Genomic DNA, 56,591 nt, shown 5'->3' with positions numbered 1-56,591 from the left:
GCCGGGGTCCGCATCGAAGCGGCGGTGCCAGTACGCATTGACGGCCCATTCGCCGGCTCCGGCGATCTCATAGAGCACGCACGGCTGCCGTGCGGAAAACGTGATCGCGATCGTCTCCGGCAGGATCAGCGCGTAATCGCCGTGCTCGAGCAGCGCGGGCACGACCATGAAGTCGGGTAGCGCCGCGCGCACGCGCGGCATCAGCCCGTGCCGCTCGAGCAGTTGCATCGATTGCGGATGCGACGTCACGGCAACGAAGCGCAGTGCGTCGGGCGCGTCGCCGTCGAGCACGAAAGCGTCGGCGAGCGCGAGGTGCTGCGCGGTGCGGCGCGGCATCAGGAGTACGCAGCGCTCGTGCAGCAGCGCGGTGCGCTGGAAGTGGCTCGATGCGTCCGCGAAATGCCCGAGCGCGAAGTCGATGCGCCCCGATTCGAGCGCGACGTTCAACTGGCATTCGTCGACGTGCAACGTCTCGATCACCGCGCCCGGCGCGCGGCGGTCGAATGCCGCGAGCAGCGTCGGAAGGAATGCGCTCGCGGCGAAGTCGCTCATGTGCAGCCGGAACACACGCTGCGTGCTGTCCGGCGCGAAGCGCGAGCCTTCGTCGAGCACGTGCTGCAGGATCGCGAGCGCCTTGTCGACCGATATCGCGAGCCGCTGCGCACGCGGCGTCGGTTCGACGCCGCTGCCGGTGCGCACGAACAGCGCGTCGCGAAACATCAGCCGCAGCCGGCCGAGCGCATAGCTCACCGACGGCTGCGTGACGCCGAGCCGCAACGCCGCGCGGCCGACGTGCCGTTCTTCGTAGACGGCGCGAAACGTCTTCAACAGGTTCAGGTCGAGGTCCTGCACGCGCAGGCCGTCTTGCGTATCCGTGTCGTGCGATGCGGATTCGGAGCGGGCCGGCTGCCGGCCGCGGGCGGAGTGCATCATCGTGTTTGCCTCGCGGTGACGGAAGGTGCGTGGCCGTAACGCCGCGCATATGCCTTCGCGAAATGGCCGAAGCCGTGGATGCCGTGCGCGATCAGCACGTCGGTCACGCTGCGCGCGTCGCCGCGTTGCAGAGCCGCATGCACCGCGGCCAGCCGGCGATCGCGCACGTGGGCGGCCGGCGTGGTATCGAGGAATGCGCGGAACGCATGCTGCAGCGTGCGCGGCGCGACGCCCGCGACGGCCGCCAGCGTCGCGAGCGGGAGCGGCTCGCCCAGATGCGCATCGACGTGTTCGCACGCGCGACGCACGTGCGCGGGCAGCGGCGGCGTGCCGCGCGCGAGCGCGTCGCTGTACGAATGCGGCAGGTGTGCGAGCAGCAGCGACATCAGCGCGGCGGTGAGATCGGCGACGAACGTCGTGGCCGCCGTGCCGCTACCCGGCTGCGGGCCGATGCGGCACAGGTATTCGAAAGTCGGCAGCACGGCCGCCGCGCCGACGCCATTGCTTTTGCCGTTGCCCTTTCCACCGGCCGCGAGATCGAATTGCAGCGGTCGCGTCAGCGTCATCTGCAACATGTCCTGCAGCTTGCGTTCGAGCGCGCCGCGTTCGAGTCGCAGCACCAGGTTGCGGCAATCGGGGCTCGTGATCAGGCGGCTCGCGAGCGCAGGCGACGATACCGTGAGCTCGCCCGGCGCGGCGCGCGCCACCGTCCGCCCTGACTGCAACTCGCACGCACCGGCCAGCGTCAGCCGGAACAGGAAGTGATCGGTGTCGTCGCCGAAGTCGATGCGCGTTTCGCGGCCGTAACAGAGCTCGAGCAGCGTGCCATGGTGCAGCGGCACCTCGTACAACTCTGCATGGAACGGAGCGCAGCCGTGCGCGGCCATCCGGTGCGCCCCGAGCCGGTGCGCGACCGCGCGTTCGACTTCGTCAGGCGCATGCAGCGTGTCGAGCCGGTTCGGCGCATGTCGTGAGAGGGCGATATCCATATGGGAGCCTCGTGTCGGGTGCGTTGGCGCGGCTCGCTGCGTGTTGCCGCGATTGCGTTGCGCAAACCGTCGTGCCGTTGCGCGTTTTGAAGCGACGCGGTGCCGGCTGCCGCGTACGCTCGAAGCCATTCACTCACCGGGAGACAACGATGAAGGTATGTGTACTGGGTGGCGGCCACGGCTGCCATGCGGCGGCGATCGATCTGTTCGAAAAGGGCCACGACGTGACGTGGTGGCGGCGCGACCGCGAACCGCATGCGCGGTTGCGCGAACTCGGCGCGTTGCACGTGACCGACTACCGGGGCAAGCGAACCGTGCCGCTCGGCGATGCACCCGGCGCAATCCGCCTGACCGATGATCTCGCGGCCGCGCTGCGCGGCGCGCGGCTCGTCGTGGTGCCGCTGCCGGCCGTGTCGCACGACACGCTCGCCGCGCAGGTCGCGCCGCTGCTTGCCGACGGCCAGGTCGTGTTCCTGCCTCCCGGCACGTTCGGCAGCTTCGTGTTCGCGCGCGCGGCGGCCGAGGCCGGCAATCGCGCGCGCGTCGCGTACGCGGAGACGGGCACGCTGCCGTACCTGGTGCGTAAGCACGGCATCGACGACGTCGTGATCAGCGCGTATGCGACGCGCCTGCCGACCGGCGTGTTTCCGGCCAACGCGGCAGGGTGGGCATTCGACGTGCTGCGTGCCGGTTATCCGTCGGTCGAGCCGGTCGAGGATGCGCTGTCCGGCGCGCTGATGAATGCGGGCCCGGTGATCCATCCGCCGTTGATCCTGATGAACGCCGGGCCGCTCGAATACTTCGAAGCGTGGGACATCCACAACGAAGGTACGCAACCATCGATCCGTCGCGTGACGAACGCGCTCGACGCCGAGCGCATCGCGATACGCGAAGCGCTCGGGTACCGCGCGCCGCATTTCCCGCTCGCGGACCACTATGCGAGCGACGGCGACGAATGGATGTACGGGCGCGGTGCGCATGGCAAGCTGACCGACAGCGGCGACTGGCGCGAGAAGATCGATTTGCGCACGCATCGCTACATGCTCGAGGACACCCGGCTCGGGCTGTCGTTCATCGTGTCGTGCGGGCGTTGGGCGAGCGTGCCGACACCTGTCGCGCAGGGGCTACTGAGCATCGCGTCGGCGGTGACCGCGCGCGACCTGTACGCGGAAGGGCGAACGCTCGACGGGCTCGGCCTCGCCGCGCTGTCGCGCGACGCGATGCGCGCGCTGCTCGATGCGGGGTACGCGGCATGACGGCCGCCTCCGATGTGACACGCGTGCACGTGCTCGGTGCGGGACGCATGGGGCAGGGAATCGCGCTCGTATTCGCATTCGCCGGCCTGCACGTGACGCTGATCGACTTCAAGCCGCGCGACGCGCACGGATGGCGCGCGTTTGAAGCGCGCACACGCGGCGAGATCGTGCGGCCGCTGCACGCACAGGTCGAGCTCCGCCGCATCGATGCGGCACAGGCGGACGCCGTCATCGGCCGGATCGAGCTGGTCGCGCGCGACGGTGCCGCGGATGCGGTACGCGACGCCGGCATCGTGTTCGAAGCACTGCCGGAAGTGCTCGACGCGAAGGCCGAAGCGTTGCGCTGGCTTTCCGCGCATGTCGATGCGCACGCAACGATTGCGTCGACGACGTCGACGTTCGTCGTCACCGAGTTGCAACGCCATGTCGTGCATCCCGAGCGCATGCTGAACGCGCATTGGCTGAACCCCGCGCTGCTGATGCCGCTCGTCGAGATCAGCCGCAGCGATGCGACCGACCAGCGTGTCGTCGACGCGCTGGCCGCCGTGCTCGAGCGCGTCGGCAAGCGGCCGGTGATCTGCGGGCCGGCCCCCGGCTACATCGTGCCGCGCATCCAGGCGCTCGCGATGAACGAGGCCGCCCGGATGGTCGAGGAGGGCGTCGCGAGCGCGGCGGACATCGACACCGCGATCCGCACGGGCTTCGGCCCGCGTTTCGCGGTGCTCGGGCTGCTCGAGTTCATCGACTGGGGCGGGTGCGACATCCTGTATTACGCATCGACGTATCTGGCCGGCGTGATCGGGCCGCGTTTCGCGCCGGCGGACAGCGTCGTCCGCAACATGGAGGCAGGCCGTGACGGCGTGCGCACCGGTGCCGGGTTCCACGACTATGCGCGGGTCGACGTGCCGGCATACATGCGGCATCGGCTCGGCGAGTTCGCGCGGCTGCTCGACCACCTCGGGCTCGCGCCCGTATTCGACGCGGCGACACGCGATCCCGCTGCGTGAGCGGCGCCGCACGGCGCGCGGCGGCCGCGCGGAGCTCGCACTCATGCCGCGTCGCCGCGCGTGCCGGAGACGGACGCGGTGCGCGTCTCGCGCATCACGCACAGCGTCGCGACCGTGACGAGGCCGAGCGCGATGAGCAAGAGCGACACCGGCCACGACGCTTGATAACGCGCGAGCAATGCGGTCGCGATCAACGGTGACATCCCGCCCGCGAAGATCGATGCGACTTCGTGACCGAGCGCGACACCCGAATAGCGCACCTCGGTGCTGAACAGCTCGCCGACGAGCGCGGGCAGCGTGCCGATCATCGCGCCGTGGCTCACCGCCGTGCCGACCGTCAGCGCAAGCCAGACGAGCGGCGTCACGCGCGTGTCGAGCAGCCAGAAGAACGGGAACGCACATGCGACGAGGCTCAGCGCGCCGATCAGGTACACGGGTTTGCGGCCGATCCGGTCGGACAGCCGGCCCCACGCGAGCATTGCCGCCATTTCGACGACCATCGCGATCATCACGCCCGTCAGCATCACGCCGTTGGGAATCCCGACGTATTTTCCGTAGACGAGCGAGAACGCGAGGAAGATGTATGCGCCGCCGTTTTCGGCGACGCGCAGGCCCATCGCGAGCAGGATTTCCTTCGGATGGCGGCGGATGCATTCGACGATCGGCAGATGCGTATGCGCGCCGCGCTTGGCGGCCTGCTCGTAGTCGCGGCTTTCGGGCAGGTGACGGCGGATATAGATGCCGATCGCGAAGATCGCGACGCTGGCGAGGAACGGCAGCCGCCAGCCCCAGGTGCGGAAAGCGTCGTCCGGCAGCACCTGCGCGGCGAGAAACGCGGCCGACGACAGCACGAAGCCGCCGCCCACACCGAGCTGGCTCCAGGCCGCGTAATAACCGCGCTGCTCGGGCGGTGCGTTCTCGCTGATCATCAGCACGCCGCCGCCCCACTCGCCGCCGGACGCGATGCCCTGCAGCAGCCGCAGCACGACGAGCGCGGCCGGCGCCCACAGCCCGATCTGGGCGTAAGTCGGCAGCAGGCCGATGGCGAACGTCGACGCGCCCATGATCAGCAGCGTCCAGACGAGCGACGCCTTGCGCCCGTAGCGGTCGCCTACGTGGCCGAATACGATCCCGCCGAGCGGCCGCGCGATGAAGCCGAGCGCGAACGCGGCGAATGCCGCGAGGCTACCGGCGAGTGGCGACGCGCCGGGCGGAAAGAACACGTGGCCGAACACGAGCGCGGCGGCCGTGCCGTAGACGAAGAAGTCATACCATTCCATCGCGTTGCCGGCGACGGACGCGATGACGATGCGGCGAAGCTGCCGGTCGGCGAGCGGCCGGGCGGCGCTCGGGGACTGCACGGTGTCGGTTGGATACATGGCGGACTCTGAAGGGGGCGGGCGCGTGTCGTCTTTGCGATGCATGCGGCACTGCGGGCTAGTGTTGTCGGCACCGCCGCCCCGGTCAAATCCGCAGAAAAAGGGGAGTGTCATCACTCCCGCAAATGATGGTCGGACGGACCCGGCGCGCGGCCATGCCCGCGCGCCGGTAACCCGTTACCGCTCGATCTGCCGGTTCCAGCGCGTGTCCCATTGCGCGCGGCGCGCCGCCGGAGGATCGTCGCGTGTTGTCGGTCGACGGGAACGAGGTTCTCGAGCCCGGGACGACAGTCGCGCAGACGATGATCGCGCGCAGCGGATTGCGGCACCGGGTCGACGTACCGAAGACGCCGCGGCGGTCACGGTTTGCACGGTGCAACGACCGCGCCGCCGCACCGATCCGGCCCGGGTTTTTTCCTGGTTTCGCCACCGACGGACATGCTAGGATTTCCGACAAACAACTCCGGAGACTGCCATGCCGTTCATCTGCGAAAACGTTGAATGCCGTGCCGTGCTGGCTCGTGGTCAGGTCAAGGCCAGTCATGAAGAAGCAGGCTGGTGTTTCTACTGCCCCGACTGCAAGGCCAGGAACGAGTTGACGAGCATCGGCGTGCCGGGCGGTCCTGTCGAGTTGCATCAGCCGGAGCGAGCCAGTCCTCCGCACAAGGTCGTCGCGACGGCGCGCCCGCTGGAGGACGGCGGATTCGCGGCGCAGTTGCGCGTGCAGCGGGCGCTCGCCGTGAGGGGAACCTACGCGGCCGAAGAGCGCTGGGAGCAGCTCGGCGTATTCCCCGACGCGCAGGAGGCTGTCGCGCACGCGAAGTCCTTCGCGATGGACCTGCTGGCACGGGCGGCCTAGGCGCGAACGGCACACCGGACGATCCACATCTGCCGGCAACGCCACCGGCCGCGGCTCGGGTGTCGTACCGTGCCGGCGCGCCTGGCATCGGGCCCGGCCGGTCGCATCACATCGCCGCCGCGGCCTCTCGCAGACGGAATTGCGCGACGGCATCGCTCAGCCGCGTGCTCTGATCTTCGAGCGACAGCGCGGCGGCGGCCGCTTCTTCCACCAGCGCGGCATTGCGCTGCATCGTCTGCTCCATCTGGATGACGGCGGCGTTCACCTGCTCGATGCCGGCGGTCTGCTCGTCGAACGCGATGCTCGTTTCGCCCATGATCGCGTTCACGCGCTCGACCGCGGCGACGAGTTCGTTCATCGCCGATCCCGCAAGCGCGACGAGGCTGCTGCCGTCTTCGACGCGCTGCGCCGAGTGGCCGATCAGCTCGCGAATCTCCTTTGCCGCCGACGCGCAGCGCTTCGCGAGCCCGCGCACCTCGGTTGCCACCACGGCGAAGCCACGCCCCTGTTCGCCCGCACGCGCCGCTTCGACGGCGGCATTGAGCGCAAGAATGTTGGTCTGGAATGCGATGCTTTCGATCACGCCGACGATGCCCGAGATCCGCGTCGAGCTGTGCGAGATCGCCGACATCGTTTCGACGACGCGCTGCATCGCGTCCCCGCCTTTCGACGCAATGCCGGCCGCGCCTTGCGCGTAGGTGCGCGCATCGCGCGCGTTGTCCGCGTTCTGCCGCACGGTTGCGGTCAGTTGCTCCACGCTCGCCGCCGCCTGCTGCAGCGACACGGCCTGCTGCTCCGTGCGCGCCGACAGGTCGACGTTGCCGCTCGCGATCGTGCGGGCGTCGCCGACGATCGTCTCCGTGCTCGAGCGCACCTGGTTCACGGTTTCGACGAGGCCATCCTGCATCCGCTTCAATGCGTTCAGCAGATACGCCATTTCGTTTTCGCCCGGAATGACGACCGTGCCGGTCAGGTCGCCTTTCGAAATCCTGTCGAAATGCGCGACGGCGAGATGGATCGGCGCGATGATCGCCTTCGCAAGCACGCGCTGCGCGACGAAGCCGACGACGAGCGCGAACAGCGCGACGGCCGCCATGGCCCACACGATCCGGTGGAAGCGCTCGCCGGCCGCATCGTAACGCGCCTTCTGGCGTGCGACCTGGAACGATTCGAGCGCGTCGATCGCTTCCTGGTAGGCAGTGAAGAGTGCCGGCGGCGCGGTGCGGTGCGTGTCGAGGAAGTCGAATGCGTTGTCGTGATCGAGTTGCGACATCGCCTTCAGGAACACCTGGTCGAGCAATGTGCGGCGGCGATTGCGCAGCGTGTCGAACAGCGCTTGCTCGTCGGCGTCGCGCGCGTGCAGGCGCGTGTACGCGTCCAGTTCGTCATCGCTCTGCTTCAGGAGCGTGTGGAGTTGCGCGATTTCCGCCTTCGCGGGCTGGCCGGCGCTGATGATCTGCGCGACGTCGCTCACGCGTTCGCGCAGCACCAGCATCCGTTCTGAGCTGGTCTTCAGGTGCAGCAGCGACGCGGTGTCGTCGCGGTACATCGCTTCGAGCGAGCCGTTGCCCGCATAGAGTGCGGCGATGCAAGCGCCGACGACGAGCACGAGCAGCGCCGTATAGCCGGCGATGGTCGCGACGAGTCCGCCGCGGATGGTGAGTTTTCGCATGACGTTCCCTTGCCGGCGGCCCGACGGGCGGCCGACGGCGGATATGGATTCCGGATCACGAACGACGACGGGGCGCCGCGTCGGAATGCGGGGCGCCGGGGTTGCGAACGGATTAACGGCAGGCGCGGCGCGCAGGTTTTATCCGCACGCGACGCGAATCTGAACGAATGCGACAGGCACGGCGATGGAAGACGGATGCGCCGTCCTGGTGAATGGCGTGCCGACGGCCGGCGCCCGCATCGCATGCACGGGTTGCGACGCGCGCGAAGTGCGGATGTGTGCCGGGCGTCCGCGCTGTCGCTTACTCGTCGCCGGCCAGCCGGGACCGGATCTCGTCAATCGACAGATCGTGTCGATGCGTGGCGATCTGCCACGTGTTGCCCCACGGATCCCGGACCATCGCGCGCCGGTCGCCGTACGGCATGTCGGCCGGCGCTTCGAGCGAAGTCGCATTTGCGGCGATCGCGCGGCGGTAGGTCGAGTCGGTGTTCTCGACATAGACGTAGAGAAACGCCGGCATCGGATCGCGCAGCCCGTCCCCGCCGCTCACCATCACGACGGAATCGCCGATCCTGATTTCGGCTGGCAGTCCTGAACGGAATTCGCCGTGCGCGTGGAAGACCGCCTTGATGAACGCGATCAGGTGCTCGGGATCGGGAACGACGATGCGGGGCGTGACGGTATGCCACCCGTCGGGCTGGAATCGGGCCATGTCGAGCGACCTCGAAGGGAATAACGGCGTATTGTCCTCCGGCGCCGTGTGCGCGCAAAGGGACGGCTGCATCGATTTCGATCGGCGCAGCCGCGTGCGCGCCGTCGTCAGGCACCCGTGCCGAACCCGAGCGCGGCTGCCTTTGCGCGCAATTCGGCGAAACGATCGGCTGTCTGACCGGATGACGCGCCGGCCGCCATTTGCGACGGATCGATGCCGGAGACCGAGCTGGACGGCGCAGGCGCCGTTGCGCCGGCGCACGTTCCGCCGAACGGCCCTTGCGCGACCGTGAACGCCGGCGCGTCCGTACGCGGCGGGTCGGTGAAATCGAGCGCGTAAGCGAGGTTGAACGTCGCCGGGTCGCTGCCGCGTACGCCGAGCGGCTTCAATCCGAAACGCCATTGCAGCAGCGCATGAATCGAGCTCGGGTCGAACGGATAGCGCGTCACCGTGCCGGCGCGAACGCGCGGGCCGAGCAGCGCCAGCGGCACGCGAAAGCCGAGCTTGCCGTCGTTGCCGAGCGCGTGCTCGCTGTTGCTGATCGGGCGGATCGGCGGCACCACGTGCTCGAGAAAGCCGCCCCATTCGTCGTACACCACGATCATCAGCGTGCGACTCCACGCAGGGCTCGTGCGCAACGCGTCGTAAACCTGGTTGAGAAACGCCTGCCCGTCGCGAATGTCCGCATGCGGATGATCGTCCGCCGAAACCCCTTGCTGCTCGCCCGTGAAAGCCGGGTCGACCATGCAGAACGGCGGCAACGTTCCCGCCGCCGCGTTCGACAGGAAATCCGCAAACATGTGCGAGATGCCGAGATAGCGCGTGCCGTACAGCGCGGTGAACGGCACGTCGTGGTAGTAGTAGCTGCAACCGACGTTGGCATCGCTCAGGTTGTCCCAGATCGTGCGCAGCGACGAGTTGTCGGCGGTGTCCGTGAGGCGGTCGGTGGCGCCGCTGTGCAGGTAGAGGCGATTCGGAAACGTGTTGGCCAGCACGCCGCTGAAGTAGAAATCGCCGATCGTGTAGCTGCTCGCCACCGCGCTGAAGAACGGCAGGTCGGCCGATGTGTAGAAGCCGATCGGCAGCAGGTCGCCGCGCGTGAGGCTCGTTCCGGGTGTCAGTAGCCAGCCGTTCATCGCCCCCGACGCCAGTTGCGTGCGCGCGCCCTCGTAGCTGTGGTTCGGGTCGTGGTACGCGCATGCCTGGTAGCCGTAAGCGGGATTGGCCGACAGCTGGAACGGTGCATTGGTCCCGCCGAACGCGTCCTTGAATTGCTGATTGGCGGGCATGCCTTCGGCACCGGGCACCCAGCTCAGGTAGTGGTCGAACGAACGATTTTCCATCGTGACCAGCACGATGTGATCGATGCCGGAACTCGCGGGGTCGGGCAACGCGGGCCGTGGCAGGTTGTAGCGATCGCGGCCGTTCGGTGACGGCGTGTCGCCGATCGACGGTGCGGGCGCGTTGCCGTCCGCGCCCGGCCCATCGCCATCTCCGCCGCAGCCGGGCAGCGCAACGCTGCCGGCCATCGCTGCAACGCCCGCGAGAAAGCGTCGGCGATTGTAGCGGCGATATGCATTCGTCTCGTCCATGACAACGTTCTCCTTCGTTATGGGACGCGGCTGACCGTCCGGTCACGCATCGCCGCCGCGAATCGACGCGCACTCGCAGCTGGAGATCGCGAGCGCGCGGAAGGCGCAAGCTTCATGCCCGTTGCGCAAGGCGCCGCATCGGGCAGGCCGCCGAGTTCGATCGTTGCATGCGCACACGCGCGGCGCGCGCCGCGCATGCTGCCGCGCGTTCGCCGTCGTCCGATGCGTTCATCGCGGCGCAGCGTTTCGCGCATGTCGATCCGGTGGCTGTCGTCAGACGAATGAGCCGCGCATTTTTCACTGGCCGTTGGTCAAAAGGAACGCGGCGAAACGGAAGCTGAAGCAGGAAAAGGGACAGCGCACGCGCGAGACGCGCGTTCGCACCGGCAGGCGCCGATGCCGGTGCGCCGGGCGGCGCGGCACCGGCCGCGCGCGCGATGCGTCCATTTCGGGCGCGGTACCGCGTGCGATTGCGGCAGCGGCGTCGTACGTGAATCGACGCGCTACGCGGCCGGCGCGTGCGATTGATCGGCCCGTTCGCGAGCCTTGTCGCGCGCGGCGACGAGTGCCCGGATGCGCGCGCGATCGGCCGGCGTCGCCGGCGTGAAGATGACCAGACTCAGATCGGGGCGGCCCGTCACCGAGAATGCCGAGTACTCGAGCGCGATCCGCCCGGCCGTCGGATGACGAATCTCCTTCGTTCCTTCGTCATGCGAATGAATGTCGTGATCGCGCCACATCGCGTCGAACTCCGCGCTCGTCGCACGCATCTCGTCGATGAACGTCTGCACGGCCTGCGTCGCTCCGCCGCGTGCGATGTCCGCGCGAAACGCGCCCACCGCGAACCGCGCGACGCGTTCCCAGTTCTGCTGTGCGTCCCGCACGCGGGCATCGACGAAGATCAGCCGCAGGATGTTGCGCGCGGGCGGCGGCAGCGTCGCATAGTCGGTCAGCGTCGCGGCGGCCGCGTCGTTCCACGCGACGACGTCCCACGTCGCCGTGCGCACGATCGCGGGGCTGGCTTCGAGCGAATCGAGCACGTGCTGCAGGCGCGGCGTGACGTCACGGCTCGCGTGATAGCGCACCTCGGGCGGATGGCCGAGGCCGATCAGGAACAGATGTTCGCGCTCGGCATCGTTGAGCAGCAGCGCGCGGGCGAGCCGGTCGAGCACGTCGGCCGACGGCGCGCCGCCGCGCCCCTGTTCGAGCCACGTGTACCAGGCGGCGCTCACGTGCGCGCGCTGCGCGACTTCCTCGCGCCGCAGGCCCGGCGTGCGGCGCCGCGCGACGGGCAGCCCGAGCGCGGCCGGGTCGAGTTTCTCGCGGCGGTCCCGAAGGTACGCGCCGAGCAGGTTGTCGGATGCGTCAGCCATAGCCTGTTAGTTCGTTTACCGGTAAACCGTCACGTCTTCACCGTGCGCGACGGTGGACAGATAGTAAGCCTCACATTCATTCCGAGGGGTCGAACATGCGTGTCTTTGTTACGGGAGCGTCGGGTTTCGTCGGTTCCGCGGTCGTTGCGGAGCTCGTGGCCGCCGGGCATGCGGTGCTCGGTCTCGCGCGTTCCGACGCAGCCGCCGCGGCGGTCGCGGCCGCGGGCGCCGACGTCCATCGCGGATCGCTGGAGGATCTCGACAGCCTGAAGCGCGGTGCCGAGGCCGCCGACGCCGTGATCCACACGGGATTCAATCACGATTTCTCGCGCTTCGCGGAAAACTGCGAGCTCGATCGCCGCGCGATCGAGGCGCTCGGTGCGGTGCTCGCGGGGTCGGCGCGGCCGCTGGTCGTCACGTCGGGCCTTGCGCTCGTCGCGCCCGGCCGGGCGGCGACGGAGGAGGATCCGCACGTGCCGGTGTCGGCCGCCTATCCGCGTGCGTCGGAAGCGACGGCGGCCGCGCTGCACGCGCAACGCGTGTGCGCGTCGGTCGTGCGCCTGCCGCCGTCCGTGCACGGCGACGGCGATCACGCGTTCGTGCCGCGCCTGATCGCGTTCGCGCGGGAGAAGGGCGCGTCGGCGTATGTGGGCGATGGCGGCAACCGCTGGCCGGCCGTGCACCGGCTCGATGCGGCGCGCGTGTACCGGCTTGCGGTCGAACGCGGCGTGCCCGGGGCGCGCTATCACGCGGTCGCCGACACGGGCGTGCCGTTCCGCGAGATCGCGGAAGTGATCGGCCGCCGGCTGAACGTGCCGGTCGTGTCGAAATCGGCCGAGCAGGCCGCCGAGCATTTCGGGTGGTTCGCGATGTTCGCGGGAATGGATGCGCCCGCAACGAGCGAGCGCACGCGGGCATGGCTCGACTGGACGCCGGTGCAGCCGGGATTGCTGGCCGATATCGACCGGCCGCGGTACTTCGAGACCTGATGCGCGAGTATGCGAATGCGCGACGCGTGCCGCCGTTTCCGGTCGGCACGCCTGCTGTCGCGACCTTCAGACGGTCACGACGATCTTGCCGACTTGCGCGCCGGCTTCCATGTATCGATGCGCTTGAGCGATGTCGTCGAACGCGAACGTGCGGTCGATCGACGGCTTCAGCGCGCCGGCCGCGAGCCCGTCGACGATGAAGCGCTTCGCGCGTTCGAGCCGTTGCGCGTTGCCGGTGATCTCGAACAGCTCGTAGCCGCGCAGTGTCAGGTGGCGTGCGAGCAGGTCCATCACCGGCACCGCGATGTCGCGCGTGTCGAGCGCGCCGTACTGGAAGAACGTGCCGTTGTTGCGCAACGCGCGCAGCAGATTCGCCGCGCCGGGGCCGCCGACCGGATCGAACGCGATGCGCGCGCCGAGGCCGCCCGTCAGTTCCGCGACTTGCCGAGGCAGGTCCGCCGGGCTGCCGACGATCACGTGCGCGGCGCCCGCGTCGAGCAGCGCCTGGCGCTTCGCTTCGGTGCGCGTGAGCGCGATCGGCATCGCGCCGACGCGGTTCGCGACCTGGATCGCCGCGAGCCCGACACTGCTCGACGCGGCGCCGATCAGCACCGCGTCGCCCTGCTCGAGCCCGCCGAGTTCGATCAGCGCGCCCCAGGCCGTGACAAACATCATCCATGTCGCGGCGGCTTCCTCGAATGACAGGTTCTCCGGATGCCGGACGAGCGCATGCGCGGGCACGTTGACCACCTCGCCGTACATCCCGTAGTCGGCCAACGAGAACGACGGCACGACGCTCACCGCATCGCCGGCCGAGAACGACGTGACGTCCGGCCCGACCGATGCGACGACGCCCGAGGCTTCGTAGCCGAGCGCTGCGGGAAAGCGCGGCGGGAACGTGTATTCGCCGCTGCGGTACATGACTTCCGCACGGTTGATGCCGATTGCCTTGACGTGCAGCTGCACTTCGCCGGGGCCCGGCGCGGGGACGTCGACGGTGTCGATCTGCAGCACGTCGGGGCCGCCGGTACGATGGAAACGAACGATACGGGACATGGAGGACTCCTTCGATGAACGGGTGTCGATGAAGGAGCACTGTAGGCGGCGGCCCGTGCCGGATAAACGCGCGACGCGATTACTGATTGTTATTCGACGAATAACAATCGCCGCTCGAACGCGTGCGCGCGACTGGGCGCATCAGGCCGGATAACGACGTGCGAACAATTCCGTGATCCAGTCGATGAACACGCGCACCTTGTCGGGCAAGTGTGCGCGGTTCGGGTACATCACCGACACGGGCTTCGACTCGGCCGGAATGCCGGGCAACAGTTCGATCAGGTGGCCGGCATCGATGCTCGGCTGCAGCGCGGGCCGCAATGCGTACACGATGCCGAGGCCGGCGAGCCCGCACGACAGCAGCGCCTCCGAGTTGTTCGTGAGCAGGCTGCTCGGCACTTTCACGTCGACGCGTTCGCCGTTCTGGCGAAACGTCCATTCGAGTATCTTGCGATTGCTGCCCGTGAAGAAGTTGACCGCGCGGTGCTTGCGCAGATCGTCCAGCGTGCGCGGCAGCCCGTGGCGGACGATATATCCCGGCGATGCGCACGTGACCATCGGCACCGCGCCGACCGTGCGCGCGACCATGCTCGAATCCTTCAGCGTGCCGACCCGCACGACGCAGTCGATGCCTTCGCCGATGAGGTCGGCCGGCTGGTCGCTGGCGCCGAGCACGAGCTCGATCTGCGGGTAGCGCTGCTGGAAGTCGGGCAGGGCGGGGATGATGACCGTCTTCGCGAGCGCGACGGCGATATCGAGCCGCAGCCTGCCCTTCGGCACCGTTCGCTGCTTCGGGAACGAGGCGAATGCGTCGTCGATGCTGCCGAGCAACTGCACGCAGCGCGCATAGAACGCCTCGCCCTCGGCCGTCACGCTGACGCGGCGCGTGCTGCGGTTCAGCAGCCGAATGCCGAGTTCCTGTTCGAGCTGCTGCACGGCCTTGGTGACGGCCGGCCGATGCAGCTGCAACGCATCGGCGGCCTGCGTGAAGTTGCCGCGTTCGACGATCTGTACGTAGATCTGCATCGTTTGCAGACGGTCCATGGCGCTTCCGGGTGTCGTGGCGAACGGCCATCTTCGCACACGGTTCGGCGCCGGGGCGCGGCACGCAACGCACGCGCGAACCCGGCGCGCATGGCGCTCGCGCGCCCGCCGCGTTTCAGTCGACCGGATGCAGATCCTGCAGCAGCGTCGGCAGCAGCTCCGACACGGTCGGGTGGATGTGCATCGCGCGGCTGATCGTCGTGTATGGCGCGCCGGCCGCCATCACGTCGAGCAAGCCGTGCACGACCTCGTCGCCCGTCACGCCGAGGATCGACGCGCCGAGGATTGCATGGGTGTCGGCGTCGACGATCACCTTCATGAAGCCCAGGCTCTCGCCTTTTTCGACCGCGCGGCCGACCCGCGTCATCGGCCGCGTGCCGACCAGCAGCCGGCGGCCGGTCTGCCGCGCTTCCGCCAGCGTCATGCCGACACGGCCGAGCGGTGGATCGATGTACATCGCATACGCGGTGATGCGGTCGGACACCTTGCGCGGATCGTCGTCGAGCAGATTGGCCGCGACGATCTCGTAGTCGTTGTACGCGGTGTGCGTGAATGCACCGCGCCCGTTGCAGTCGCCGAGCGCCCAGATGCCGGGCACGTTGGTGCGCAACTGGTCGTCGACCGTGATGTAGCCGCGCGCGTCGACCGCGACGCCGGCCTGTTCGAGCCCGAGATCGTCGGTGTTCGGCACGCGACCGACCGCGAGCAGCAGGTGCGAGCCGGCGACCTCGCGGCGGCCGCCGGTGCAGTCGAGGCCGACCACGACGCCGTCGCCGTCGCGCCGTGCGCTCAGGCAGTTCGCATCGAGCTGCACGTCGATGCCTTCGTTCGCGAGAATCTCGTGCACGGCCTGCGACACGTCCTCGTCCTCGCGACGGATCAGGCGCGACCCTTTCTCGACGATCGTGACCCGCGACCCGAAGCGGCGGTACATCTGACCGAATTCGAGCCCGACGTAGCTGCCGCCGACGATCACGAGATGCTCGGGCAGGAAGTCGACATCCATCATCGTCGAGTTGGTCAGGTACGGCACCGTGTCGAGCCCAGGCATCGGCGGGATTTGCGCGCGCCCGCCGACGTTGATGAAGATGCGGTCGGCTTCGAGCAGGTCGTCGCCGACGCGTACCGCGTTGGCCCGCTCGAATCGGGCGTGACCCTGAAACACGGTCGTGTGGTCGAGGCCGCGCACCCATTGCTCGACGCCGTGGTTCGAGCGGCCGGAGATGCGATCCTTGCGCGCCTTCACGGCCTTCATGTCGACGCTGACCGGGCCGACCGACACGCCATATTCGGCCGCACGGCGCGCAAGCTGCGCGGCGTACGCGCTCGCGATCAGCGTTTTGGTCGGAATGCAGCCGGTGTTCACGCAGGTGCCGCCGAAGCGGCCGCGCTCGACCACCGCCACTTTCATGCCGGCGCCCGCGAGCCGCGCGGCGAGCGGCGGACCGGCCTGGCCCGTACCGATGACGATCGCGTCGAAGTGTTGCGTCATGACGTTCTCCTGCGCTGGTTCAACGTGGGAAACGGGCACGCGCAAGCCGCATGCCGCGCCGGCGCGCGCCCGAACGGCGACGAGCGCCCATGGTAGACCGGTTGGCGGGGCGACGCGAGTCGCGTCGATGCAAGCGGCCGAGCGCGGTTTGCCGACGGCTTTTCAGTCCTTGCGCCGCCATTGGCCGAACGTCACCGGGCGGTGCGCATCGGCGCGCGTGACGGTGACTTCGTCGGGCTTGTCGTCGAGCGGGAACGATTCGGTGTAGATCTCGCTGGAGAACAGCCAGCCGTGCGTGCGCGGGTCGTGGCGGAACGTCACGTAGTCGCTCCAGTGCTGGCCGCACGCGACGAAATTCTGCACGGTGAAATAGCGGCCTTTCACCGACAGGCCGCTGTCGGCGGCGCCTTCGGGATCGAACGGATCGCACTGGCCGCCTTCGTTCGCGCGCAGGACCACGTGGTCGTTGCGCGCGGCGAGGCGATACGCGTGGCCGGGCTGCTCCTCGAAAATCAGCAGCGGGCGGGGCGACGGCTCCGCGCGCGTATCGACCGCGCGATGCACGACGACGAGAAAGCTGCGCCGCCCGTCGCCGAGGTCCGGCCCTTCCCGCGGGACCATGGGCCGGTAGCCGGCCGGCAACTGCGCCGCGATGGACGGCGGCAGCCCGTCGGCCCGTGCGCCGCACGCCAGCACGGCGAGCAGCGCGACGAGCGCCCCGCGCGCGGTGGTGGCCATCACAGATCCCGGCCGAGGAACTCGGTGCCGGGCACCGGATTGAACGCAACGGGCGGCGCCGGCGTGAAGCCGAGCGAACCATACAGTTGCCTTGCGGCGACGAATTCGGGCAGCACGTCGAGACACATCCGCGCATAACCGGCCGACTTCGCGTCGCGCAACAGCCGTTCGACGAGCTGGCGGCCGACGTTCAGCCCGCGCGCTTCGGGACGCACGTACACGCGCTTCATCTCGCATGTCGTCGCGTCGATTTCGCGAAACGCCGCGCAGCCGACCGCGCGCTCGCCGCGCCATGCGAGCAGCAATTGCCCGCGCGGCGCCGCATATTTGCCCGGCAACGCGGCGAGTTCGGGCTCGTAATCCTGGAACGCGAGGCTGACCGTGGGGCTTGCGATGTATTCGCGGAAAATCGCTTCGACGACGGCGGCATCGTCGGGATAGCGGGCGGCGCGGATCTCGATCATGGGAAGCGTGGCGCGATGGCGGGAACGGCACCCAGCATAGCAGCGCGCGGGTGCTTTCGGCGGGCGGCGAAGCGTGCCAGAATCATTCGCTTCAACGTCGGGAATCGGCGCGCAGGTGCCGCCGGCGCTTCGCCGTCGCTGATCAAGGAGACTTCGATGACTGCATCGGCTGCCGTACTCGCCATTCTGGCCGCGCTGTGGCTTGGCGCGATGATTCCGGGCCCGAGTTTCGTGCTGGTCGCCCGCAACTCGATCGGGCTGTCGCGCCGCGACGGGCTGGCGACCGCACTCGGCATGGGCGTCGGCGGGATCGCGTTCGGCGGCGTCGCGCTGGCCGGCCTGTACACGCTGCTGCAGGCGGTCGAATGGCTGTACGTCGGCCTGAAGCTCGCGGGCGGCGCATACCTGATCTACATGGCGTCGAAGATCTGGCGCGGCGCCGACCGGCCGGTCGCGATGGACGATTCGCACGCCGTCGCGGCCGGCAGCGCGCGCAAGTCGTTCTGGACCGGCCTCACGACCCAGCTGAGCAACCCGAAGACGGCAATCTGGTACGGCAGCATCTTCGCGGCGCTGTTGCCGCAGCATCCGCCGCTCTGGTGCTACCTGGCGCTGCCGCCGCTCGTGTTCGGCGTCGAATTCGGCTGGTACACGATCGTCGCGCTGTGTTTCTCGACGCGCCGGCCGCGCGAGCTCTACCTGCGCGCGAAGAAGTGGGTCGATCGCGTCGCGGCCGGCGCGATCACGCTGCTCGGCCTGCGGCTGATCCTGAACGCGCCGAAGGCGGGGATCTGACGGCAGGCGGTGCGCCGCGGCGCGCCGCCATTGCCTGCCCGGAACGCATGCGGCCACGGCCGCTCATTGCGCATGGCGGCGAGGCGGCGTGGCGTGCCCCGACTCCGAATGGTCGCCCGTCGCCGCGCGAGCGCGCGTCACACCGCCGGAAATCGCTCGAGCAGCGCCGCGAAGCGCGCGTCATCCGGAAACGCCGTCACTTCATACCGCACCGGCTGGTGCGCGGTGGCCGTCATCAGGTCGCCGCATGCGTCGCGCAGCGCGGCCATCGGCACGTGGGCCGACTGCCGCGTCGCTTCCCGATAGAGCACGACGATGTCCGTGTCGGGCAGCAGCGTCGGCACGCCGTCGCTCCACACGCCGACGCTGAACAGCTCGCCGTTGTGCCGCCGGTACACGGTGTACGACGCCACGAAGACGTCGATGCCCTCCCGCTTGTGCAGATCGTCCAGCAGCGTGCGCTGATCCTGGTAGTCGCCCGCGAGCTCGTCCACGCGCAACGCGTGCAGCTTCGCTTCCAGCCCTGCCGGGACGAAATTCCGCCACGCGGCGCCGTCCCAGCGCAGCATCAGCGGCGGCAGCGGACGCGGCTGCGCGCGCGCCTGTTCCGCGAGTTCGACCATCGTCGCGAGCCCGGCCGCATTACGGTCGCCGGTGAGCAGCAGCACGGCCCGGTTCGGCGCCATCACCACCGGCGCGCCGGAGATCGGCTGGCGGTGCAGCAGGTCGGTCAGCAGCAGCCGCGCGGCGTCGTAGTAGTCGCCGAACTGCGACAGGAACACGCCGTCGCGCAATGCGGCCCACGGCGCCGACGACACACCGCGCAGGTTGTCGATCGCGATGTCGCATGCGTCGTCGAAACTGACGCCCCATTCGGCGAGCCGCGCGCTCGTCAGCCGCGCGACGCTGAATTCGCCGTCGTACGCGATGCCGATCTCGAGGTTTTCGCACAGCGGCCGGAACGCGACTTCCGAGGCGGCCGGCTGTCCGGCCAGCTGCAACGCGACCGTGCCGCGCTCGGTCGCGCTGCGGATCACGGGGCGCAGCCGCGCGCGGACATCCGCGAAGTTCGCCGGAATCTCGTGCTGCATCATCGCGCTCGCCTGGCGCTGCAACGTCGCCTCGCGCTCGGCCGGCTTCGCGTTTGCGTAGTCGCGGAACAGGTTGTGCAGGTTGATGATGTTCGACGGGACATCCGCTTGCACGAGACGGCCCTTGTCGTCCTCGTGAAGCCACTCGCGCGTGTCGCCGGTCGCGCGCAGCGCGGCGATCAGGCGGTTGGCGAAGTCCTGCCGCGTAGGCGGCTTGCTGAAGCGCTCGCGCAGGCGCGCGACGAAGTCGGAAAGCATCGTGAGCGGTCGGGCAGGCCCGTCTGTTATCGGTCGTTGTCATGGGCGGCGGCACCCGTCGCCGGGGCGCCGCCTGCGGCCCGCGGATATCGGCCGGATATCCATGCTGCGTCCGGCGGCCCGCGCGCCGGTAGCCGGGCGGCGCGGGCCCGCATCGGTCGCGAATCGCGTGGCGGGTGTCGCGATGGTACCGCACGTCCGCGACGAATACGCACGTCGGCGAACATGACGATCCGGCGTGAACCCGCGCCCGCCGGGGAGCGTTCCGAAGGCGTCCGCACGAGCGGCCGGCGCGGGCCGGCGCACCGGGAAATCCGTGCGATCGGCCGGCGAGCCTTGTGCTGCGGGCGTTCGGGCCGGTTGCACGGCGTGCGGTGCCGGGCCGCTTCCCCGATTCTGGCGGCCGACCTCGCGACGACGTGTAAACTGCTGCCTTTTTTGACGGTTTGCAGCATGGTGCAAGCATCTCCGCGCCCGGCACTGAGCGGCCCGACGCTCGTCCGGCTGCTCGCGCGCCTGACCGATGCCGACGTCGCGGAATCCCGGCAGACGCTGTCGGACCGCCTGAGCCAGTGGCTCGGCTGGACCGACGCGATCACGCTGTCTTCCGCGCTGAATGCGAGCCCGCCCGGCGTCGCGGCCGGCGTGCGCGGTTACGACGCCGAGCGTGACTGCGCGCGCGTGCGTCACGATCTCGCGCAGGCGATCACGGCTGCCCACCGCCCGCGCACGCGGCGGCGTCCCGGCGAGCTGCCGCCGCCGCCCGCCGACACGGCCGACTTCGCGGATTTTCGCCAGAGCTGTCTGACGCTCCAGCAGGAAATGGAGACCGCGATCGGCCAGTTGCGTGGCCGCTTGCGGGTCGCGATCGCCGCGCGCTCGCCCGGGATGGCGCGGCTCGCGACGCTCGACGCGATCATGGAGCGCGTGCTCGGCGCGCGCGAGCGCAGCCTGCTGTCCGCCGTGCCCGCGCTGCTCGGCACGCGCTTCGAGCGGCTGCGCGACGCGGAACGGCAGGCGCTGGCCGATGCGCAAGCGGCGGCCGACGCCGCTGCCGCGGGCGACGCGCCGTCGGCCCCGGCGATCGTGCCCGGCACGTGGCTCGACACGTTCCGCGACGAGATGCAAAGCATCCTGCTCGCCGAACTCGAAGTCCGGTTTCAAACGGTAGACGGGCTGCTCGCGGCCCTTCGTACCTGCTAATTCCTACGCTATGTCCAGAATTCGTCTTGATCTCGTTGTCTTCATCGCCGGCCTGCTCGCAGTGTGCTGGATCGGCGCCGGCTATGTCGCGTCGAACCCGCTCGCGACGGCCGTCACGCTGCTGATCGGCGCGTGCTACGTCGCCGGTGCCTGGGAGCTGCAGCGCTACCGGCAGGCCACCGCCGCGCTGTCGCGCGCGGTGGCCGGCCTGACGGAACCGCCGGCGAAGCTCGACACATGGCTCGATACGCTGCCGCCGGGCCTGCGCGGCGCCGTGCGCGCACGCGTCGAAGGCGCGCGCGTCGCGCTGCCGGGCCCGTCGCTCACGCCGTATCTGGTCGGCCTGCTCGTGCTGCTCGGCATGCTCGGCACGCTGCTTGGGATGGTCGTGACGCTGAACGGCACGGGCGCCGCGCTCGAAAGCGCGACCGACCTCGACGCGATCCGCGCGTCGCTGATCGCGCCGGTCAAGGGTCTCGGCTTCGCATTCGGCACGTCGATCGCGGGTGTCGCCACGTCCGCGATGCTCGGGCTGCTGTCCGCGCTCGTGCGCCGCGAACGGCTCGACGCGGGCCAGCAGCTCGACGCGAAGATCGCGACGACGCTGCGCGTGCATTCGTCCGCGCACCAGCGCGACGAATCGTTCCGGCTGCTGCAGCGCCAGGCCGACGTGATGCCGGCGCTGGTCGACCGGCTGCAGACGATGATGACGACGCTCGAGGCGCGCAGCGTCGCGCTGCACGATCGCCAGATCGAAAGTCAGCAGGCGTTCTTCGATCGTACCGAGCGTGCGTACGCGGGCCTCGCCTCGAACGTCGGCGATGCGCTGAAGGAAAGCGCCGCTGAGAGCGCGCGCGTGGCGGGCGCCGCGCTGCAACCGGTCGTCGCGGCGACGATGGCGGGGCTCGCGCAGGAAATGGCCGCGCTGCGCGATACCGTGACGGGCGCCGTGCAGCGCCAGCTCGACGGGCTGACCGACGGTTTCGAGAAGACCACCGCGAACGTGACGGTCGTCTGGAGCCGCGCACTCGACGACCAGCGTCGCGCGGGCGATGCCGTCGCGCAGCAGCTGCAGACGACGCTTGGCCAGTTCACCGATACGTTCGCGCAGCGCTCGACGCAGCTGCTCGACGGTGTTGCGACGCGCCTCGAATCGACGGAAAGCCGGTTGTCCGACGCGTGGCGCGATGCGCTCGCGCGTCAGGAGCAGGTTGGCGAGACGCTGGCCGGCCAGCATGCGAAGGCGCTCGGCGACGCCGCCGCGACGTTCGAGCGGCATTCGAGCGCGGCGCTCGCCGCGATGCGCGAGTCGCATGCGGGGCTGCAAACGCAACTGGCTGCGCGCGACGAGGAGCGTCTGGCGGCATGGAACGAATCGCTGACCGCGATGGCCGCGAAGCTCGGCGAAGAATGGCAGCGAGCGGGCGTGCACAGCGCGGGCCGTCAGCAGGAAATCTGCGACGCGCTCGCACAAACGACGCGCGACCTCGCGGCACAAGCGTCGACGTTCGAACAACGCTCGAACGATCTGCTCGCAACGATTCGCGATTCGCACACTGGCCTGCAAACGCAACTGGCCGCACGCGATGAAGAGCGTCTGGCGGCATGGAACGAATCGCTGGCCGCGCTGGCCGCGAAGCTCGGCGAAGAATGGCAGCGCGCGGGCGTGCACAGCGCGGGCCGTCAGCAGGAAATCTGCGACGCACTCGCCCAAACCACGCGCGACCTCGCAGCACAAGCGTCGACGTTCGAACAACGCTCGAACGATCTGCTCGCAACGATTTGCGATTCGCACACTGGCCTGCAAACGCAACTGGCCGCACGCGACGAAGAACGCCTGTCCGCATGGAACGACTCGCTGGCCGCGATGGCCGCCGCGCTGCGTGACGAATGGGCGCGGACGAGCGCACAGGCCGCGACGCGCCAGCAGGACATCTGCGACACGCTGACCCGCACCGCGAACGACATCACCGCCCAGGCGCAGGTGCACGCGAGCGACACGATCAACGAAATCTCGCGCCTCGTGCAGGCTGCATCCGAAGCGCCGAAGGCCGCGGCCGACGTCGTTGCCGAACTGCGCCAGCGCCTGTCCGACAGCATGGTTCGCGACACCGCGATGCTCGAGGAACGCAGCCGCCTGCTGGCGACGCTCGAGACACTGCTCGGCGCGGTCAACCACGCATCGACCGAGCAGCGCGCCGCGATCGACGCGCTCGTCAGCACGTCGGCCGACCTGCTCGAGCGCGTCGGCGCGCGCTTCAACGACGCCGTCGATGCCGAAACGCGCAAGCTCGATTCGGTGGCCGCGCAGGTCACGGCGGGGGCGGTCGAAGTCGCGAGCCTCGGCGACGCGTTCGGCGCGGCCGTGCAGGTGTTCGGCGAATCGAACGACAAGCTGCTGAACCATCTGCAGCGCATCGAGGCCGCGCTCGAGAAATCGCTCGCGCGCAGCGACGAGCAGCTCGAGTACTACGTCGCGCAGGCGCGCGAGGTGATCGACCTGAGCATGATGTCGCAGAAGCAGATTGTGGAAGACTTGCAGCAGATCGCCGGTCGGCGGGCATCGGTCGGAGCGTAACGCATGCACGACGAAATCGACGACGGCGCGCCTTCCGCGCCGGTGTGGCCCGCGTTTGCCGACCTGATGTCGGTGCTGCTCGGCGCATTCGTGCTGATCCTCGTCGGCGTGATCGGCATGCAGCTGCAGCTCACGTCGAAGCTCGAGGAGGCCGTGCGCGCGCGCCAGCAGGAGGCGCAGCAGCGCAAGTCGCTCGAAGAGGCGCTCGCCGGGCCGCTCGCGGCCGGGCGCGTGACGTTCGTGAACGGCCGCATCGGCATCAGCGGCAATGTGCTGTTCGCGCTGAACTCCGACCAGCTTCAGCCCGAGGGGCGCGATCTGCTGAAGACGCTCGCCGCGCCGCTGGCCGCGTACCTGAAGACGCGCGACGAGATCCTGATGGTCAGCGGCTTCGCCGACGACCAGCAGGTGCGCGCCGGCAACCGCCAGTTCGCGGACAACTGGGAACTGTCGGCCAAGCGCGCGCTGACGGTCACGCGTGCGTTGATCGACGCCGGCGTGCCGGCGCCGTCGGTATTCGCGGCCGCGTTCGGCTCCGAGCAGCCGGTCAGCTCGAATGCGGACGATGAAGGCCGCGCGAAGAACCGCCGCGTGGAAATCGCGCCGGTGCCGCGCAAGAGCGCATCGAACGGAGGGAAGGCGAAGTGACGGGCGACGCGACCCGCGTGCGCGCAACGCTCGACGCATGGCGCGAGCAGGGCGCCGACCGGCTCGATCCGGTGCGCTTCCATCGGCTCGACGCGCTCGAGAAGCGCGCGGCCGCGCTCGATGGCGACGCGCGCGCGTTGCTCGACGCGCGGCTCGAGACGCTGCTGGAAGGGTTTGCACAGATCGTCTCGCGAGCCGGTGAAGCGGCAGTCGCGAGCGAGACGGTGCAAGCGAACGCGCCTGCGCGCAGCTTGCTCGGCGGGCTCGTCGAGCAGCTCGCGCGCGATGCGCAGGCCGATCGGCGCGGGATCGATCCCGAACTGATCGACTATTTCCGCACGACGTGGTCGAAGGTGCGCACCGAACAGCAGTATCGCCAGTCGCTCGACCAGGTGCCGCGCAACGCGGGGCCGCTCAATTCGAATAGCCTCGTGCATCGGTCGCTCGCGACGATGCGCGAGCTGTCGCCGGAATACCTGCAGCAATTCCTGTCGTACGTCGATGCGCTGGCGTGGCTCGAGGATCTCGCCGGCGGCGGTGGTCAGCCCGAGAAGGAAGCGCCGCGCGCGAAGGCCGCGAAGCCGGCAAAACCCGCGAAGAAGACCACGCGCGCCAAGGCGCGATAGCACACGCTTCCAGCCACGCCGCTCGCCGTCTAGCGCTGCGGCGCCTGCGCGTCGATTGCCGCGCGCAGTGCGTGCAACGCGTCGGTCAGCGCCGACGCGAACGGCGGATGCGCGGCGATGCCCGCCGCATCGAGCTGGCTGCCGAGGATCGGCAGCGTGATCGATGCGCGCTCGACGATATGCGCCGACATCACCGACAGTGTTTCCCTCAGCGCCGCGTCCGCATGCGTCGCACGCGGCGACGCGTTCAATACCGCGACCGGCTTGTACACCACGGCTTCGCATCCCACGACCCAGTCCAGCGCGTTCTTCATTACGCCCGTCACGCCGTGCGCGTATTCCGGGCTCGCGATCAGCACGCCGTCCGCGGCGTTCAGCCGCTCGATCAGGTCGCGCACCGCGGCTGGCGACGGATATTCGGCATCGGGATTGAACAGCGGAAATTCGCCGAGACGATCGAAGCGCGTGATGCGCATTCCGCGCGGCGCGACGCGTGCGGCTGCGTCCAGCAGCGCCGCGTTGTACGACTGCGCGCGCAGGCTGCCGCACAGCGCGACGATCTCGATGCGGCGTTCGGAATCGGTTCGGGGTTCGGTAGCCATCGACGAGCGTAGGGGAAGGTGGCACGCGCGGCGACGCCGCGCGGATTCGACGGATTATCGCATCGGTGCGTGAGCGCCGGCGCGCGCGTTCGCGACGCGGCGCAGGTGGCGCCATTCGTTTCCTTCCCGTGGAAATCTCGCGTCCTGGCGCGCGGCTGCGGGCGTGTCGATCATTCCGGTTGCGCGTGCCAGGTCGCCGAGTGTCCATCCGTTGCCGAGCAACAGCCGGCGCGTATGCAGTGCACCGTAGACGTCGTCCGCGACGGCTTCGCCGAGATAGCGCAGCGCGCGGCCTTCGACGTCGACGAAGCCGTGCCGGTAGTCGTGCGCGAGCGCGTTCCACAGCTGCGCCGCGCCGACCGACTGACGTGCGCCGCTGATCAGGCAGAGGCCCGCGTCGAGCCCCCATCGATACAGCGTCGTCGCGATTCCCTTGCGTTGGGCGGAGCCGCGCAGCCGCGTGTGCGGCGCGCGCAGGTAGCGGTCCGCGCGGCGCGGCAGTTCGGGCAGGCGGTTGAAGATCGTGTAGCCGGCGAGCTGCCGGGCCGACGGATCCTCGACGTAAAGGAAGTATTCGCCGTCGGCCTCGCGGTGGCGCACGATCAGGCCCGAATCGCCGAGCGCGACGGCCGGCAGCCCGTGCAGGCGATGGCCCGGCTGGTGCAGACGCGCGTAGAGCGTGTCGAGTTCATCGTCGATGTCGTGTTGGGAATGCTGTACGTCGATACGCATGGCAAAAGGCGCCCGTCCCGGGCGCATCGAGAAAGGATTTCATCGCAAACGGGAAAGAAAATGGCAGCGGCCCCCGGGCTCGGCGAGCGAGCCGGGGCCGCGAATCAGCTGGGGATGTGCTGGAAACCGGCGGCGATCGCGGCGAGGCCCGCGATGCAGAGTGCGAACAGGATCAGGACTTTGTGAATCACGCCTCTCTCCTCATGAATGCGCGGCGCCGAATGCTGTGCCGCGGAGACGGTGATGGCGGGCACGGCCCGCGCGGCCGTCGTGCGGGACGACGGTCGGAGGTCCGGGCGACGGGCGCGCGGACGGTCAGCACCATACGCGACGGGCACGCGGCGGGCAATCGGACTGACGGAGAAAAGCGACGAAACGCGGAGAATCGCGGTGTTTCGCGACAATTGGTCGCAAGGGGCGGGTTCGCTGAAGCCGCTCGCCGCCTTACACCGCCTGCCGCCCCCCGAACGCGTGCCTGATCCGCGCGAACAGCCCATGCTGCGCGATCCATTCCGCATACGCGCGATAGTCGGGATCGCGCATCAGGTGCCGCTCCTCGGTCTTCGCTCGCGTGTAGTAGATCAGGTTGACCGCGACGAGCCCCGCGCAGTGCATCAGCCCGACCTGCCAGCCGAGCGGCTCGACGAACGGCACCGAGACCATCCAGTACGACAGGTTCTTCGTGATGTACGCCGGATGCTTCGTGAAACGATACGGGCCGGACGTGATGATGCCGCGGTTCGTGAGGTTCGAGAAACGCAGTCCGAACGATATCGTCGACAGTGCATAGGTCATCAGCAGCAGGATGATCGCCGCGCCCCAGATCACGCGCAGCGTCGGCGCGGACAGCAGCCAGTTGTCCCAGAACAGCGAGCCTTCGTAGCGAATGTAGTTGTTCGAGATCAGCGACCAGAACGGCTGGTAGCACATCAGCGCGGCGACCCAGCCGAGCGTGGTCGGCTCGACGGTGCGCACGTGGCTGTCGAGGATGCGGAACGTGCACAGATAGCCGACGGTGCCGAACATCAGGTCCATCGTGAACGACAGGTCGTACAGGAACACGAAGGTCGCGAGCGTCATCGGCGCGTGCAGCGCGTTCGCGAGCGACGCGCTCAGGTGATCGGCGTCCTTCGACAGGTAGACGGTCATCAGCGGCAGGAAGAATGCCTTCACCCCCCAGCCGGCGAGCATCTCGCGCACGGGTTGCCAGCTCGCGGGCTTCTCGCGGCGAAACAGGTAGCGGCCCCACAGGAGGTACGCATCGTCGGTCTCGCGCTGGTGGCGATCCATCCACGCAAAGTAGAACGGCGCGGCGACGATCACGTACGGCGCGAGCGAGCGCAGCAGCGACCAGAAGGGCAGGTAGAACGCGCCGTGATATTCGGGCAGCAGCCAGTAGATCATGCCGATGCCGGCGTAGATCGACGTCAGCGCGCCGAGCCGCGTCGCGACGCGCGCGAGCCCGAGCGGGCGTACGGCCTGTCGCGACAGGCCCGCGCTCGGGCGCAGGTACACGCGCGAGATGAAGATTTCGTGCAGCGCGATCGTGCCGATGATCGCGAGGCTTGCGATGACCGCGCGCGCGGCCGCGTCGAGGTTCGGCTGGTCGCGCGTGATCCACAGCGCGAAGAGACCGGCCGCGATGCCGAGCAGGCCGGCGCGGAATGGCGTGGCGGAACGGGGCGGGCGGTCCTGGACCGCGGCGATGCCGTCGAGCGTGGAATTCATGATCGGATCCTCGTCGGGATGAGGGCCGGCGCCCCCGCTTGGCGGGTGGCGCCGGCCGTCGACCGGGCTTTGGATTGGTATGTGCCCGGCCATTGGCCTGTAGTTCTGATACGTGAAGCGTTACTTCTTCGGCGTGGCGCCGAGCAGGCCGCCGAGCAGGTTCGTCACGGGTGACAGCAGGTTGGTCGCGCCTGCCGTGCTGCCGCCGTTCGAGCTGCCCGTGAGACCGGCCGTGACGCTGCCGCTGCCGGACGGCGTCGTCACCGTGCCGGCCGCGCCGCCCGGGCTGGCCGTGCCGACTGCGCCGAGCGCGCCGGCCGGCGACGTCAGCGAGCCCGTCAGCGTGCCGACCGGGCCGCTCGTCAGCGCACCGCCGAGGTTGCCGGTCAGGCTGCCGCCCGGCGTCGTGACCGTGCCGGTGAGGCTCGCGCCAAGCGGCGTCAGCGCGTTGACGAGGCCGGTGACCGGTGCAAGCAGGCCGCCGATACCCGAGCCGCTGGTACCGCTGGTGCCACTCGTCCCGCTGGTGCCGCCCGTGCCGCTCGAACCGAGGCCGCCGAGCGCACCTGTCACCGTGCCGAGAAGGCCCGTGATCGGCGCGAGAGGGCCGCCGCTGGTGCCGCTCGTGCCGCTGGTGCCGCCGGAGCCGCTCGAACTGCTGCCGCCGCCGAGCCCGCCCGTCAGCGTACCGAGCAGGCCGGTAATCGGCGCGAGCGGGTTGGTGCCGCTGCTGGAGCTGCCGCTGCCGCTGGACAGCAGACCGCCGGCCGATGCCACTGTGTTGCCGAGCTGGGACACGCTGTTGCCGGCGCTCGTGCCGACCGGGTTGCCGGTCGCGCTGCCGATTTGCGAACCGGCGAGCCCGAGGCCGCTGCCGAGCGTGCTCAGCAGGCTGTTGAGCGGGGCACCGAGCATGGTCACGCCGCCGAGCGTCTGCGTGGCGCCGGGCGTCGTGACGCCGCCGGTCAGCGTGTTCGTGATCGGGTTGATCACGCTGCCGAGTTGCGTCTCGAGTTGCTGGACAGGCGCGCTGTTCAGCGCGGTGTTCAGCGCCGATGCGGTCGAGTTCACCGCGGTGCCGACCGTGTTGACCAGACTGCCGACGAGGGTCGTCGCCGGCGCAAGCGGCGACAGCGGGCCGGTGCCGAGGCTCGTCACCGCGTTGCCGAGATTGTTGACCGCGCCGCCGATGCCGGTTACCAGGCCGGTGGCCGACGTGAGCGTCGGGCCGAGCGGGTTCGGCGACACGCCGATCGAGCCGAGCCCGGCCGCGACGCCGTTGCCGAGCGACTGCACGCCGTTGCCGAGGCTGGTGACCGCGTTGCCGATGCTGCTGGCCGTCGTCGGGTTCGTGCCCGGGACTTGGACGCCGCCGATCTGCGCACCGCCGTTCGCGACCGTCGTGCCGAGTGCCGTGACGAGCGTGCCGGTCTGCTGAAGGACATTGCCGAGCGGGGTGACGCCGGTGCCGGAAGTGCCGGAGGTGCCGGAGGTGCCCGAGGTGCCGGAGGTGCCCGAGGTGCCCGAGGTGCCCGAGGTGCCTGAGGTGCCCGAGGTGCCCGAGGTGCCCGAAGTACCCGAAGTACCCGAAGTACCCGAAGTGCCCGAAGTACCCGAAGTACCCGAAGTACCCGAAGTGCCCGAAGTGCCCGAAGTGCCCGAAGTGCCCGAAGTACCGGAGGTGCCCGAAGTACCCGACGTGCCGGAGGTGCCGGAAGTACCCGACGTGCCGGAGGTACCCGAAGTACCCGAAGTACCCGAAGTACCCGAAGTACCCGAAGTACCCGAAGTACCCGAAGTACCCGAAGTGCCCGAGGTACCCGAGGTACCCGAAGTGCCCGAGGTGCCGGAAGTACCCGACGTGCCGGAGGTACCCGAAGTCCCCGAAGTCCCCGAACTACCGCCGCCGCCCGACGTGCTCGGCTTGATCGTCGGCGTGACCGGCCCGTCGACGGAGCCGCAGCCGTACAGTGTGAGCAGCGAAAGGACGGCCAGCGATACCGCCGTCTTCTTCAAGTAATGGTGCATGGTGGCCTCGACATTGGAAGTTGTGTCGGGCCGATTACTGCAAATTCCGCGCCATGACACCTTCCGCGCAATACACCCGCGCTTTGTTGCGGGAATCGGGAATATCGGCGCGATTTAAACGGAGGAACGGTGGTTTCGCGAGATGGGCGCACCCGGTGCGCGGATGGGCATGCCGTGATGTTCCCGTAAGGAACCGTAACGCCGGGCCGGATGTTACGTAGCGTTCGACCCGGCGCGGCGCGTATGACGTGGCCGGTCGCGATCCGAGGGGGCTGTCTTTGACGAAACGTCCGCGCGCCGCGAACATGAAGCAAATCCCCCGGGCCGCAGGCGACGCCGAAGCGGCCACGACTTCAGACAGGACACGACATGAGCGAACAGGACATGGAGCAGGGCAAGGCACGCCGCACCGAGGTGATGGGCGAGGCATTCGTCGAGCGCGCGATGCGTGACCTCGACGGCTTTTCGCGTCCGCTGCAGGACTGGCTGAACGAGCACGCGTGGGGCAGCACGTGGCAGCGCGGCGGAATCGACCTGAAGACACGCAGCCTCTGCACCTGCGCGATGCTGGCCGCGCTCGGCCGCGGCACGGAACTGAAGGGCCACGTGCGTGGCGCCATCAACAACGGCGCGAGCCTCGTCGAGATCCGCGAGGTGCTGCTGCACAGCGCGCTGTACGCGGGTGCGCCGGCGGCGGTGGAGGCGTTTCGCAGCGCGCGCGAGGTCATTGCGGAGCTCGGGCTGTCGCTGCCCGACGACGAAGCCTGACCGGCCCGCCGCGCATCGCGGCCGGCAGGCTCGCCGACGATCAATGCGCGACGTGCGCGCCCTGCGCCGGCGCGTCGATCGGCGCGGCGGCGACTTCGAGCAGCCAGTCCGCCGTCGCATCCGGAATCGTGACCGGCAGCATGTGCCCGCCTTCGACGACTTTCAGCCGCACGCGCGCCGATTTCTGCGCGAGCGCCTCGCCGTGCGTACGCCAGTTCAGGATCGGATCGGCGCGCCCGTACAGCACGTCTACCGGCAGCGACAGGTCCGCGTAGCGGCGCTCCATCGCGGGGAGGTCGACGGGGGCCGACAGCAGGTCCGTCGCCGTTGCGTAGAACACGTGCGGCCGCAGCCCGAGCAGGCCGCCGCCCTTTACAGGGAAGTCGCGCGGCACGGCTTCCGGCGCGAACACCTGGTTCACGGCCTTGCGGCCGGTCAGGATCGTCAGCGGGATCGCGAAGGTCCACGACACGAAGCGGCGCACCAGCGGCGACGGCAGCATCAGCGGCTTGAACGGCGCCGGCGGTTCGGTCTGCTCGTGCGACAGCGGCGCGATCAGCGCGAGCCGGCTCACGCGCTCCGGATGGTTGAGTCCGACCGCGAGCGCGATCGCGCCGCCGAGCGAGTGCCCGACGAGCACGGGGCGATCAAGCTTCAGCGCATCGATGAACGCGGCGATCGTGCGGGCCTGCGCGAACACGTTCGCCTGCGAGCTGGCGCCGCGCAGCGAGCGGCCCGCGCCGGGCCGGTCGACGAAGATCACGCGATGATGCTGCGCGAGCCGCGTGAGCGGCAGGTACGCGAAGTTGCGCCACTGCCCGGCCAGCCCGTGCACGAACACGAGCGGCGGGCCGCTGCCGTATTCGACGTAATGAATGTGGTCGTCGCCGATGTCGACGAAGCGGCCTTCGGGCGGAAACGCGCGCGTCACGCGGCGCGCGACGTAGCCGGAAAACAGCGCGAGCGCGGCGAGCACCGCGACGACGCCGAGCAGCACGTTCTGGATCAGATGGAGCGTATGGCTCATGTCGGCCTCAACGGGTTTCGAGTACGGGTTCGGCAACCGGCGCGGCGGCCGGGCCGGCTTTCGCGCGGCGTTCGAATTGCATCGCGGAATCGGCGAGCCCGCTGAACTTCAGCGACGCGAGATCGAGCACGTAGTTCTGGTGGAATTTCCACGGCTTGCGATGCCCCTGCTTCGGCAGGATGCCGGCCGCGCGCTGGATGTAGCCCGAGCTCAGGTTCACCGCGGGCACGTCGCCGAGATCGCCGGCACCGAGCCGCGGCACGCAGGTGTCGTAGCCGTTCGCGCGCATGTGGTTGAGCAGCCGGCACACGTAGCGCGCGATCAGCTCGGCCTTCAGCGTCCACGATGCGTTCGTGTAACCGAACGACGACGCGAGATTCGGCACGTCGCTGTACATCATTCCCTTGTAGGACACGGTCTTCGGCAGATCGACCGCGCGGCCGTCGACCGTGACGCGCGCGCCGCCGAGCATCTTCACCTTCAGCCCGGTCGCGGTGACGATCACGTCCGCGTCGAGTTGCCGGCCGCTCTTCAGCTTCAGGCCGGTCGGCGTGAAGCGCTCGATCTCGTCGGTGACGATCGATGCGCGGCCCGCACGGATCGACTTGAACAGGTCGCCGTTCGGCACGAGGCACACGCGCTGGTCCCACGGCATGTAGCGCGGCGTCAGATGCTTCGCGACGTCGAAGCCGGGGCCGAGCTGCCTGGCGGCCGCGCGGATGATGAACCGTTTCGTCCGCTCGGGCTTGCGGCGCGACACGTTGTACAGGTACATCGTCAGCAGGACGTTCTTCATGCGCACGAGCCGGTGCGCAACGCGAGACGGCAGCACGCGGCGCAACGCGTTCGCGATCTTGTCGCGCGCGGGCAGCGACACGATGTAGGTGGGCGAGCGCTGCAGCATCGTCACGTGTTTCGCATCGGCCGCCATCGACGGCACCAGCGTGACGGCCGTCGCGCCGCTGCCGATCACGACGACGCGCCGGTTCGCGTACGACAGGTCTTTCGGCCATTGCTGAGGATGGACGATTCGGCCTTCGAACGATTCCATACCGGCCCAGTCGGGCAGGTAGCCGCCGTCATAGTCGTAATAGCCGCTGCACATGTACAGGAAGCGGCACGTGTAGACCAGCGTGTCGACCGCGCCGTCCCGCGTGCGCTCGATGCGCACCGTCCAGCGCGCGCGGTTCGATTCCCAGTCGGCCGCGACCACCTTCTGGCCGTAGCGGATCGTCTTGTCGATGCCGTACACGCGCGCGGTCTCGCGGATGTAGTCGAGGATCGTCTGGCCGTCCGAGATCGCTTTGTCGCTGTGCCACGGGCGGAAGCTGTAGCCGAGCGTGAACATGTCGGAGTCCGAACGAACGCCCGGATAGCGGAACAGGTCCCACGTGCCGCCGAGCGCGTCGCGTGCCTCGACGATCGCGACGCTCGCATACGGGCAGCGTTTTTTCAGGTGATAGGCGGCGCCGATGCCGGACAGGCCGGCGCCGACGATCAGCACGTCGAGGTCGCGGCCGTCGCCGCAGGCGGTCGGCGCGTCGCGCCGGTCGGTCGTCGTCGAGCTCATGCGTGATCCTTGGTCGGTGTGGTCGGGAGCGCGGCCGGTGCATGTGCGCGCTCGAGATTGCGTGCGCGGGCGCGCCGCACGTGGCGCAGCACCAGCCGCTGGTAGCCGGCGCCGAGCAGGCGCGCGAGCTTGTCGAGACGGCGGGCATCGGCGCCCACCAGCACGCGGCGCGCGTTGCGCTCGACGCCGGCGAGGATCTGCCGCGCGGCGTCGTCGGCCGTCGTCGCGTTGATCAGGCGGTTCGCCTGGCGGCGATGGGTCGCTTCGTCCTGGCCCGTGAGCGCGCGGATGCTGGTGTCGACGCGGCTCGCGTCGACGATGCCGGTCGCGACGCCGCCCGGATGCACGCAGGTCGCGCTCACGGGCGCGCCGTCGAGTTCGAGCTCCATCCGCAGCGCCTCGGTGAAACCGCGCACCGCGAACTTGGTCGCGTTGTACGCGCTTTGCGTCGGCATCGCGACGAGCCCGAACAGGCTCGACGTGTTGATCACATGCCCGTCGCCAGACGCGCGCAGATGCGGCAGGAACGCTTGCGTGCCGTGCACGACGCCCCAGAAGTTGATGCCGACGATCCATTCGAGATCGGCGATGCGCGCGGTCTCGGCGCTCGCCGCCAGCGACACGCCGGCGTTATTGAAGATCAGATTGACCTTGCCGTGTTCGGCGCGCACGAAATCGGCCCACGCGAACACCGCATCGCGGTCGGCGACGTCGAGCCGCCGCGTGCTCGTGCGCACGCCGTGCTTTGCGCACGCGGCCGCCGTGCCGGCGAGCCCGACATCGTTGACGTCGGCGAGCGCAACCTCGCAGCCGCGCCGCGCAAGCTCGAGCGCAAGGCTGCGGCCCATGCCCGAACCGGCGCCCGTGATCGCGGCGACCTTGCCGGAAAAACCCTTCATTCGTCGTTCCTCCCGTTCCGCTTGCGCTGCGTCGGCGGCGCGCATATTGTGGTGTTATTCGTCACCACTTTAGTTTTCGGGTGTCCTGATGTCAAATAGCGAAATGGAGAAAGCACTCGAAACGGAAAAACGGGGCCGCGCGTACGGCGGCGTGGCGCCCGAGGTGCGGGCCGCCGAGCGGCGCGATGCGCTGATCCGCGCGGCGACGCGCGTGTTCGGCACGGTCGGGTTCCGCAAGGCGACCGTGCGGTCGATCTGCCAGGAAGCGAAGCTCAACGATCGCTATTTCTATGCGGCGTTCGACAGCACCGAGGATCTGCTGCGCTGCACCTACCTGCATCATGCGCAGCAGTTGCACGACGCGGTCGCGCGGGCGGTGGCCGAGCGCGGCGGCGATTTGAGCGCGCGCGTCGACGCGGGGCTCGCCGCATTCTTCGGATTCCTGCGCGATCCGTGCGCGGCGCGCGTGCTGCTGCTCGAGGTGATGGGCGTCAGCGCGGATACCGACATGACGTATCAGCGGATGCTGATCGACTTCGGCAAGCTGATCATGGCGATCGGCTCCACGCGCGAGGCGGTGACGCCCGCCGAGCGCACCGAGCAGCGGCTCGTCGGGCTCGCGCTGGTCGGCGCGATGACGAACGTCGGCGCGGCGTGGCTGCTCACCGGGTATCGCGACCCGGAGGCGCAGATGGTCGCGAGTTGCAGGAAGGTGTTGCTGGGGACGTTGCGGGAAGCCGGGTGAGGCGGCGACGAACGGACTCGCGCGATCCAGATCCGGTTGCGTCGCAGCGTCATCCGGCGTTTTGGCCCCTCGAGCGTTTCGAACGTGCCGGCGTCGCGGGCCGCGTTTGTCCAAGCGTCGCCTTCATCGCATCGATGAATGCCCGCACCTTCGGCGACGGCAGCCGCGTCGACGGATACACCGCATGGATCCCGGCCGGCGCCGAGCGCCACGCGGGCAGCAGCCGCACGAGCCGCCCGGCCGCGATGTCGTCCGCGATCGAGAAATCCGTCAGCAGTCCGAATGCGCCGCCGGCCAGCACGATCGCCCGGCACGCCGTCGCTGTGTTCGACACGACCGGCGCGACGCAGCGCACCGACGCGTGGCCGCCGCGCATGTCGTGAAGTTCGAGCGTGTGCGGGCGCGACAGCGTCGACAGCATCACGAACGGCAGCGCGGCGAGCGCGTCCGGGGCACGCGGCAGCCCGTACCGCGCGACGAATGCCGGGCTCGCGACCAGCCATTTCTCGTACTCGCCGAGCTGTACCGCGCGATAGTTCGAATCCGCGAGGCGGCCGATTCGGATCGCGACGTCGAGATTGTCCGCGACGAGATCGACGACGCGATCGTTCGCGATGAGTTCGACGTCGAGCCCTGGGTGTGCGTCGCGCAGCGCGACGACGGCCGGTGCGACGACGAGTGCGCCGTAGTCGATCGGCACGCTCACGCGCAGCGTGCCGCGCAGCGGCCCCGCGTCGGAGGACACCGCGTCGAGCGCGCGTTCGGTCGCCCGCACGATGTCGCGGCACGCATCGTAGAACGCGCGTCCCGCATCGGTGACGCTCAATCGCCGCGTGGTGCGGACCAGCAGGTTCGCGCCGACCTCGGATTCGAGCCGCTGCATGTGCGTGCTGACGACCGTCTTCGCGAGGCCGAGCCGCTCGGCCGCGGCCGTCAGCGAGCCGGCATCGACCACCGCGACGAAGATCGCCAGCCGGTTCAGGTTCACGTCGCGAAGATCGGCCATCGGCGATTGTCCTATGGAAGCGGATAATGTTTCAGCGATTATCCATCTTCTGGGCGTCGACGGCGAGCGCTACGCTTGAGCCGTTCGTCGCCGATTCCCGGCGGCGCGAGATCCAGGAGCGTTTCCATGTCCGTCGCCAGCAAGCCCGCCCGTCCGGTTCGCGTCTATTCGTTCCCGCTGTCCGGGCATGCGCATCGTGTCCGGCTGTTCCTGTCGTTGCTGGGGCTGCCGTTCGACACGGTCGATGTCGATCTCGCAGGCGGCGCGCAGCGCGAACCGGCGTTTCTCGCGCTCAATCCGCTCGGGCAGGTGCCGGTGATCGACGACGACGGCACCGTGCTCGCCGATTCGAACGCGATCCTCGTTTATCTCGCGAAGCGCTACGGCGACGCGCACTGGCTGCCCGACGATGCCGTCGGCGCGGCAACCGTGCAGCGCTGGCTGTCGTATGCGGCCGGGCCGATCGCATCGGGGCCGGCGGCCGCGCGGCTCGTCACCGTGTTCGGCGCACCGCTCGATCACGACGCCGCCAAGCGCACGGCCGCGAAGATTCTGGCCGCGATCGACCAGGAACTCGCCGGCAAGGCGTTCGCCGCAGGAGAGCAACCGACGATCGCCGACGTCGCCGCCTATACGTACATCGCTCACGCGCCGGAAGGCGGCGTGTCGCTGGAACCGTATCCGCACGTGCGCGCGTGGCTCGCGCGCGTCGAGGCGCTGCCGGGCTTCATCGCGATGCCGCCGACGCGCGCGGGCCTGCTTGCCGCCTGACGCGACGCCACGCCTTTACCGGGAGAATGCGATGACCGCGCCCACCGCCGTCGTACCGGGTTGGGAACTCGACGTTGCGCCGTTTCATGCGGGCGAGCTCGCCGTGCAACAGCGCGCGGGCGTGACGGAGGCCGCGGGCGCCGCCGGCCGGCGCGGGATTCGCCGCTTCATGCCGGACCAGCATCGCGCATTCTTCGCGCAGTTGCCGTTTTTCGTGCTCGGCGGCGTGGACGCGCACGGCCAGCCATGGGCGACGCTGCGGGTCGGCACGCCCGGCTTCGTGACGACGCCGGACGCGCGCACGCTGCGCATCGACGGCGAAGCGTTGCCCGGTGATCCGCTGGCCGGCGCGTGGCAGCCGGGCGCGCCGCTCGGCGGGCTCGGGATCGAATTCGATACGCGCCGGCGCAATCGCGTGAACGGCGTCGTGCGCGCGGCCGACGGCGGCGGGCTGACGATCGCGGTCGAGCAGAGCTTCGGCAATTGTGCGAAGTACATCCAGGGCCGCAAACCCGTGTTCGTCGCGCGTGAAGCCGGGGCGTCCGGTGCACCCGACGTGTCGGACCGGCTGAGCGATGAGGATGTCGCGTTGCTCGAGCAGGCCGATACGTTCTTCGTCGCGAGTGCGAACACGTCGGCCGACGCGGGCGCCGCGCGCGGCGCGGACGTGTCGCATCGCGGCGGCATGCCGGGCTTCGTGCGCGTCGACGATGCGCACACGCTGACGACGCCGGATTTCAGCGGCAATCGCTTCTTCAATACGCTCGGCAATCTGCAGCACGATCCGCGCGCGGGGCTGCTGTTCGTCGATTTCGACAGCGGCGATCTGCTGTATGTCGCCGCGCGCGCGGAGATCGTGTGGGACGGGCCGCTCGTCGCGTCGTTCGACGGCGCGCAGCGGGTCGTGCGGTTTCATGTGCGCGAAGTGCGGCGCATGCGCGGCGTGCTGCCGTTCAAGTGGTCGGCGGTCGAGCGGGCACCGCAATTCGCGGCGATGGCGGGAGCGGGTGTGCAGGCCGCATCGGCGTCCACATCCGCACCTGCGCCTGCATCCACGTCCGCTTCGTCCTCGCGCTCGGGCTGGCGCCCGCTTCGCATCGCGCAGATCGTCGACGAAGCGCGCGCGATCCGCTCGTTTCATTTCGAACCGGTGGATGGCGACGCGTTGCCGGCGTACGAAGCCGGGCAGCACCTGACACTGCGCGTCGCGCTGCCGGGCGAACAGGCGCCGACGATCCGCAGCTACACGCTGTCCGATGCACCTGGCGCACCGCGTTACCGGATCACCGTGAAGCGCGAGGGACGCATGTCGGCGTGGCTGCACGATCATGCGCGCGTCGGCACGACGCTCGACGCGCAGATGCCGCGCGGCCGCTTCACGTTCGACGTCGCGAGCCCGCGACCGGCCGTGCTGGTGTCGGCCGGTATCGGCATCACGCCGATGATCGCGATGCTGCGCCGTGCGCTCGCGGACGGCGACGCAACGCGTCGCCTCGTGTTCGTGCACGGCGCGCGCGACGCGGCCGACCGGCCGTTTGCCGCGGAACTGACGCGCATCGCCGATGCCGACGCGCGCGTGTCGCTGCACTGGTTCGACAGCCGGCCGCAGCGCGATGGCGCGGCGCGGCCGGGGCGCATCGACATCGCGGAACTGAAGCGCATCCTCCCGTTCGACGACTACGATTTCTACCTGTGCGGGCCGTCCGCGTTCATGCGCGACTTGTACGACGGATTGCGTGCGCTGAACGTACCGGACGAGCGCATCCGCTTCGAGGCGTTCGGGCCGTCGAGCATCGCGCGCCACGCGAGCCGCGCGGCGCGCGCACCGGCGGCAAGCATCCCCGTCGTGTTCCGCCGCTCGGCGCGCGACACCGAATGGACGCCCGCCGACGGCACGTTGCTCGAATTCGCCGAAGGTCAGCGCGTGGCCGTGCCGTCCGAGTGCCGGGCGGGGTCGTGCGGCACGTGTGCGACGCGCGTGTTGTCCGGTGCGGTCGAGTACGTGCAGGCGCCCGATGCGCCGGTCGAACCCGGCTGTGCGCTGCTGTGCGTCGCGCGGCCTGCCGAAGGGGCCGCGGTGCCGCTCGTGCTCGATCGTTGAACGCCACCATGCGACATGCCGCCGCAGACGGCCTGCTGCGCGAAAAGCGCGTGCAACTGCTACTTCTTTTGGATGCCGGTCGGATCGACGATAGCGTCAACCGATTCGATGAAAGGAGCGCAATCATGAAACTGCTCGGCATGATCAAGCTGGTCCTGTGGAGTTTCTTCGGCGTACGCAACAGCAAGGCGCACGCCGCCGATCTTGCGAACGTCAACTACACGTTGCTGCCGTTCGTGGCGATCGTGCTCGCGCTGCTCGTCGGCGCGGTCATCTACGGCGTCGTGCATCTGGTCGTCGATCCGACCGCGACGATGCAGGGGTTTTGATCGACTGCAGAATCGCGAGCGGGCGAACGTTCTCGCTCCGGCTTTCGGCCACGTGAGCCGCACGTGACCGTGCCGGCCGCCGAGGTGGCCGCGCACGATGCCCGCCTCGCGCACATCGGCACCGTCGCCGTGCCGCGTGAATCACGCGGTTTCCAATCCCGCCTTCCACTCCACATCCCCGACTTGCCCGATTCCGCGGCGGTCGGTCCCGCCCGGGGTAAAATGCGCGCCGCGCCGCGATGTCGTGCGCGACGGGCACGCCGCCGTTCCGACGAATGGCGCACGCGGATGCCCGGCGCCCGCACCGGGGCGCATGAAGCGCCCGCGCATGACCGGAACACGCAAGGCGCCGGCCGCCCGACACGCTCGCGATCCACGGATCGATGGCGGCGCCGGTGCCGGGCGCGCCACCGTCATCCGATGTCCCATCCTGCGCTTTCCCGATCGATCGGCCCGCATGCGGCCCGATCGCCCGATTCGTCTGATGAATATCGTGTCGACGGTTGCGCGCCGCTTCCGCAGGAACGGTCGCGGGTTCTTGCGCCGGGTCGCGCTTCGCGGCTGCATAACGAGTTTCGAGTGTCTCGACAGGGTCGAGTGGCGAGTTTTCATCCAGAACAATGACGGTGAACAAAACAACAGCGGCGCGCGCACGGCGGCGCGCGAAGGTCGGGCTTGGCGTCGGTGTCGGCATCACGCTTTTCGCGGCGCAGGCCGCGGCGGCACCGGGCGATACGCCGGCATCCGACGCCGATGCGGCCGGCACTGCCATACTGCCGGCGATCACGGTCAGCGCCGAGCGCGGCAGCACGTTTCGGGTGCGGGAGGCGTCGGTCGCAGGGCTCGACGATGCGCCGCTGCGCGACACGCCGGCTTCCGTCAACGTCGTCACGCGCGAGCAGATCGACGACCAGCAGGCCAAACGCTTGAGCGACGTGGTGCGCAACGATGCGTCGGTCGTCAACGACTATGCGCCGGTCGGCTATTTCGAAGGCTTCGCGATTCGCGGCTTTCCGGTCGATCTCGCGAGCGCGATCCGGATCGACGGACTGACGGTGTCCGGCGAGCAGAACGTGCCGCTCGAGAACAAGGAGCGCGTCGAGATCCTGAAGGGCCTGGCCGGCATCGACAGCGGCGTGGTTGCGCCGGGCGGCGTGATCAACTTCGTGACGAAGCGCTCGGCGAACGTCGCGAGCGTGACGACCGGCGTCGACAGCCGCGGGTCGACGTCGGCGGCCGTCGATCTGGGTCGCCGCTTCGGTCCCGACAATCAGTTCGGCTTCCGGATCAATGCCGCGAAGGAGAACATGCACTCGTACATCGACGGCACCAACGGGCGGAGAACGTTCGGCTCGATCGCCGCCGACTGGGACATCAGCCCGCGCGCGAGCCTGCAGTTCAACGCGGAATTCCAGCAGTGGATCCAGCGTTCCGCGCCCGGCTATCAACTGCTCGGCGGCACCGTCGTGCCGTCCGTCAACACGACGTCGAAGGCGCTCGGCACGCAGCCGTGGGCGAAGCCGGTGACGACCGACGCGCTGAACCTGAACGCACGCTTCGACTACCAGTTCAACGACGACTGGAAGGCTTACATCGCCGCGGGCCGCAGCCGCACGATGATCGACGACAACAGCGCGTTCGCGTATGGCTGCTATTACGCGGCGAGCTGCGCGGCCGGCACGACGTCGCCGTTCTTCTTCGGCGCGAACGGCGACTACGATGTGTACGACTTCCGCAGCCCCGGCGAATATCGCCGCAACGACGACCTGCGCGCGGTGACGACGGGCAAGTTCACGACCGGCCCGCTGCGCCATGAGCTGACACTTGGCGTGAATGTGCAGCGCCGCGTCGTGCACATGGCGAACGCCGTGTACGACTACGTGGGCAGCGAGAACATCTACGGACCGGACGTCGCATTCGCGCCGTCGCCGAACACCGCCGGACCGTCGTATCCGCAGCTCGATTCGTGGCAGTACGGCGTGTTCGGGCTCGACCGCATCAGCATCGGCGAGCGCTGGCAGGTGCTCGCGGGCGGCAAGGAAGTGCTGCTGCGCCAGCGCAGCTGGACCAGCGTCGACGGCGACGCGACGCACACCGACCGCTCGGTGTTCCTGCCGCAGGTCGCGCTCGTCTACAAGCCGGTGAACGTGCTGTCGCTGTATGCGTCGTACAGCAAGGCGCTGTCGCTCGGCGACCAGGCGCCGGTGCGCGCGACCAACGCGTATGCGTTCCTGCCGCCGGTCGAATCGCACCAGTTCGAGCTCGGCGCGAAATACGACTGGCTCGACCGGTTGAGCCTCACGGCCGCCGTGTTCTCGATCAGCAAGCCGTTCCAGTTCGCCGATCCCGATGCGTCGGGCACGAGCTACACGTTCGTGCAGCGCGGCACGCAGCGTCACCAGGGGATCGAGCTCGGTGCGGCCGGGCGGGTGACCGAGCGGCTCGGGCTGACGGCCAGCGTCGCGGCGATCCGCGCGCGCGCGTACGATTCGGGTTCGCCTGCGTACGAAGGGCACCAGATCATCAACGTGCCGGCGCTGCGCGCGTCGTTGTATGCGGACTACGCGGTGCCGGGCGTCGCCGGCCTGAACGTGCTCGGCGGCGTCGAGTACAGCGCCGCGCGCAACGCGAACGAGGAAGGCACCGCGCGCGTGCCGTCGTGGTTCGTGTTCAATCTCGGCGCGCGCTACACGACGAAGATCGGCGGCCATCGCACGGTGTTGCGCGTGTCGGTGGACAACCTGTTCAACAAGTTCTACTGGCGCGACGCAGGCGAGCAGCAGGGCGATGCCTATCTGTTCCCGGGCGCGCCGCGCACGGCGCGCGTATCGTTGACCTATGATTTCTGATCGTCCGCATCCGGCCGCGTGATGCGCGGCCCCGACAGTCCACCAGGAGAGCACAGACGATGTCCCCACTCGAAATCGCCGGCGTGATCGTCAGCGCACTCGCGATCTGGCTGACCGCGAAGCGGCGCATGCTGTGCTGGCCGGTCGGGCTCGCGTCGGTCGCGCTGTACGGCTGGATCTTCTTCGACGCGAAGCTGTATTCCGACATGCTGCTGCAGGGCGCGTTCGCGGTGCTGCAGGTGTACGGCTGGCGCCGCTGGATCGCGCAGCGCACGCTGGAAGCGAGCGGCGGCGCGGCGCCGGCAGGCGACGTCGCGCCCGTTACCGGCGTGCGGCCGCGGCAGATGCTGCCCGACCTGATCGCGGCCGTCGTCGGCAGCGCGCTGCTCGGCGGGATGATGGCGCGCTGGACCGATGCGGCGCTGCCGTTCGTCGATGCGTCGCTGACGGCGTTCAGCCTCGTCGCGCAATACTGGACCGCGCGGCGCTACATCGCGTCGTGGGGATTGTGGATCGTCGTGAACGTCGTATATGTCGGGATGTTCGTGTTCAAGGCGCTGTATCTGACGGCCGGCCTCTATGCGCTGTTCATCGCACTCGCCGTCGTCGGCTGGCGCGACTGGAGCCGGACGGCCGACGCGCTGCGCGCGACGGCGAGCCCGGCGAACTGATTCACGGGCCGATTCAACCACGGAGCTGCGTCGTTCATGACATTTCCTCTCGAGCCGAACGCGCCTGCATCGTGTGACGCCGCCGACGCGCGAGACGTCGCACCGCCGCAGTTCGGCGTCGACGGCGAGCAGGCCGAGCGCGACTGGCCGCTGATGACGCACGCCGAAGTGGCGGGCGTGCTCGCGCGGATCGATGGCGTCGGCGCGCCGGCGCGGCTCACGTGGCACAGCCCGCGGCCGTTCTCGGCGGCCGTGCTGGTGCGCACGACGGACGAGCGCGCACTGTTCGTCAAGCGTCATCACGTGAGCTTGCGCGATGTCGCCGGACTCGAGGAAGAGCATCGCTTCATCGCGCATCTGCGCGAGCGCGGTGTTGCGGTCGCCGACGTGCTCGCCGGTCGCGACGGTGCGACTGCGTTCGCATCCGGCGACTGGACTTACGAAGTGCACGCGGTCGCGCCCGGCGTCGACGCGTATCGCGGCGTGATGTCGTGGCAGCCGTTCAAGCATCCTTCGCACGCGTATGCGGCAGGCCGCGCGCTGGCCGAACTGCATCGCGCGTCGGCCGGCTACGATGCGCCGGCGCGGCCCGTGCGCACGCTGTTGTCGAGTTTCCGTGTGCTGTCGTCCACCGATCTCGCCGGTGCGCTCGAACGGTGGGTCGACGCGCAGCCGCTGCTCACGCGCGCGCTGGGTACGCGCGACTGGCGTGGCGACGTCGCGGCTGCGATCGGCCCGTATCACGCACGCCTCGTGCCGCTGTTGCCCGCGCTGCCGCCTTTGTGGACGCACGGCGACTGGCACGCGTCGAACCTGCTGTGGACCGATGCCGGCCCCGGCGCAGAGGTGCGCACCGTGCTCGATTTCGGCTTGTCGGATCGCACGTGCGCGGTGATGGACGTCGCGCTCGCGATCGAGCGCAATACGATCGACTGGATGGCGCCCGCCAATGCGCGCCGCATCGAGTATGCGCACATCGATGCGCTGCTCGACGGCTACGAATCGCTGGAGCCGTTGAGCGACGATGCGTATGCGGCGCTGGTCGCGATGCTGCCGATCGCGCATACGGAGTTCGCGTTGTCGGAGGTCGCGTATTTCGGGTGCGTCATCGACGCCCCGGCGATCGTCGACATCGCGTACGACGGCTACCTGCTCGGGCACGCGCGCTGGTTCGGCGAGCGCGACGGACGACAACTGCTCGACTGGCTGGTGCAACGCCGGCGCGCGAAGCGGGGCAGCGTGTAAAGCCGCGTGCCGGCCGTGTCGGCGGCCAGGGCTTCCTTTTCCTCCATTGCCTCGGTGCGGCGACCGCGCCGCACGTTCATCCGAACTGCGTGATCTTCGACGCGGGACGCTGCTCCCGCAGGACGACGCACGTCCGCACTGCGTCACGTCCAACATGACGGAATTGTCATTTTCGGCTCATGTTCGCACTGCGCGCGCTCCGTAGCATCGGTGCGAACCGTTATCGCAGAACCGAACATGCTCAAGCTCACCCTCGCCGCGGCGGTCGTCTTCGCGACGGCCGCGGCGGTCCATGCGCAGCCGCTGGAGGTTGCGGCGCCGGTGCCGGCCTCGCCGCCGACGGCCGCCGGCGCCGCGCTGCCTTCCGACGCATCTTCTTTCTCATCGCTGACGCTGTCCGACGCGCTAGCGGCCGCGGCCCGCAACAACCCGGCGTTGCGCGGCGCGCGCGCGGACGTCGATGCGTCGGCCGGCGCGCTGATGCAGGCTGGCGTGCGGCCCAATCCGGAAGTGTCGTTGCTGCAGGAAGGCTTCAGCCGCGCGGAGCGCACGTCGACCGCACTGATCAACCAGACCATCGAGCTCGGCGGCAAGCGCCGTGCACGGGTCGACGTCGCGTCGTACGGCCGCGAGGCCGCGAATGCGTCGCTCGACGAGCAGGGTGCCGCCGTGCGCGCCGATGTGATCGCGGCGTTCTACGGATTGCTCGCCGCGCAGCGCCAACTTCAGGTTACCGAAGAATCGGCCGCCATCGCGGCGCGCTCGGCCGAACTCGCGGGCCGCCGCGCACAGGCCGGCAAGGTGTCGCCGGTCGAGGCGACCAAGGCGCAGGTCGCGGCGGCAGGCGTGCTGATCGAGGTGACGACCGCGCGTGGCCGGGTCGACGTCGCGCGCGAGAAGCTGAATGCGGTGATGGGCGAGGCGCGCGGCGACCGGCGCGTCGCCCTCGGCGATCTGGAAACGGTGCCGGCGGTCGAACCGTTGTCCGCGCTCACCGCGCGGCTCGACGATGCGCCGCTCGCCCGCGTCGCGCGAGCGGAGATGCTGCGCGCGAATGCGTCGGTGTCGCTCGAACGTGCGCGGCGCATTCCGGACGTGACGGTGAGCGCGGGCGTGAAGCGGGTGACGACCGGCGGCGTGCCCGACAACCAGGCCGTGGTCGGCGTATCCATTCCGATTCCGCTGTTCGACACGAACCGCGGCGCGTTGCTCGAAGCGACGCACAAGGCCGAGCGTGCGAGCGCCGATCTCGACCGCGCGCGCATGCGGCTGCGGCTCGAACTGGCGCAGGCGTATGCGAACTTCGATGCGGCCGCGCAGGAAGCGCGGCGGTTGAAGACCGACATCCTGCCCGGCGCGCGGCTCGCGCTCGATGCGATGTCGCGCGGCTACGAGCTCGGCAAGTTCAGCTTCCTCGACGTGCTCGACGCGCAGCGCACGCTGTTCCAGGGGCAATCGCAATACGTGCGCGCGCTTGCCGACGCACACGCGGCGCGCGCCGACATCGGCCGGCTCGTCGGCGCGCCGCTGACTGCCGCCGCGCAATAGCCGCGCCTTTCACCAGAAGGATCATCATGTCACGCAGCAGAATCTTCATCATGGCGGCGGCCGTGCTCGGCGGCGTCGGGCTCGTGCTCGGCGCGCTCGCCGTCACACGCGGCGGTGCATCCGAACCCGCGGGCACCGACGCCGCGCAAGCGGCCGACGGCGCGGGCACCGGCTCGCACGGCGGCGTCGTGCTCACGCGCGGCAGACTGTCCATCGAGATCGTGATGACGGAAAAGCCCGGCGACGCGCGGCTCGTCGTCTATCCGTTCGTCGACGGCAAGCCGCTCGACAAGGGCGTTGCCGTGTCGGGCACGCTGGTGCGGTACGACCGCTCGCACGAACCAATGCGTTTCGACGCGGACGGCCGGAAGTTCGTGTCGGCGCAGCCGATCGCGAAGCCGCACGTGTTCGACGCGACGATCGACGTCAAGGCGGGCAACGCGGCCGCGTCCTTCCCGTTCGCCCGCGCGGACGGCGCGATCGCGCTGACCAACGCGCAGCTCCAGACGTCGAGGATCGCGCTCGCGAAGGCCGGCCCCGCGCAGATCGCCACGCCGTTCCAGCTGCCGGGCGAGATCAAGTTCAACGAGGATCGCACCGCCCACGTCGTGCCGCGCGTGGCCGGCATTGTCGAACAGGTGTCGGTGTCGCTTGGGCAGAACGTCGCGAAGGGGCAGGTGCTGGCCGTGATCGCGAGCACCGATCTCGCGGACCGTCGCAGCGAACTGCTGACCGCCGAGCGCCGGTTGGCCGGTGCGCGCGCGACCTATGAACGCGAACGCACGCTGTGGCAGGAGCGCATCTCGGCGGAGCAGGACTACCAGCAGGCACAGGTGCAATTGCGCGAGGCCGAGATCGCCGTGCAGAACGCGCGGCAGAAACTGGCCGCGCTGAACGCGCCGGCCGGCGCGGGCGCGCTGAACCGCTACGAGCTGCGCGCGCCGTTCGCGGGCACGATCGTCGAAAAACATGCAACGCCTGGCGAAGCGATCGCAGCCGATGCGAGCATGTTCGTGATCTCCGACCTGTCGACGGTGTGGGCCGAGATGGCGGTGCCCGCGCAGCGGCTGAACGACGTGCGTGTGGGCCGCGACGCGACCGTCAGCGCGACCGCGTTCGAGTCGCGCTCGAGCGGCCCGATCGCGTACGTGGGCGCGTTGCTCGGCGAACAGACGCGCACCGCGCCCGCGCGTGTCGTATTGCCGAATCCGGATGGCGTGTGGCGGCCGGGGATGTTCGTGAACGTGTCGGTCGACGCGGGCAAGCAGGCCGTGCCGCTCGCGGTCGCGAGCGATGCGCTGCAGGACGTCGACGGTGCTCCGTCGGTGTTCGTGCGCACGCCGAAGGGCTTCGTCGCCCAGGCCGTCGAGACGGGGCGGCGCGACGAGCGCGCGACGGAAGTGCTGAAGGGGCTCAGGCCGGGCCAGGAATATGTGGCCTCGAACAGCTTCGTGCTGAAGGCCGAGCTCGGCAAAGGGAGCGCGGAACATGAATGAACGTCACGTACCGAGGGCCAATGCGGTAGCCGTTCCGCGCTTCGAGGAATTCCGCCATGTTTGAGCGCCTGATTCGCTTTGCGATCGCGCACCGCTGGCTCGTGATGCTGGCGATCGCCGCCGTGGCCGCGCTGGGCGTGTTCAGCTACCAGAAGCTGCCGATCGACGCGGTGCCCGACATCACCAACGTGCAGGTGCAGATCAATACGGCCGCGCCCGGCTACTCGCCGCTGGAGGCCGAGCAGCGCATCACGTATCCGGTCGAGACCGCGATGGCCGGCCTGCCGGGCCTCGAGCAGACGCGTTCGATTTCGCGCTACGGTCTGTCGCAGGTCACCGTGATCTTCAAGGACGGCACGGACATCTACTTTGCCCGCCAGCTCGTCAACGAGCGCATCCAGGAAGCGAAGGACAAGCTGCCGGTCGGCATTGCGCCCGCGATGGGGCCAACGTCGACCGGCCTGGGCGAGATCTACCTGTGGACCGTCGAGGCCGACGCGGCCGCACGCAAGCCCGACGGCACGCGCTACACGGCGGCCGACCTGCGCGAGCTGCAGGACTGGGTCGTCCGGCCGCAACTGAGGAACGTGCGCGGCGTGACCGAGGTGAATTCAATTGGCGGCTATGTGAAGGAATACCGCGTCGCGCCGAACCCGGCGAAGCTGATGTCGTACGGGCTGACGCTCGCCGACGTCGTGCGCGCGCTCGAACGCAACAACGACAACGTCGGCGCCGGCTACATCGAGAAGCGCGGCGAGCAGTACCTGGTGCGCGTGCCGGGCCAGGCGCGCACCGTCGACGACATCGCGAACATCGTGCTGACCAACGTCGGCGGCGTGCCCGTGCGGATGAAGGAGGTGGGCCAGGTCGACATCGGCCGCGAGCTGCGCACCGGCGCGGCGACGTCGAACGGCGAGGAGGTCGTGCTCGGCACGGTATTCATGCTGATGGGCGAGAACAGCCGCTCGGTCGCGAAGGCCGTCGCCGCGAAGATGGCGGACGTGAACCGCACGCTGCCGGCCGGCGTGACGGCGATTCCCGTCTACGACCGCACCGTGCTCGTCGAGAAGGCCGTCGCGACGGTGAAGAAGAACCTGCTGGAGGGCGCGATCCTCGTGATCGCCGTGCTGTTCCTGTTCCTCGGCAACATCCGCGCGGCGCTGATCACCGCGCTCGTGATCCCGCTGTCGATGCTGATGACCTTCACCGGGATGGTCAATGCGAAAGTCAGCGCGAATTTGATGAGCCTCGGCGCGCTCGACTTCGGGATCATCGTCGACGGTGCCGTCGTGATCGTCGAGAACTGCGTGCGGCGGCTCGCGCATGCGCAGGCCGCCGCCGGCCGGCCGCTGACGCGCGACGAACGCTTCGCGGAAGTATTCGGCGCATCGCAGGAGGCGCGCCGCGCGCTGATCTTCGGGCAACTGATCATCATGGTCGTGTACCTGCCGATCTTCGCGCTCACCGGCGTCGAAGGGAAGATGTTCCATCCGATGGCCGTGACCGTGGTGATGGCGCTCGCGGCCGCGATGGCGCTGACCGTCACGTTCATCCCGGCAGCGGTCGCATTGTTCATCGGCGCGCGCGTCGAGGAAAAGGAAAACCGGCTGATGGGGTGGGCGCGGCGCGCGTACGAACCGGTGCTCGCCGCGTTCATGACGCGCCCCGCGCGCGTGATGCTCGGCGCGGGCGCGATCGTGCTGGTCACGCTCGGGCTCGCGACGCGGCTCGGCAGCGAATTCATCCCGAGCCTGAACGAGGGCGATCTCGCGGTCGCCGCGCTGCGGATTCCCGGCACGAGTTTGTCGCAGTCCGTCGAGATGCAGAAGTCCATCGAGAAGACGCTGAAGGCGCGCTTCCCGGAAATCGAGCGCGTGTTCGCGCGCACCGGCACGGCCGAGATCGCGGCCGACCCGATGCCGCCGAACCTGTCGGACGGCTACATCATGCTCAAGCCGACCGACCAGTGGCCCGACCCGAGCAAACCGCGCGACCAGCTCGTGCGCGAGATCGAGGCGTCGCTCGCGGAGCTGCCCGGCAACGCGTACGAGTTCTCGCAGCCGATCCAGCTGCGCTTCAACGAGCTGATCTCGGGCGTGCGCAGCGACGTCGCGGTGAAGATCTTCGGCGACGACATGGCCGTGCTGAACCAGACCGGCGAGCAGATCGCCGCCGCGCTGCAGAAGGTGCCGGGTGCATCCGAAGTGAAGGTCGAGCAGACGACCGGGCTGCCCGTGCTGACCGTCAACCTCGACCGCGACAAGCTCGCCCGCTACGGCGTGACGGTCGCCGACCTGCAGGATTCGGTGGCCGCCGCCGTAGGCGGGCGGAAGGCGGGGACATTGTTCCAGGGCGATCGCCGCTTCGACATCGTCGTGCGGCTGCCCGACGAGTTGCGCTCCGACATCGAGGCGATCAAGCGGCTGCCGATCGCGCTGCCCGCGCCGGCCGCCGGCGCCAGCGCGCCGCTCGCGCAGGCGCCGTACGTGCCGCTCGCGGAACTCGCGACGATCGACGTCGCGCCGGGCCCGAACCAGATCAGCCGCGAGGACGGCAAGCGGCGCGTCGTCGTCAGTGCGAACGTGCGCAGCCGCGACGTCGGCTCGTTCGTCGCCGACGCGCGCGAGCAGTTGCAGCAGGACGTGCGCGTGCCGGCCGGCTACTGGGTGTCGTGGGGCGGCCAGTTCGAGCAGTTGCAGAGTGCAAGCGAGCGGCTGAAGCTGGTGGTGCCGCTCGCGCTGTTCATGGTGTTCGTGTTGCTGTTCGTGATGTTCAACAACGTGAAGGACGGGCTGCTGGTGTTCACCGGCATTCCGTTCGCGCTGAGCGGCGGCGTGGTGTCGCTGTGGCTGCGCGGGATTCCGCTGTCGATCACCGCGGCGGTCGGCTTCATCGCGCTGTCCGGCGTCGCGGTGCTCAACGGTCTCGTGATGATCTCGTTCATCCGCAACCTGCGTGACGAGGGGATGCCGCTCGACGCGGCCGTGCGCGAAGGCGCGCTCACGCGGTTGCGCCCCGTGCTGATGACCGCGCTCGTCGCATCGCTGGGCTTTCTGCCGATGGCGTTCGCGACCGGCACCGGCGCCGAGGTGCAGCGTCCACTTGCGACCGTCGTGATCGGCGGTATCCTGTCGTCCACGGCGCTGACGCTGCTGGTGCTGCCGGTGCTGTACCGCATGAGCCATGCGGTGTCGTGGCGTGCGGTATTGCGCGGCGGCTTCGGCGCGGACGTGCTGCGCCGGCTGGGTTTCTTCAAGGGTAATACGTGATGCGAATTCTGATTGTCGAGGATGAACCGAAAACCGGCGCCTATCTGCGCAAGGGCCTGACTGAAGCCGGCTATGTCGTCGACTGGGTGGAGGACGGCATCACGGGCCAGCACCAGGCCGAGACCGAGGAGTACGACCTGCTCGTGCTCGACGTGATGCTGCCGGGGCAGGACGGCTGGACGCTGTTGCAGAACCTGCGCCGCAGCAAGTCGACGCCCGTGCTGTTCCTCACCGCGCGCGACGACGTCGGCGATCGCGTGAAAGGCCTCGAACTCGGCGCCGACGATTACCTGGCCAAGCCGTTCGACTTCGTCGAGCTCACCGCGCGCATCAAGTCGATCCTGCGGCGCGGCCAGCCGCGCGATTCGAACACGCTGCGCGTGGCCGATCTCGAGCTCGACCTGACGCGCCGCAAGGCGACGCGGCAGCGCGACACGATCCTGCTGACCGCGAAGGAATTCGCGTTGCTGTGGCTGTTGATGCGTCGCGAAGGCGAGATCCTGCCGCGCGCGACGATCGCGTCACAGGTATGGGACATGAATTTCAACAGCGATACGAACGTCGTCGATTCCGCGATCCGGCGGCTGCGCTCGAAGATCGACGACGCGTACGAACCGAAGCTGATCCACACCGTGCGCGGGATGGGCTACGTGCTCGAAGTGCGCGACGGCGCGGCGACATGATCGCGCGCCTGCTGCCGCGCACGCTGCGCGGACGCCTGACCGCGCTGATCATTCTGTCGACGTCGGTGATCCTCGCATCGAGCGGGGTTGCGCTGTACGAAGCGTTGAGCAATCGCATCGAGACGACGGCCGCCGAGCAGATGGCCGGTATTTCCGCGGCGCTGGGCACGCATCTGGCGGAAGCGCATTCGACGGCCGAGGTCGCACGCAACGCCGATATCTGGCTCGACCAGTTGCACGGGCATCCGAACATGGACCTGGCGATCTACGATGCGGCCGGCACGCGCATCGTCGGCACACCGGGGTTCCGGACGTACGCGCCGCTGCTGTCGACGGATGCGGGTCGTATGCCGGTATTCGTCGCGCCGCCCGGCATGCGGCACCAGTATCTGGTGACGACCGTGCCGCTCGCCGGCGCGGGCGCGCCCGTCGTGCGCGTCGCGGTGCAGTACGACCGCAGCGCCGACGTGCTGCTGCTGCGCACGCATGCTTATACGATCGTCGTGATCGAGGTGTTCGGCGTCGTGCTGGCGGCCGCGATCGCATACGGCATCGCCGCGCTCGGGCTCGGCCCGCTGCGGCGCTTCGCGGCGCGGGCCGAGCAGATGTCGACGAGCCGGCTGGCCCATCCGCTGCCGGAACTCGATACGTCAGGCGAACTGAAGGAGCTGGAGCATGCGTTCAACGGCATGCTTGCACGTCTGAACGAATCGTTCACGCGCCTGAGCCAGTTCTCGTCGAACCTCGCGCACGACATGCGCACGCCGCTCACGAACCTGCAGGCGGCCGCGCAGGTCGTGCTGTCGCAGCCGCGCAGCGCTGACGAATACCGGAGCGTGATCGAGTCGAGCATCGACGAGTATCAGCGGCTGTCGAGGATGATCGAGGACATGCTGTTCCTCGCGCGCTCGGAGCAGGCCGGCACGTCGATCGACGTGCGCCGGCTCGATGCGGCCGAGGAAGCGTTGCGTGTCGCCGGCTACTACGAGCCGCTTGCGGAGGATGCGGGTGTGACGGTGAAGGTGGACGGCTACGCATGGGTCGATGCGGATCTCACGTTGTACCAGCGCGCGCTGAGCAATCTGCTGTCCAATGCGCTTGCGTATGCGCCGCGCGGCAGCGTCGTGACGATCGATTGTTCGGAACAGGCCGGGGCGACGACGATCGCCGTATCGGATACGGGCCCGGGCATCGATGCGCAGCATGTCGCACGGATTTTCGAGCGCTTCTATCGTGTCGATCCGTCGCGACACAATTCGGCATCCGGGACGGGCCTTGGCCTCGCCATCGTGCGGTCGATCATGGACAACCATGGCGGCGAATGCGGTGTCGACAGCGATCCCGGCCGGCGCACGACATTCTGGCTGCGCTTTCCGCAGCGTCCGGCGATCGCGTCGAATGCGGTGCCGGCAGCCCATGCGTGAGATCGCACGCCGGCACGGCCGCGCGTTCGCCGCAATACGGCGGCGCGCGGCACGCTGCACGCGATTGTGCGGCAGCGCCCGCGCGTGACCGGCATCAGCGGGTCGCGAGGTTGTCGTGATTGTCGGCCTGCGGCGCCTTCTCGCCGGCATGCACCGAAATCCCGTGAAGCTCCTTGTTGCGCGCGACGATCTCGCTGGTCGGCGGGTATTGCGTCTTGCTCGTCGGCACCGTGCCGTCGTGCTGCGCCTGCTTCAGTTCGTTGACGACATCCGCGCGGGTCTTGCCCTGCGTCTGTGTCTGCGTTTGCGCGAATGCGGATTGCGTCGCGATGCCGATCGACAGCGTCGCGGTGACGAACAGCGCAGCGAGTTTTACCGTTTTCATGGAGCTCTCCTTGATGAGGCCGCCGGGTGGCGATCCATGGAACCAGTATGCGAACGCAGCCGAGCGTGGCCGTGATCGGGAAATGAAAAATGCGTCAGATTGCGCGGCGGTGTGTGCAACGTGCGGGGCCGGCCGCATGACGCAATCGTCATGTTCGGGTCATGTGTGCGATGAGCGGGAGGCGGAGCATGACGCGTGCCGGCGACAGATCGTGTCGCCGGCATGCGCACCGTCCACTGAGCTCGTATGGAAGCGGGCGGCCTTGTTTCGATTTTTTCTCCGGACCAAATCGTGGATCGTTCCGCCATTCGCTTGTCGTTGCTTGCTTTGTTGTTCGCCCCGTTGCTCGCCGCGTGTGCTTCCGTTCATCGGGAGACCGAAACGATTGGATCGGCGGTTCAGAAAACGACGCGCGATGTGGAGTCCACCCGTTCGATACCCGAGGGGCCGATCGACTATGCGGGGCATCGCTGCGGCAATCCGAATTTCTACGTGAAGACGCATCCGTGCCTGTTTCCGAGACGGTGATTGGTCGTACATACGCGAAACGGGATGCGTTGCGGATTTCCGAGGAATGTGGGAAAAACGCCGTTGCTCGTCCGGTACCCGTCATTCACCGACATGCGCGCGCAGACGCTTGACGGTCGCTTCTCATTACACAGTAGACGTTCAGTCACGAATCGTGCCCGTCGCGCCATCGATCGATGCCACTTGAGTTCGTCAGCTCCATGACTAGACTGGAGAATATCGGTCGGGCGTGCTTCGGCAGGCCGCTGTTGTTCGCGCAGGTTGCATCGATCAGGAACGCATATGAAACGCTTCGAGCTGGAGCGAGGAACGAGCATGGCAGCGAGGGCCATGGTGGCCTCGGTTCTGCTGGCGTCTTCTGTCTTTTTCACGTCAGGACACGCCGAGCCAATCGTCACGGGGCCGCTCAGCGTCGACGGATCGCTCGTCGTTCTCGGGCCGGTGACTGTCGACGGTTCGCTGACGGTGGCCGGCAATATCTCCGCCCGCGGGCCGATCACCGCGGCCTCGATTGAACGGATTCCTCCCGACAATCGTGCCATACGCAGACGCCCGGGAGAAAATACGTTTTACGGCCCGCTTACCGTGCATGGCCCGTTGATCGTGCACGGCGATCTGGAAGCACGTGGCCCGATCACCGTCGGTGGCGAGGTCGGCACCGTCGGGACAGTTGGCGCCGAGGGTCCGATTACGCAGCGGCGTTGAATGCGCGTCAGGCGAGATGTCGGACGATCCGTGGCAGCCGGTTGGCGCATTTCACTAATGCGCGCTCGAAGCGTATGAGCTACACGGCGATGCGCTACGCTCGAGTTCGGTCCGTTCCGAAGATCGGGACGCTAGCACTGAATCGACGACAATCGGCTAAATTTGCCGAAACACAGGGCCAAGGAGGGCTGCGTGTCCATTGGTGTCAGCGGCACGGAAGGCTACGCGGAGAACGCGCCATCGCTCATCGAGCAATGGCAGGATATTTCGTTCGCGGAGCATCACGCGCCCATCATGCATCTCGTTCCGCAGGCGCCCTCCAGCGTCCTCGACATCGGGGCCGGTATCGGAACCGACGCTGCTGCATTGGCGACGAAGGGGCATTCGGTCGTAGCCGTCGAGCCGGTAGACGCGCTACGAGTCGAAGGAATGCGGCAGCATTCGTCTCTCCGGATTGAGTGGCTCGACGACAGCCTTCCGGATCTCGCGAAACTGCGCTCCGAACGAAAGGAATTTCACTTTGTCATGCTATCCGCTGTCTGGATGCACCTTGACGAGCACGAACGTCGCCGCGCGATGCCGAATGTCAGCGCGCTTCTGTGCGATGGTGCGGTTCTAGTCATGTCGTTGCGCCATGGCCCCGTTCCCGCAGGCCGGCGGATGTTCGATGTTTCGGCCGAGGAGACGATGCAACTCGCGAATGCCAATGGCCTGCGAACCGTGATGAGCATTCGGACCGAATCTTGTCAGCGAGGAAATCGGCGCATGGGCGTGACGTGGAGTCGTCTGGCTTTCGCCAAGCATGGCGGGCAGGGCTGCCGGCAAGCCTGGAATTTCCACACGAGTTACCGCGATCAGGAGCGGTGAACGCAGGCTTTGGGGAGTGTTGCCGGCCGCACGTCGCAGGACAGTGGCTGCCGGAATTCGGCCAGGAAGGGACAATCAGCACGTCGCGCGATCCGACGTTCGTCGGTTTGCTTCTCCCGAAAAACCGGCGTCCAGGTTTCGATCAATACGGAATTCGCAACGGGCGATGCGCCGCTAAGCCGGCAAGAGACCGCTCACGCGATAGCTCTCTATCAATGTGTCATACAACGAGATATCCGAGCGGCTCCTGGCAATGAGCTGGGCGCCGGCGATGGCGGCGAAGATGGCGCGCGCCCGCCGTCCGCTCTCCTCGGAACCGAGCCCGACCGCAGCGCGCAGCACTTTACTCAGCCACGCAACGTTGACATCAGCGAACGTCTGAACCTCTTTCATCACCGCTTCCGGCAGATCGTCACTTTCGGCGGCCATGAAGCTGCAAAGGCATATGCGATTACCGCTTTCAAGCGCCTTGCGAAAGGTAATGGGATATTGGCGCAGGCACTGCATCGGATCCCGCGATTCGGCCAGCAAGGTGTCCAGAGCAGCCGCTGAATCCTCCCAATACCGCCTGGCTACGGCTGCACCGAGATCGGCCTTGCTTGCGAAGTGATGATAGATGCTTGCGGCTCTGATGCCGACATCCTCAGCGAGATCACGAAAATTCAATCCGCTGTAGCCATGTGCTTGCGCAATCCTTGTGGCGGCCGCCAGGATTCGCTCCCGGGAGTTTGAGCTCGCATCATTCTTCACTGCTGCCGACCTCGAGACAAAAATGGATGTTGACAGCCGGCATTATACCTCCTACGTTTACCCTAACAAACGTTAGGTAGGGCGGTGGCGATGAGTGTCGCACCTCCCTTTTTCGATGTAACCGACCTGCAGAGAGGGAAACGGTGAGTTCCGACATGATCAATTTCGACGAGAGCAAACTTCCTTTGATGAAGATTTACGACTTCCCGACAGGGCCGTACCCGACACGCGTCCGTATCGCGTTGGCCGAGAAGAACCTGCAATCGCGCGCCCGGTTCGTGATGGTCGATCTTTATAAAGGGGAACACAAAAAGCCCGAATTCATTGCAGAGAAGAACTACTCGGGCACGCTGCCGGTGCTCGAGCTTGGCGACGGCACCGTCATTGCAGAGTGCACGGCCATTACCGAGTACCTTGACGCACTTGACGGCGCGCCTACGCTGACAGGCAGGACACCGCTCGAAAAAGGCTTGATCCACATGATGAACAAGCGCGCCGAACTGGAGTTGCTCGATGCCATCAGCGTCTATTTCCACCACGGTACGCCGGGCCTGGGACCGGACGTCGAAATCTATCAGAACGCCGAGTGGGGATTCCGTCAACGCGACAAAGCCCTGCGGGGTATGCACTACTTCGATGGCGTTTTGAAAGGACAGCCGTTCGTCGCTGGCGAAGTTTTCTCGATGGCCGACATCACGGTTATCGGCGGTCTGATCTTTGCGTCGATTGTGAACCTGCCGGTGCCAGCGGAATGCGAGGCGCTTCACGCGTGGTACGCGAGGATGCAAGAGCGCGCCAGCGTAAAAGGACAGCCGGCGTTTTCAGCGCTGACCGGGACGTCCGATTGAATTCAAGGTCGGTGAACGGCTACTTTCGTCGGGTGGCCGTTATGGTTCGGGAGCGACCGTGATTCTGGAGAAGCCCCGTGTGCCCGGAGCGGCTCGGCAACCGCCACCCCACACAATCCCGCAAAGAACGAAAAAAAAGGTTCATCGAGGATTACCGGGGAACGCGGCGCGGATTTTGAGGAAGAAGTATTCCTCGTCGCGGTACCCGTAGGCCCGACGCTTGATGACCTTAATGGTGTTGTTGATGCCTTCGACGACGCTGG

General features: G+C 68.5%; 51 protein-coding genes (1 of these 51 running past the window's edge). 26 read left to right on the top strand and 25 right to left on the bottom strand.

Annotated elements, in window-relative coordinates:
• Window positions 1–933 carry the 5' portion of a LysR family transcriptional regulator gene (locus HW466_RS18385; RefSeq protein ID WP_151005589.1) on the bottom strand. Its footprint begins 99 nt before the window's first position, so the window shows 933 of its 1,032 coding nt (coding positions 1–933); its start codon is at window positions 931–933; its stop codon lies off the left edge, out of view.
• Entirely contained in the window at window positions 930–1,922 is a 993-nt protein-coding gene (locus tag HW466_RS18380; RefSeq protein WP_174905511.1) for an AraC family transcriptional regulator, read from the bottom strand. The genes HW466_RS18385 and HW466_RS18380 overlap by 4 nt, the downstream gene beginning before the upstream one ends.
• 149 nt (window positions 1,923–2,071) lie before the next feature.
• On the opposite strand from HW466_RS18380, the gene HW466_RS18375 reads away from it, so the two are divergent.
• Together HW466_RS18375 and HW466_RS18370 are read left to right on the top strand one after the other, a co-directional pair.
• Entirely contained in the window at window positions 2,072–3,178 is a 1,107-nt protein-coding gene (locus HW466_RS18375) for an NAD/NADP-dependent octopine/nopaline dehydrogenase family protein (RefSeq protein ID WP_174905512.1), read from the top strand.
• Window positions 3,175–4,185, top strand: a complete 1,011-nt coding sequence (locus HW466_RS18370; RefSeq protein ID WP_151006978.1) for a 3-hydroxybutyryl-CoA dehydrogenase — start codon at window positions 3,175–3,177, stop codon at window positions 4,183–4,185. Before HW466_RS18375 ends, HW466_RS18370 begins: the two co-directional genes overlap by 4 nt.
• Window positions 4,186–4,226: 41 nt before the next feature.
• On the opposite strand, the gene HW466_RS18365 is transcribed toward HW466_RS18370, so the two are convergent.
• Window positions 4,227–5,564, bottom strand: coding sequence for an MFS transporter (locus tag HW466_RS18365; RefSeq protein WP_151005942.1), 1,338 nt, complete (start codon window positions 5,562–5,564; stop codon window positions 4,227–4,229).
• Window positions 5,565–6,039: 475 nt separating this feature from the next.
• Between HW466_RS18365 and HW466_RS18360 the strand changes: the two genes are divergently transcribed.
• Window positions 6,040–6,423, top strand: a complete 384-nt coding sequence (locus tag HW466_RS18360; RefSeq protein ID WP_059503825.1) for a hypothetical protein — start codon at window positions 6,040–6,042, stop codon at window positions 6,421–6,423.
• A 106-nt stretch (window positions 6,424–6,529) separates the two neighbouring features.
• On the opposite strand, the gene HW466_RS18355 is transcribed toward HW466_RS18360, so the two are convergent.
• The 4 genes from HW466_RS18355 to HW466_RS18340 form a co-directional block, all read right to left on the bottom strand.
• Complete coding sequence (locus tag HW466_RS18355; protein ID WP_151005944.1) at window positions 6,530–8,095, bottom strand: methyl-accepting chemotaxis protein; 1,566 nt, start codon at window positions 8,093–8,095, stop codon at window positions 6,530–6,532.
• Between the two features lie 301 nt (window positions 8,096–8,396).
• Window positions 8,397–8,807, bottom strand: a complete 411-nt coding sequence (locus tag HW466_RS18350) for a VOC family protein (protein ID WP_059793396.1) — start codon at window positions 8,805–8,807, stop codon at window positions 8,397–8,399.
• Window positions 8,808–8,914: 107 nt separating this feature from the next.
• The gene (locus tag HW466_RS18345; protein WP_151005946.1) at window positions 8,915–10,399 is read right to left on the bottom strand and encodes an alkaline phosphatase family protein; all 1,485 of its coding nucleotides are present in this window, start codon (window positions 10,397–10,399) and stop codon (window positions 8,915–8,917) included.
• 503 nt (window positions 10,400–10,902) lie between these two features.
• Window positions 10,903–11,772, bottom strand: a complete 870-nt coding sequence (locus tag HW466_RS18340; RefSeq protein WP_059452108.1) for a helix-turn-helix transcriptional regulator — start codon at window positions 11,770–11,772, stop codon at window positions 10,903–10,905.
• 95 nt (window positions 11,773–11,867) lie between these two features.
• Between HW466_RS18340 and HW466_RS18335 the strand changes: the two genes are divergently transcribed.
• Complete coding sequence (locus tag HW466_RS18335) at window positions 11,868–12,761, top strand: SDR family oxidoreductase (RefSeq protein ID WP_174905513.1); 894 nt, start codon at window positions 11,868–11,870, stop codon at window positions 12,759–12,761.
• 66 nt (window positions 12,762–12,827) lie between these two features.
• Here HW466_RS18335 and HW466_RS18330 read toward each other — a convergent pair whose 3' ends face one another.
• The 5 genes from HW466_RS18330 to HW466_RS18310 all read right to left on the bottom strand — a co-directional run bounded on the left by HW466_RS18330 (window position 12,828) and on the right by HW466_RS18310 (window position 17,555).
• Complete coding sequence (locus tag HW466_RS18330; protein ID WP_060347882.1) at window positions 12,828–13,817, bottom strand: zinc-dependent alcohol dehydrogenase family protein; 990 nt, start codon at window positions 13,815–13,817, stop codon at window positions 12,828–12,830.
• Between the two features lie 141 nt (window positions 13,818–13,958).
• Window positions 13,959–14,861, bottom strand: a complete 903-nt coding sequence (locus tag HW466_RS18325; protein WP_151006421.1) for a LysR family transcriptional regulator — start codon at window positions 14,859–14,861, stop codon at window positions 13,959–13,961.
• A 115-nt stretch (window positions 14,862–14,976) separates the two neighbouring features.
• Window positions 14,977–16,353, bottom strand: a complete 1,377-nt coding sequence (locus HW466_RS18320) for an FAD-containing oxidoreductase (RefSeq protein WP_059770545.1) — start codon at window positions 16,351–16,353, stop codon at window positions 14,977–14,979.
• A 162-nt stretch (window positions 16,354–16,515) separates the two neighbouring features.
• Window positions 16,516–17,091 carry a hypothetical protein gene (locus HW466_RS18315; protein WP_174905514.1) on the bottom strand — a complete coding sequence of 192 codons (576 nt, stop codon included), beginning with the start codon at window positions 17,089–17,091 and terminating at the stop codon, window positions 16,516–16,518.
• Window positions 17,091–17,555 carry a GNAT family N-acetyltransferase gene (locus tag HW466_RS18310; protein ID WP_059452114.1) on the bottom strand — a complete coding sequence of 155 codons (465 nt, stop codon included), beginning with the start codon at window positions 17,553–17,555 and terminating at the stop codon, window positions 17,091–17,093. Before HW466_RS18310 ends, HW466_RS18315 begins: the two co-directional genes overlap by 1 nt.
• 156 nt (window positions 17,556–17,711) lie before the next feature.
• Here HW466_RS18310 and HW466_RS18305 point away from each other — a divergent pair, with 156 nt between their 5' ends.
• Window positions 17,712–18,350 carry a LysE family translocator gene (locus HW466_RS18305; protein ID WP_151006665.1) on the top strand — a complete coding sequence of 213 codons (639 nt, stop codon included), beginning with the start codon at window positions 17,712–17,714 and terminating at the stop codon, window positions 18,348–18,350.
• A gap of 137 nt (window positions 18,351–18,487) precedes the next feature.
• Here HW466_RS18305 and HW466_RS18300 read toward each other — a convergent pair whose 3' ends face one another.
• Window positions 18,488–19,699 (bottom strand): DUF1444 domain-containing protein, encoded by a 1,212-nt coding sequence (locus tag HW466_RS18300; protein WP_059503807.1) that lies wholly within the window; start codon window positions 19,697–19,699, stop codon window positions 18,488–18,490.
• A gap of 453 nt (window positions 19,700–20,152) precedes the next feature.
• Between HW466_RS18300 and HW466_RS18295 the strand changes: the two genes are divergently transcribed.
• Genes HW466_RS18295 through HW466_RS18280 form a run of 4 tightly spaced genes read left to right on the top strand, consistent with a single transcriptional unit; the run spans window position 20,153 to window position 24,754 of the window.
• Window positions 20,153–20,902 (top strand): DUF3348 domain-containing protein, encoded by a 750-nt coding sequence (locus HW466_RS18295; protein WP_059542857.1) that lies wholly within the window; start codon window positions 20,153–20,155, stop codon window positions 20,900–20,902.
• Between the two features lie 10 nt (window positions 20,903–20,912).
• Window positions 20,913–23,480 (top strand): DUF802 domain-containing protein, encoded by a 2,568-nt coding sequence (locus HW466_RS18290; protein WP_176316094.1) that lies wholly within the window; start codon window positions 20,913–20,915, stop codon window positions 23,478–23,480.
• A gap of 3 nt (window positions 23,481–23,483) precedes the next feature.
• Window positions 23,484–24,128 (top strand): OmpA family protein, encoded by a 645-nt coding sequence (locus HW466_RS18285; RefSeq protein ID WP_059452119.1) that lies wholly within the window; start codon window positions 23,484–23,486, stop codon window positions 24,126–24,128.
• Window positions 24,125–24,754 carry a DUF2894 domain-containing protein gene (locus HW466_RS18280; RefSeq protein ID WP_059848073.1) on the top strand — a complete coding sequence of 210 codons (630 nt, stop codon included), beginning with the start codon at window positions 24,125–24,127 and terminating at the stop codon, window positions 24,752–24,754. Before HW466_RS18285 ends, HW466_RS18280 begins: the two co-directional genes overlap by 4 nt.
• 29 nt (window positions 24,755–24,783) lie before the next feature.
• Here HW466_RS18280 and HW466_RS18275 read toward each other — a convergent pair whose 3' ends face one another.
• From HW466_RS18275 to HW466_RS18255, 5 genes are all read right to left on the bottom strand, one after another.
• A complete protein-coding gene (locus tag HW466_RS18275; protein ID WP_151005740.1) occupies window positions 24,784–25,356 on the bottom strand; it encodes an NADPH-dependent FMN reductase in 573 nt (190 codons plus the stop codon).
• 54 nt (window positions 25,357–25,410) lie between these two features.
• Entirely contained in the window at window positions 25,411–26,088 is a 678-nt protein-coding gene (locus HW466_RS18270) for a histone acetyltransferase (RefSeq protein ID WP_174905516.1), read from the bottom strand.
• A 104-nt stretch (window positions 26,089–26,192) separates the two neighbouring features.
• Window positions 26,193–26,342 carry a hypothetical protein gene (locus HW466_RS18265; protein ID WP_155740752.1) on the bottom strand — a complete coding sequence of 50 codons (150 nt, stop codon included), beginning with the start codon at window positions 26,340–26,342 and terminating at the stop codon, window positions 26,193–26,195.
• A gap of 190 nt (window positions 26,343–26,532) precedes the next feature.
• Window positions 26,533–27,816, bottom strand: a complete 1,284-nt coding sequence (locus tag HW466_RS18260; protein ID WP_059503793.1) for an isoprenylcysteine carboxylmethyltransferase family protein — start codon at window positions 27,814–27,816, stop codon at window positions 26,533–26,535.
• Between the two features lie 120 nt (window positions 27,817–27,936).
• Window positions 27,937–29,844 (bottom strand): collagen-like triple helix repeat-containing protein, encoded by a 1,908-nt coding sequence (locus HW466_RS18255; RefSeq protein WP_176316093.1) that lies wholly within the window; start codon window positions 29,842–29,844, stop codon window positions 27,937–27,939.
• A 369-nt stretch (window positions 29,845–30,213) separates the two neighbouring features.
• Here HW466_RS18255 and HW466_RS18250 point away from each other — a divergent pair, with 369 nt between their 5' ends.
• Window positions 30,214–30,612 carry a carboxymuconolactone decarboxylase family protein gene (locus HW466_RS18250; RefSeq protein WP_151006129.1) on the top strand — a complete coding sequence of 133 codons (399 nt, stop codon included), beginning with the start codon at window positions 30,214–30,216 and terminating at the stop codon, window positions 30,610–30,612.
• A 40-nt stretch (window positions 30,613–30,652) separates the two neighbouring features.
• Here HW466_RS18250 and HW466_RS18245 read toward each other — a convergent pair whose 3' ends face one another.
• From HW466_RS18245 to HW466_RS18235, 3 genes are read right to left on the bottom strand one after another with little or no spacing between them, the layout of a single operon-like run.
• Window positions 30,653–31,639, bottom strand: coding sequence for an alpha/beta fold hydrolase (locus tag HW466_RS18245; RefSeq protein ID WP_059542846.1), 987 nt, complete (start codon window positions 31,637–31,639; stop codon window positions 30,653–30,655).
• A 7-nt stretch (window positions 31,640–31,646) separates the two neighbouring features.
• A complete protein-coding gene (locus HW466_RS18240) occupies window positions 31,647–33,209 on the bottom strand; it encodes a flavin-containing monooxygenase (protein WP_151006128.1) in 1,563 nt (520 codons plus the stop codon).
• Window positions 33,206–34,108 (bottom strand): SDR family NAD(P)-dependent oxidoreductase, encoded by a 903-nt coding sequence (locus HW466_RS18235; protein ID WP_059770524.1) that lies wholly within the window; start codon window positions 34,106–34,108, stop codon window positions 33,206–33,208. Before HW466_RS18235 ends, HW466_RS18240 begins: the two co-directional genes overlap by 4 nt.
• 103 nt (window positions 34,109–34,211) lie before the next feature.
• Here HW466_RS18235 and HW466_RS18230 point away from each other — a divergent pair, with 103 nt between their 5' ends.
• Window positions 34,212–34,853 (top strand): TetR/AcrR family transcriptional regulator, encoded by a 642-nt coding sequence (locus HW466_RS18230; RefSeq protein ID WP_230960319.1) that lies wholly within the window; start codon window positions 34,212–34,214, stop codon window positions 34,851–34,853.
• A gap of 49 nt (window positions 34,854–34,902) precedes the next feature.
• Here HW466_RS18230 and HW466_RS18225 read toward each other — a convergent pair whose 3' ends face one another.
• Window positions 34,903–35,859, bottom strand: coding sequence for a LysR family transcriptional regulator (locus HW466_RS18225; RefSeq protein ID WP_151006646.1), 957 nt, complete (start codon window positions 35,857–35,859; stop codon window positions 34,903–34,905).
• A gap of 126 nt (window positions 35,860–35,985) precedes the next feature.
• On the opposite strand from HW466_RS18225, the gene HW466_RS18220 reads away from it, so the two are divergent.
• The 11 genes from HW466_RS18220 (at window position 35,986) to HW466_RS18170 (ending at window position 52,245) form a co-directional block, all read left to right on the top strand.
• The gene (locus HW466_RS18220) at window positions 35,986–36,630 is read left to right on the top strand and encodes a glutathione S-transferase family protein (RefSeq protein ID WP_151006647.1); all 645 of its coding nucleotides are present in this window, start codon (window positions 35,986–35,988) and stop codon (window positions 36,628–36,630) included.
• 31 nt (window positions 36,631–36,661) lie between these two features.
• Complete coding sequence (locus tag HW466_RS18215; protein ID WP_174906051.1) at window positions 36,662–38,731, top strand: pyridoxamine 5'-phosphate oxidase family protein; 2,070 nt, start codon at window positions 36,662–36,664, stop codon at window positions 38,729–38,731.
• Window positions 38,732–38,856: 125 nt separating this feature from the next.
• Complete coding sequence (locus HW466_RS18210; RefSeq protein WP_021164122.1) at window positions 38,857–39,060, top strand: DUF2970 domain-containing protein; 204 nt, start codon at window positions 38,857–38,859, stop codon at window positions 39,058–39,060.
• 620 nt (window positions 39,061–39,680) lie between these two features.
• The gene (locus tag HW466_RS18205; RefSeq protein ID WP_151006369.1) at window positions 39,681–41,909 is read left to right on the top strand and encodes a TonB-dependent siderophore receptor; all 2,229 of its coding nucleotides are present in this window, start codon (window positions 39,681–39,683) and stop codon (window positions 41,907–41,909) included.
• Window positions 41,910–41,968: 59 nt separating this feature from the next.
• A complete protein-coding gene (gene pnuC, locus HW466_RS18200) occupies window positions 41,969–42,580 on the top strand; it encodes a nicotinamide riboside transporter PnuC (RefSeq protein WP_059542836.1) in 612 nt (203 codons plus the stop codon).
• A 36-nt stretch (window positions 42,581–42,616) separates the two neighbouring features.
• On the top strand, window positions 42,617–43,825 hold the full coding sequence (locus HW466_RS18195; protein ID WP_151006958.1) for a phosphotransferase enzyme family protein: 1,209 nt from the start codon (window positions 42,617–42,619) through the stop codon (window positions 43,823–43,825).
• A gap of 237 nt (window positions 43,826–44,062) precedes the next feature.
• Complete coding sequence (locus tag HW466_RS18190) at window positions 44,063–45,373, top strand: TolC family protein (protein ID WP_174906052.1); 1,311 nt, start codon at window positions 44,063–44,065, stop codon at window positions 45,371–45,373.
• A 50-nt stretch (window positions 45,374–45,423) separates the two neighbouring features.
• Window positions 45,424–46,869, top strand: coding sequence for an efflux RND transporter periplasmic adaptor subunit (locus tag HW466_RS18185; protein ID WP_420908224.1), 1,446 nt, complete (start codon window positions 45,424–45,426; stop codon window positions 46,867–46,869).
• A 56-nt stretch (window positions 46,870–46,925) separates the two neighbouring features.
• Window positions 46,926–50,138, top strand: a complete 3,213-nt coding sequence (locus tag HW466_RS18180; protein ID WP_174906054.1) for an efflux RND transporter permease subunit — start codon at window positions 46,926–46,928, stop codon at window positions 50,136–50,138.
• On the top strand, window positions 50,138–50,821 hold the full coding sequence (irlR, locus tag HW466_RS18175) for a heavy metal response regulator transcription factor IrlR (RefSeq protein WP_059450488.1): 684 nt from the start codon (window positions 50,138–50,140) through the stop codon (window positions 50,819–50,821). The genes HW466_RS18180 and irlR overlap by 1 nt, the downstream gene beginning before the upstream one ends.
• Complete coding sequence (locus HW466_RS18170) at window positions 50,818–52,245, top strand: heavy metal sensor histidine kinase (RefSeq protein WP_151005791.1); 1,428 nt, start codon at window positions 50,818–50,820, stop codon at window positions 52,243–52,245. Before irlR ends, HW466_RS18170 begins: the two co-directional genes overlap by 4 nt.
• Window positions 52,246–52,339: 94 nt before the next feature.
• On the opposite strand, the gene HW466_RS18165 is transcribed toward HW466_RS18170, so the two are convergent.
• Entirely contained in the window at window positions 52,340–52,630 is a 291-nt protein-coding gene (locus tag HW466_RS18165; RefSeq protein WP_060271298.1) for a DUF4148 domain-containing protein, read from the bottom strand.
• Window positions 52,631–52,876: 246 nt separating this feature from the next.
• Here HW466_RS18165 and HW466_RS18160 point away from each other — a divergent pair, with 246 nt between their 5' ends.
• The 3 genes from HW466_RS18160 to HW466_RS18150 all read left to right on the top strand — a co-directional run bounded on the left by HW466_RS18160 (window position 52,877) and on the right by HW466_RS18150 (window position 54,730).
• Window positions 52,877–53,158 (top strand): hypothetical protein, encoded by a 282-nt coding sequence (locus HW466_RS18160; RefSeq protein WP_151005793.1) that lies wholly within the window; start codon window positions 52,877–52,879, stop codon window positions 53,156–53,158.
• Window positions 53,159–53,440: 282 nt separating this feature from the next.
• On the top strand, window positions 53,441–53,863 hold the full coding sequence (locus HW466_RS18155; RefSeq protein ID WP_151005795.1) for a hypothetical protein: 423 nt from the start codon (window positions 53,441–53,443) through the stop codon (window positions 53,861–53,863).
• 192 nt (window positions 53,864–54,055) lie between these two features.
• A complete protein-coding gene (locus HW466_RS18150) occupies window positions 54,056–54,730 on the top strand; it encodes a class I SAM-dependent methyltransferase (RefSeq protein ID WP_151005796.1) in 675 nt (224 codons plus the stop codon).
• A gap of 174 nt (window positions 54,731–54,904) precedes the next feature.
• Here HW466_RS18150 and HW466_RS18145 read toward each other — a convergent pair whose 3' ends face one another.
• Window positions 54,905–55,480 carry a TetR/AcrR family transcriptional regulator gene (locus HW466_RS18145; RefSeq protein WP_151005798.1) on the bottom strand — a complete coding sequence of 192 codons (576 nt, stop codon included), beginning with the start codon at window positions 55,478–55,480 and terminating at the stop codon, window positions 54,905–54,907.
• A gap of 155 nt (window positions 55,481–55,635) precedes the next feature.
• Here HW466_RS18145 and HW466_RS18140 point away from each other — a divergent pair, with 155 nt between their 5' ends.
• Complete coding sequence (locus tag HW466_RS18140) at window positions 55,636–56,328, top strand: glutathione S-transferase (protein WP_239006057.1); 693 nt, start codon at window positions 55,636–55,638, stop codon at window positions 56,326–56,328.
• Window positions 56,329–56,469: 141 nt separating this feature from the next.
• Here HW466_RS18140 and HW466_RS18135 read toward each other — a convergent pair.
• The coding region (locus HW466_RS18135; protein ID WP_166966332.1) for a transposase at window positions 56,470–56,591 on the bottom strand (122 nt) is incomplete at its 5' end.

The organism is Burkholderia territorii, from assembly GCF_902833055.1.
In the GTDB taxonomy this organism is placed as follows: Bacteria; Pseudomonadota; Gammaproteobacteria; order Burkholderiales; family Burkholderiaceae; genus Burkholderia; species Burkholderia territorii.
Note: the sequence above shows the minus strand (reverse complement) of the source record. Positions and strands in the feature narration are given on the sequence as shown.

Coding starts and splice junctions, on each gene's coding strand:
- HW466_RS18230 (WP_230960319.1), top strand. CDS start 34,212: ATGGAGAAAGCACTCGAAACGGAAAAACGGGGCCGCGCGTACGGCGGC.
- HW466_RS18335 (WP_174905513.1), top strand. CDS start 11,868: ATGCGTGTCTTTGTTACGGGAGCGTCGGGTTTCGTCGGTTCCGCGGTC.
- HW466_RS18325 (WP_151006421.1), bottom strand. CDS start 14,861: ATGGACCGTCTGCAAACGATGCAGATCTACGTACAGATCGTCGAACGC.
- HW466_RS18240 (WP_151006128.1), bottom strand. CDS start 33,209: ATGAGCTCGACGACGACCGACCGGCGCGACGCGCCGACCGCCTGCGGC.
- HW466_RS18310 (WP_059452114.1), bottom strand. CDS start 17,555: ATGATCGAGATCCGCGCCGCCCGCTATCCCGACGATGCCGCCGTCGTC.
- HW466_RS18155 (WP_151005795.1), top strand. CDS start 53,441: ATGAAACGCTTCGAGCTGGAGCGAGGAACGAGCATGGCAGCGAGGGCC.
- HW466_RS18195 (WP_151006958.1), top strand. CDS start 42,617: ATGACATTTCCTCTCGAGCCGAACGCGCCTGCATCGTGTGACGCCGCC.
- HW466_RS18180 (WP_174906054.1), top strand. CDS start 46,926: ATGTTTGAGCGCCTGATTCGCTTTGCGATCGCGCACCGCTGGCTCGTG.
- HW466_RS18170 (WP_151005791.1), top strand. CDS start 50,818: ATGATCGCGCGCCTGCTGCCGCGCACGCTGCGCGGACGCCTGACCGCG.
- HW466_RS18315 (WP_174905514.1), bottom strand. CDS start 17,091: ATGGCCACCACCGCGCGCGGGGCGCTCGTCGCGCTGCTCGCCGTGCTG.
- HW466_RS18225 (WP_151006646.1), bottom strand. CDS start 35,859: ATGGCCGATCTTCGCGACGTGAACCTGAACCGGCTGGCGATCTTCGTC.
- HW466_RS18375 (WP_174905512.1), top strand. CDS start 2,072: ATGAAGGTATGTGTACTGGGTGGCGGCCACGGCTGCCATGCGGCGGCG.
- HW466_RS18250 (WP_151006129.1), top strand. CDS start 30,214: ATGAGCGAACAGGACATGGAGCAGGGCAAGGCACGCCGCACCGAGGTG.
- pnuC (WP_059542836.1), top strand. CDS start 41,969: ATGTCCCCACTCGAAATCGCCGGCGTGATCGTCAGCGCACTCGCGATC.
- HW466_RS18290 (WP_176316094.1), top strand. CDS start 20,913: ATGTCCAGAATTCGTCTTGATCTCGTTGTCTTCATCGCCGGCCTGCTC.
- HW466_RS18215 (WP_174906051.1), top strand. CDS start 36,662: ATGACCGCGCCCACCGCCGTCGTACCGGGTTGGGAACTCGACGTTGCG.
- HW466_RS18365 (WP_151005942.1), bottom strand. CDS start 5,564: ATGTATCCAACCGACACCGTGCAGTCCCCGAGCGCCGCCCGGCCGCTC.
- HW466_RS18330 (WP_060347882.1), bottom strand. CDS start 13,817: ATGTCCCGTATCGTTCGTTTCCATCGTACCGGCGGCCCCGACGTGCTG.
- irlR (WP_059450488.1), top strand. CDS start 50,138: ATGCGAATTCTGATTGTCGAGGATGAACCGAAAACCGGCGCCTATCTG.
- HW466_RS18140 (WP_239006057.1), top strand. CDS start 55,636: ATGATCAATTTCGACGAGAGCAAACTTCCTTTGATGAAGATTTACGAC.
- HW466_RS18360 (WP_059503825.1), top strand. CDS start 6,040: ATGCCGTTCATCTGCGAAAACGTTGAATGCCGTGCCGTGCTGGCTCGT.
- HW466_RS18190 (WP_174906052.1), top strand. CDS start 44,063: ATGCTCAAGCTCACCCTCGCCGCGGCGGTCGTCTTCGCGACGGCCGCG.
- HW466_RS18295 (WP_059542857.1), top strand. CDS start 20,153: ATGGTGCAAGCATCTCCGCGCCCGGCACTGAGCGGCCCGACGCTCGTC.
- HW466_RS18260 (WP_059503793.1), bottom strand. CDS start 27,816: ATGAATTCCACGCTCGACGGCATCGCCGCGGTCCAGGACCGCCCGCCC.
- HW466_RS18245 (WP_059542846.1), bottom strand. CDS start 31,639: ATGAGCCATACGCTCCATCTGATCCAGAACGTGCTGCTCGGCGTCGTC.
- HW466_RS18270 (WP_174905516.1), bottom strand. CDS start 26,088: ATGCGTATCGACGTACAGCATTCCCAACACGACATCGACGATGAACTC.
- HW466_RS18355 (WP_151005944.1), bottom strand. CDS start 8,095: ATGCGAAAACTCACCATCCGCGGCGGACTCGTCGCGACCATCGCCGGC.
- HW466_RS18350 (WP_059793396.1), bottom strand. CDS start 8,807: ATGGCCCGATTCCAGCCCGACGGGTGGCATACCGTCACGCCCCGCATC.
- HW466_RS18300 (WP_059503807.1), bottom strand. CDS start 19,699: ATGCTTTCCGACTTCGTCGCGCGCCTGCGCGAGCGCTTCAGCAAGCCG.
- HW466_RS18320 (WP_059770545.1), bottom strand. CDS start 16,353: ATGACGCAACACTTCGACGCGATCGTCATCGGTACGGGCCAGGCCGGT.
- HW466_RS18380 (WP_174905511.1), bottom strand. CDS start 1,922: ATGGATATCGCCCTCTCACGACATGCGCCGAACCGGCTCGACACGCTG.
- HW466_RS18220 (WP_151006647.1), top strand. CDS start 35,986: ATGTCCGTCGCCAGCAAGCCCGCCCGTCCGGTTCGCGTCTATTCGTTC.
- HW466_RS18205 (WP_151006369.1), top strand. CDS start 39,681: ATGACGGTGAACAAAACAACAGCGGCGCGCGCACGGCGGCGCGCGAAG.
- HW466_RS18235 (WP_059770524.1), bottom strand. CDS start 34,108: ATGAAGGGTTTTTCCGGCAAGGTCGCCGCGATCACGGGCGCCGGTTCG.
- HW466_RS18210 (WP_021164122.1), top strand. CDS start 38,857: ATGAAACTGCTCGGCATGATCAAGCTGGTCCTGTGGAGTTTCTTCGGC.
- HW466_RS18305 (WP_151006665.1), top strand. CDS start 17,712: ATGACTGCATCGGCTGCCGTACTCGCCATTCTGGCCGCGCTGTGGCTT.
- HW466_RS18185 (WP_420908224.1), top strand. CDS start 45,424: ATGGCGGCGGCCGTGCTCGGCGGCGTCGGGCTCGTGCTCGGCGCGCTC.
- HW466_RS18345 (WP_151005946.1), bottom strand. CDS start 10,399: ATGGACGAGACGAATGCATATCGCCGCTACAATCGCCGACGCTTTCTC.
- HW466_RS18285 (WP_059452119.1), top strand. CDS start 23,484: ATGCACGACGAAATCGACGACGGCGCGCCTTCCGCGCCGGTGTGGCCC.
- HW466_RS18255 (WP_176316093.1), bottom strand. CDS start 29,844: ATGCACCATTACTTGAAGAAGACGGCGGTATCGCTGGCCGTCCTTTCG.
- HW466_RS18340 (WP_059452108.1), bottom strand. CDS start 11,772: ATGGCTGACGCATCCGACAACCTGCTCGGCGCGTACCTTCGGGACCGC.
- HW466_RS18275 (WP_151005740.1), bottom strand. CDS start 25,356: ATGGCTACCGAACCCCGAACCGATTCCGAACGCCGCATCGAGATCGTC.
- HW466_RS18370 (WP_151006978.1), top strand. CDS start 3,175: ATGACGGCCGCCTCCGATGTGACACGCGTGCACGTGCTCGGTGCGGGA.
- HW466_RS18165 (WP_060271298.1), bottom strand. CDS start 52,630: ATGAAAACGGTAAAACTCGCTGCGCTGTTCGTCACCGCGACGCTGTCG.
- HW466_RS18160 (WP_151005793.1), top strand. CDS start 52,877: ATGGAAGCGGGCGGCCTTGTTTCGATTTTTTCTCCGGACCAAATCGTG.